The sequence below is a fragment of the Pseudomonas extremorientalis genome (genome assembly GCF_001870465.1).
GTDB classification, from domain to species: Bacteria; Pseudomonadota; Gammaproteobacteria; order Pseudomonadales; family Pseudomonadaceae; genus Aquipseudomonas; species Aquipseudomonas extremorientalis.
Window position 1 is genome coordinate 55663 of the sequence record NZ_MDGK01000004.1, and the last position, 57671, is coordinate 113333.

50 protein-coding genes and 1 pseudogene (2 of these 51 only partly in view) are annotated in these 57671 nt (G+C 63.0%); 33 read left to right on the forward strand and 18 right to left on the reverse strand.

Going from position 1 to position 57671, the window contains the following annotated elements; translation table 11 throughout:
• On the forward strand, positions 1-718 hold the 3' portion of the coding sequence (coaBC, locus tag BFN10_RS01155) for a bifunctional phosphopantothenoylcysteine decarboxylase/phosphopantothenate--cysteine ligase CoaBC (RefSeq protein ID WP_016970585.1). It extends 491 nt beyond the left edge of the window; the window shows 718 of its 1209 coding nt (coding positions 492-1209); its start codon lies off the left edge, out of view; its stop codon occupies positions 716-718.
• A gap of 5 nt (positions 719-723) precedes the next feature.
• A complete protein-coding gene (gene dut / locus BFN10_RS01160; protein ID WP_071488073.1) occupies positions 724-1179 on the forward strand; it encodes a dUTP diphosphatase in 456 nt (151 codons plus the stop codon).
• Positions 1180-1260: 81 nt separating this feature from the next.
• On the opposite strand, the gene BFN10_RS29375 is transcribed toward dut, so the two are convergent.
• Positions 1261-1401 (reverse strand): hypothetical protein, encoded by a 141-nt coding sequence (locus BFN10_RS29375; RefSeq protein WP_156682180.1) that lies wholly within the window; start codon positions 1399-1401, stop codon positions 1261-1263.
• 18 nt (positions 1402-1419) lie between these two features.
• On the opposite strand from BFN10_RS29375, the pseudogene BFN10_RS01165 reads away from it, so the two are divergent.
• Together BFN10_RS01165 and argB are read left to right on the forward strand one after the other, a co-directional pair.
• Positions 1420-2841 (forward strand): annotated as a pseudogene (locus tag BFN10_RS01165) (phosphomannomutase/phosphoglucomutase); the annotation flags it as partial.
• A gap of 19 nt (positions 2842-2860) precedes the next feature.
• Entirely contained in the window at positions 2861-3766 is a 906-nt protein-coding gene (gene argB, locus BFN10_RS01170; RefSeq protein WP_058424243.1) for an acetylglutamate kinase, read from the forward strand.
• A gap of 98 nt (positions 3767-3864) precedes the next feature.
• Here argB and pyrE read toward each other — a convergent pair whose 3' ends face one another.
• Positions 3865-4509 (reverse strand): orotate phosphoribosyltransferase, encoded by a 645-nt coding sequence (gene pyrE / locus BFN10_RS01175; RefSeq protein WP_028618476.1) that lies wholly within the window; start codon positions 4507-4509, stop codon positions 3865-3867.
• Positions 4510-4591: 82 nt separating this feature from the next.
• Here pyrE and BFN10_RS01180 point away from each other — a divergent pair, with 82 nt between their 5' ends.
• Positions 4592-5371: an exodeoxyribonuclease III gene (locus tag BFN10_RS01180; protein WP_003195493.1), complete on the forward strand. Its 780-nt coding sequence runs from the start codon at positions 4592-4594 to the stop codon at positions 5369-5371.
• A 58-nt stretch (positions 5372-5429) separates the two neighbouring features.
• On the opposite strand, the gene BFN10_RS01185 is transcribed toward BFN10_RS01180, so the two are convergent.
• Together BFN10_RS01185 and rph are read right to left on the reverse strand one after the other, a co-directional pair.
• On the reverse strand, positions 5430-5801 hold the full coding sequence (locus BFN10_RS01185; protein WP_071488075.1) for a DUF4870 domain-containing protein: 372 nt from the start codon (positions 5799-5801) through the stop codon (positions 5430-5432).
• 22 nt (positions 5802-5823) lie between these two features.
• Positions 5824-6546 (reverse strand): ribonuclease PH, encoded by a 723-nt coding sequence (gene rph / locus BFN10_RS01190; RefSeq protein ID WP_016975928.1) that lies wholly within the window; start codon positions 6544-6546, stop codon positions 5824-5826.
• Positions 6547-6731: 185 nt separating this feature from the next.
• On the opposite strand from rph, the gene BFN10_RS01195 reads away from it, so the two are divergent.
• The 6 genes from BFN10_RS01195 (at position 6732) to BFN10_RS01220 (ending at position 12026) form a co-directional block, all read left to right on the forward strand.
• Complete coding sequence (locus BFN10_RS01195; protein WP_071488076.1) at positions 6732-7595, forward strand: YicC/YloC family endoribonuclease; 864 nt, start codon at positions 6732-6734, stop codon at positions 7593-7595.
• A gap of 10 nt (positions 7596-7605) precedes the next feature.
• Positions 7606-8226, forward strand: coding sequence for a guanylate kinase (gene gmk, locus BFN10_RS01200; protein WP_003213284.1), 621 nt, complete (start codon positions 7606-7608; stop codon positions 8224-8226).
• 167 nt (positions 8227-8393) lie between these two features.
• Positions 8394-8657 (forward strand): DNA-directed RNA polymerase subunit omega, encoded by a 264-nt coding sequence (gene rpoZ / locus BFN10_RS01205; protein WP_003176920.1) that lies wholly within the window; start codon positions 8394-8396, stop codon positions 8655-8657.
• Between the two features lie 60 nt (positions 8658-8717).
• Positions 8718-10823, forward strand: coding sequence for a bifunctional GTP diphosphokinase/guanosine-3',5'-bis pyrophosphate 3'-pyrophosphohydrolase (spoT, locus tag BFN10_RS01210; protein WP_058424246.1), 2106 nt, complete (start codon positions 8718-8720; stop codon positions 10821-10823).
• 22 nt (positions 10824-10845) lie between these two features.
• The gene (locus BFN10_RS01215; RefSeq protein WP_003176922.1) at positions 10846-11226 is read left to right on the forward strand and encodes a RidA family protein; all 381 of its coding nucleotides are present in this window, start codon (positions 10846-10848) and stop codon (positions 11224-11226) included.
• A 56-nt stretch (positions 11227-11282) separates the two neighbouring features.
• On the forward strand, positions 11283-12026 hold the full coding sequence (locus BFN10_RS01220) for a hypothetical protein (protein WP_058424247.1): 744 nt from the start codon (positions 11283-11285) through the stop codon (positions 12024-12026).
• A 58-nt stretch (positions 12027-12084) separates the two neighbouring features.
• On the opposite strand, the gene BFN10_RS01225 is transcribed toward BFN10_RS01220, so the two are convergent.
• On the reverse strand, positions 12085-12936 hold the full coding sequence (locus BFN10_RS01225) for an SDR family oxidoreductase (protein WP_071488077.1): 852 nt from the start codon (positions 12934-12936) through the stop codon (positions 12085-12087).
• Between the two features lie 186 nt (positions 12937-13122).
• On the opposite strand from BFN10_RS01225, the gene exbB reads away from it, so the two are divergent.
• The 9 genes from exbB to BFN10_RS01270 all read left to right on the forward strand — a co-directional run bounded on the left by exbB (position 13123) and on the right by BFN10_RS01270 (position 21781).
• Entirely contained in the window at positions 13123-14103 is a 981-nt protein-coding gene (gene exbB / locus BFN10_RS01230; protein ID WP_071488078.1) for a tonB-system energizer ExbB, read from the forward strand.
• A 6-nt stretch (positions 14104-14109) separates the two neighbouring features.
• Entirely contained in the window at positions 14110-14535 is a 426-nt protein-coding gene (gene exbD / locus BFN10_RS01235) for a TonB system transport protein ExbD (RefSeq protein ID WP_003195519.1), read from the forward strand.
• Positions 14532-15281 carry a TonB family protein gene (locus BFN10_RS01240; protein WP_071488079.1) on the forward strand — a complete coding sequence of 250 codons (750 nt, stop codon included), beginning with the start codon at positions 14532-14534 and terminating at the stop codon, positions 15279-15281. The genes exbD and BFN10_RS01240 overlap by 4 nt, the downstream gene beginning before the upstream one ends.
• A 182-nt stretch (positions 15282-15463) precedes the next feature.
• Entirely contained in the window at positions 15464-15808 is a 345-nt protein-coding gene (locus BFN10_RS01245; protein ID WP_071488080.1) for a cupredoxin domain-containing protein, read from the forward strand.
• A 3-nt stretch (positions 15809-15811) separates the two neighbouring features.
• Positions 15812-16654, forward strand: a complete 843-nt coding sequence (locus tag BFN10_RS01250; protein ID WP_071488081.1) for an FTR1 family iron permease — start codon at positions 15812-15814, stop codon at positions 16652-16654.
• Entirely contained in the window at positions 16651-17181 is a 531-nt protein-coding gene (locus BFN10_RS01255; protein ID WP_071488082.1) for an iron transporter, read from the forward strand. The genes BFN10_RS01250 and BFN10_RS01255 overlap by 4 nt, the downstream gene beginning before the upstream one ends.
• 117 nt (positions 17182-17298) lie before the next feature.
• Positions 17299-18219 carry a hydrogen peroxide-inducible genes activator gene (locus BFN10_RS01260; RefSeq protein ID WP_016975936.1) on the forward strand — a complete coding sequence of 307 codons (921 nt, stop codon included), beginning with the start codon at positions 17299-17301 and terminating at the stop codon, positions 18217-18219.
• An 8-nt stretch (positions 18220-18227) separates the two neighbouring features.
• The gene (recG, locus tag BFN10_RS01265) at positions 18228-20303 is read left to right on the forward strand and encodes an ATP-dependent DNA helicase RecG (RefSeq protein WP_058424461.1); all 2076 of its coding nucleotides are present in this window, start codon (positions 18228-18230) and stop codon (positions 20301-20303) included.
• A gap of 77 nt (positions 20304-20380) precedes the next feature.
• On the forward strand, positions 20381-21781 hold the full coding sequence (locus BFN10_RS01270; RefSeq protein ID WP_071488083.1) for an aminoacyl-tRNA deacylase and HDOD domain-containing protein: 1401 nt from the start codon (positions 20381-20383) through the stop codon (positions 21779-21781).
• Positions 21782-21882: 101 nt separating this feature from the next.
• Here the strand turns inward: BFN10_RS01270 and BFN10_RS01275 are convergent, their stop codons facing one another.
• The 13 genes from BFN10_RS01275 to tagH form a co-directional block, all read right to left on the reverse strand.
• Positions 21883-22257, reverse strand: coding sequence for a helicase (locus tag BFN10_RS01275; RefSeq protein ID WP_071488106.1), 375 nt, complete (start codon positions 22255-22257; stop codon positions 21883-21885).
• 124 nt (positions 22258-22381) lie between these two features.
• Positions 22382-23308: a type VI secretion system-associated lipoprotein TagQ gene (gene tagQ, locus BFN10_RS01280; RefSeq protein ID WP_071488084.1), complete on the reverse strand. Its 927-nt coding sequence runs from the start codon at positions 23306-23308 to the stop codon at positions 22382-22384.
• Positions 23309-23392: 84 nt separating this feature from the next.
• Positions 23393-25102: a formylglycine-generating enzyme family protein gene (locus tag BFN10_RS01285; protein WP_071488085.1), complete on the reverse strand. Its 1710-nt coding sequence runs from the start codon at positions 25100-25102 to the stop codon at positions 23393-23395.
• Positions 25095-26279 (reverse strand): ABC transporter permease family protein, encoded by a 1185-nt coding sequence (locus tag BFN10_RS01290; RefSeq protein ID WP_071488086.1) that lies wholly within the window; start codon positions 26277-26279, stop codon positions 25095-25097. Before BFN10_RS01290 ends, BFN10_RS01285 begins: the two co-directional genes overlap by 8 nt.
• The gene (locus tag BFN10_RS01295; protein WP_071488087.1) at positions 26279-26983 is read right to left on the reverse strand and encodes an ABC transporter ATP-binding protein; all 705 of its coding nucleotides are present in this window, start codon (positions 26981-26983) and stop codon (positions 26279-26281) included. The genes BFN10_RS01290 and BFN10_RS01295 overlap by 1 nt, the downstream gene beginning before the upstream one ends.
• Positions 26983-29949: a serine/threonine-protein kinase gene (locus BFN10_RS01300; RefSeq protein ID WP_071488088.1), complete on the reverse strand. Its 2967-nt coding sequence runs from the start codon at positions 29947-29949 to the stop codon at positions 26983-26985. Before BFN10_RS01300 ends, BFN10_RS01295 begins: the two co-directional genes overlap by 1 nt.
• On the reverse strand, positions 29946-30665 hold the full coding sequence (locus tag BFN10_RS01305) for a PP2C family protein-serine/threonine phosphatase (RefSeq protein WP_071488089.1): 720 nt from the start codon (positions 30663-30665) through the stop codon (positions 29946-29948). Before BFN10_RS01305 ends, BFN10_RS01300 begins: the two co-directional genes overlap by 4 nt.
• Positions 30666-31319: a type VI secretion system-associated protein TagF gene (gene tagF, locus BFN10_RS01310; RefSeq protein WP_071488090.1), complete on the reverse strand. Its 654-nt coding sequence runs from the start codon at positions 31317-31319 to the stop codon at positions 30666-30668.
• The gene (gene tssM, locus BFN10_RS01315; protein WP_071488091.1) at positions 31316-34816 is read right to left on the reverse strand and encodes a type VI secretion system membrane subunit TssM; all 3501 of its coding nucleotides are present in this window, start codon (positions 34814-34816) and stop codon (positions 31316-31318) included. Before tssM ends, tagF begins: the two co-directional genes overlap by 4 nt.
• Positions 34813-36102, reverse strand: coding sequence for a DotU family type VI secretion system protein (locus tag BFN10_RS01320; protein WP_071488092.1), 1290 nt, complete (start codon positions 36100-36102; stop codon positions 34813-34815). Before BFN10_RS01320 ends, tssM begins: the two co-directional genes overlap by 4 nt.
• Positions 36103-36108: 6 nt before the next feature.
• The gene (gene tssK, locus BFN10_RS01325) at positions 36109-37443 is read right to left on the reverse strand and encodes a type VI secretion system baseplate subunit TssK (RefSeq protein WP_071488093.1); all 1335 of its coding nucleotides are present in this window, start codon (positions 37441-37443) and stop codon (positions 36109-36111) included.
• A gap of 18 nt (positions 37444-37461) precedes the next feature.
• Positions 37462-37971, reverse strand: a complete 510-nt coding sequence (gene tssJ / locus BFN10_RS01330) for a type VI secretion system lipoprotein TssJ (RefSeq protein WP_071488094.1) — start codon at positions 37969-37971, stop codon at positions 37462-37464.
• A gap of 52 nt (positions 37972-38023) precedes the next feature.
• The gene (tagH, locus tag BFN10_RS01335) at positions 38024-39352 is read right to left on the reverse strand and encodes a type VI secretion system-associated FHA domain protein TagH (RefSeq protein WP_071488095.1); all 1329 of its coding nucleotides are present in this window, start codon (positions 39350-39352) and stop codon (positions 38024-38026) included.
• A gap of 394 nt (positions 39353-39746) precedes the next feature.
• Between tagH and tssA the strand changes: the two genes are divergently transcribed.
• The 13 genes from tssA to BFN10_RS01400 form a co-directional block, all read left to right on the forward strand.
• Entirely contained in the window at positions 39747-40766 is a 1020-nt protein-coding gene (tssA, locus tag BFN10_RS01340; protein WP_071488096.1) for a type VI secretion system protein TssA, read from the forward strand.
• A 54-nt stretch (positions 40767-40820) separates the two neighbouring features.
• Complete coding sequence (gene tssB, locus BFN10_RS01345; protein WP_010207547.1) at positions 40821-41327, forward strand: type VI secretion system contractile sheath small subunit; 507 nt, start codon at positions 40821-40823, stop codon at positions 41325-41327.
• Positions 41328-41329: 2 nt separating this feature from the next.
• A complete protein-coding gene (gene tssC, locus BFN10_RS01350) occupies positions 41330-42829 on the forward strand; it encodes a type VI secretion system contractile sheath large subunit (RefSeq protein WP_058424268.1) in 1500 nt (499 codons plus the stop codon).
• Positions 42830-43000: 171 nt separating this feature from the next.
• Entirely contained in the window at positions 43001-43489 is a 489-nt protein-coding gene (locus BFN10_RS01355) for an Hcp family type VI secretion system effector (protein WP_005792512.1), read from the forward strand.
• 78 nt (positions 43490-43567) lie between these two features.
• Entirely contained in the window at positions 43568-44083 is a 516-nt protein-coding gene (gene tssE / locus BFN10_RS01360) for a type VI secretion system baseplate subunit TssE (protein ID WP_005792513.1), read from the forward strand.
• Positions 44080-45939 carry a type VI secretion system baseplate subunit TssF gene (gene tssF, locus BFN10_RS01365; protein ID WP_071488097.1) on the forward strand — a complete coding sequence of 620 codons (1860 nt, stop codon included), beginning with the start codon at positions 44080-44082 and terminating at the stop codon, positions 45937-45939. Before tssE ends, tssF begins: the two co-directional genes overlap by 4 nt.
• Positions 45903-46946 (forward strand): type VI secretion system baseplate subunit TssG, encoded by a 1044-nt coding sequence (gene tssG / locus BFN10_RS01370; protein WP_071488098.1) that lies wholly within the window; start codon positions 45903-45905, stop codon positions 46944-46946. The genes tssF and tssG overlap by 37 nt, the downstream gene beginning before the upstream one ends.
• Positions 46939-49593, forward strand: coding sequence for a type VI secretion system ATPase TssH (tssH, locus tag BFN10_RS01375; protein WP_071488099.1), 2655 nt, complete (start codon positions 46939-46941; stop codon positions 49591-49593). Before tssG ends, tssH begins: the two co-directional genes overlap by 8 nt.
• A 156-nt stretch (positions 49594-49749) precedes the next feature.
• Positions 49750-51690, forward strand: coding sequence for a type VI secretion system Vgr family protein (locus tag BFN10_RS01380; RefSeq protein ID WP_071488100.1), 1941 nt, complete (start codon positions 49750-49752; stop codon positions 51688-51690).
• A 14-nt stretch (positions 51691-51704) separates the two neighbouring features.
• Complete coding sequence (locus BFN10_RS01385; RefSeq protein WP_071488101.1) at positions 51705-52139, forward strand: DcrB-related protein; 435 nt, start codon at positions 51705-51707, stop codon at positions 52137-52139.
• A gap of 12 nt (positions 52140-52151) precedes the next feature.
• Positions 52152-56579 (forward strand): RHS repeat-associated core domain-containing protein, encoded by a 4428-nt coding sequence (locus BFN10_RS01390; protein WP_071488102.1) that lies wholly within the window; start codon positions 52152-52154, stop codon positions 56577-56579.
• A 2-nt stretch (positions 56580-56581) separates the two neighbouring features.
• Positions 56582-56863 carry a hypothetical protein gene (locus BFN10_RS01395; protein WP_071488103.1) on the forward strand — a complete coding sequence of 94 codons (282 nt, stop codon included), beginning with the start codon at positions 56582-56584 and terminating at the stop codon, positions 56861-56863.
• A gap of 66 nt (positions 56864-56929) precedes the next feature.
• Positions 56930-57671, forward strand: part of the annotated coding region (locus BFN10_RS01400) for a DUF6531 domain-containing protein (protein ID WP_208610094.1) (this coding region is incomplete at its 3' end). The annotated region continues 2926 nt past the right edge of the window; 742 of its 3668 annotated nt are in view.

Consider the following 57671-nt stretch of genomic DNA (forward strand, 5'->3'; position numbering starts at 1 on the left):
GGGCCGCATGCTTGAAGCCACCGATCTGGCGCTGTGCGCCGCCGAGTGCTTTCAGCACCTGGCCCTCACTGGCAAGCACGTGCTGATCACTGCCGGCCCGACCCAGGAAAACATCGACCCGGTGCGCTACATCACCAACCATAGCTCAGGAAAAATGGGCTTTGCCCTGGCTGAAGCGGCGGTCGAGGCAGGCGCACGCGTCACCCTGATCACCGGTCCGGTGCATTTGCCGACCCCGGATCGGGTCACGCGAATCGACGTGGTCAGCGCCCGCGACATGCTGGCGGCCTGTGAGGCGGCCATTCCGTGCGACCTGTTCATCGCCTCGGCGGCGGTTGCGGACTACCGCCCGGAAGTCGTCGCCCCGCAAAAGCTCAAGAAAGACCCTACGAGCGGTGACGGCCTGCTCCTGCAAATGGTGCGCAACCCGGACATCCTGGCCACCATCGCCACGCGTCCGGACCGTCCGTTCAGTGTCGGCTTCGCCGCCGAGACCGAGCACTTGCTGGACTACGCCGCACGCAAATTGAAAGACAAAAACCTCGACCTGATCGTTGCCAATGATGTCGCCAACCCGAGCATCGGCTTCAACAGCGAGGAAAACGCCTGCAGCGTGATCGACCGCGACCTGCACGCCACCCTTTTCGCCCAGACCAGCAAGGGCAAGATTGCCCGTCAACTGATCTCTTTTATCGCCCAACGGCTGAACCAGGTTTAATTTCAATGCACGCTTTGCAAGCCAAGATCCTCGATTCACGCATCGGCAACGAATTCCCACTGCCGGCCTACGCCACCCCAGGCTCCGCAGGCCTCGACCTGCGCGCCATGCTCAAGCAAGACACCGTCCTTGAACCGGGCCAGACCATCCTGATCCCCACCGGCCTGTCGATCTACGTGGGCGACCCTGGCCTGGCGGCGCTGATCCTGCCGCGCTCGGGCCTGGGCCACAAACACGGCATCGTGCTGGGCAACCTGGTCGGCCTGATCGACTCGGACTACCAGGGCGAATTGATGGTGTCGTGCTGGAACCGTGGCCAGACCGCGTTCAACATCGCCGTCGGCGAGCGCATTGCGCAGTTGGTATTGGTGCCGGTGGTGCAGGCGCACTTCGAACTGGTCGAGGAATTCGATGAGACCCAACGCGGCGCATGCGGTTTTGGGCATTCCGGCAGTCACTGACTAAGCTGAATCCTGCCGGGCGCCTTTGCCCGGCTCGATGCCACCGCAAGGCTTTTCAGGACGAAGAATGCGCGGACCCTATCAGCGAGATTTCCCTATTGAAATCAAAGCATTAAGCAGAAAGAAAAGCAGCGCCAGCACGCCGATGGCACTTTTGCACCACGAACTCTCTGCCGAAAACACCGTCATACCCTTCAGTTTGAGCCTGCCGGTCAGCCACATTAAGGCCAGCCTTGCCCCCTTCAGATGGAGTTTCCCCCCGCGATGAGTACCGCAGCCCGAGTAGCCCCGACATTCCCCGACAGCATTTTCCGCGCCTATGACATCCGTGGCGTGGTACCAAAGACCCTGACTGCCGAAACCGCCTACTGGATTGGCCGCGCCATCGGCGCACAGAGCCTGGCCCAGGACGAGCCGAACGTGTCGGTTGGCCGTGACGGTCGCCTGTCCGGCCCGGAGCTGGTTGAGCAACTGATCCAGGGCCTGGCCGACAGCGGTTGCCATGTGAGTGACGTGGGCCTGGTGCCGACGCCGGCACTGTACTACGCGGCCAACGTACTGGCCGGCAAGTCCGGGGTGATGCTCACCGGCAGCCACAACCCGTCCGACTACAACGGTTTCAAGATCGTCATCGCCGGCGACACGCTGGCCAACGAACAGATCCAGGCCCTGCACGACCGTCTGAAAAACAACGACCTGACCAGCGGCAAGGGTACCGTCACCAAAGTCGACATCCTGCAGCGCTACTCTGACCAAATCACCGGCGACGTGAAACTCGCGCGCCGCCTGAAAGTGGTGGTGGACTGCGGCAACGGCGCAGCCGGCGTGATCGCCCCGCAGTTGCTCGAAGCCCTGAACTGCGAAGTGATCCCGCTGTTCTGCGAGGTCGACGGCAACTTTCCCAACCACCACCCAGACCCAGGCAAGCCGGAGAACCTGGTGGACCTGATCGCCAAGGTCAAAGAAACCGGGGCTGACGTGGGCCTGGCCTTCGACGGCGACGGCGACCGCGTGGGTGTGGTGACCAACACCGGCGAGAACGTATTCGCCGATCGCCTGCTGATGCTGTTCGCCCGCGACGTGGTGGCGCGCAATGCCAACGCCGAGATCATCTTCGACGTGAAGTGCACTCGTCGCCTCACGCCGCTGATCAAGGAATACGGCGGCCGCCCGCTAATGTGGAAGACCGGTCACTCGTTGATCAAAAAGAAAATGAAGGAAACCGGCGCCCTGTTGGCCGGCGAAATGAGCGGCCACGTGTTCTTCAAGGAACGCTGGTTCGGCTTTGACGACGGTATTTACAGCGCCGCTCGCCTACTGGAGATCCTCAGCAAGGAAAAATCCACGGCCCAGGAGCTGTTTCAGACCTTCCCGAACGATATTTCTACGCCAGAGATCAATATCCATGTGACCGAGGAGAGCAAATTCAGCATCATTGACGCACTGCACGATGCGCAATGGGGCGAAGGCGCCAACCTGACCACCATTGATGGTGTGCGAGTCGATTACGCCAAAGGCTGGGGCCTGGTCCGCGCGTCCAACACCACACCGGTGCTGGTCCTGCGTTTCGAGGCGGATACCGAGGCTGAGTTGCAGCGCATCAAGGACGTGTTCCACGCCCAGTTGAAACGTGTTGCCCCTGATCTCCAATTACCGTTCTGATTTTTTACCGGAGCCCTGAATGACCCTCGAACGCGAAGCCGCTGCCAACACTGCCAAGGTCCTGTCCGAAGCGTTGCCTTACATCCGACGCTACGTCGGCAAGACGCTGGTGATCAAGTACGGCGGCAATGCCATGGAAAGCGACGAGCTGAAAACCGGCTTTGCCCGCGACATCGTGTTGATGAAAGCCGTGGGGATCAACCCGGTGGTGGTGCACGGCGGCGGCCCGCAAATCGGCGACCTGCTCAAGCGCCTGTCGATCGAGAGTCACTTCATCGATGGCATGCGCGTCACTGATGCGCAGACCATGGACGTGGTGGAGATGGTCCTCGGCGGCCAGGTCAACAAGGACATCGTCAACCTGATCAACCGCCATGGCGGCAGCGCGATCGGCCTGACCGGCAAGGACGCAGAGCTGATCCGCGCGAAAAAGCTGACTGTGACCCGGCAGACACCGGAGATGACCCAGCCGGAAATCATCGACATCGGCCAGGTGGGCGAAGTGGTAGGCGTCAACACTGACCTGCTGAACCTGTTGGTCAAGGGCGACTTCATCCCGGTGATCGCGCCGATCGGCGTGGGCGCCAATGGCGAGTCCTACAACATCAACGCCGACCTGGTGGCCGGCAAGGTGGCCGAAGCGCTGAAGGCTGAAAAGCTGATGCTGCTGACCAACATCGCCGGCCTGATGGACAAGCAAGGCAAGGTGCTGACCGGCCTGACCACCCAACAGGTGGACGACCTGATCGCCGACGGCACCATCTACGGCGGCATGTTGCCGAAGATCCGCTGCGCGCTGGAAGCGGTGCAAGGCGGGGTGGGTAGCTCGTTGATCATCGATGGTCGAGTGCCGAATGCGGTACTGCTGGAGATCTTCACGGATACCGGCATGGGTACGCTGATCAGTAACCGCAAGCGTCCCTAAACACTGAAAACAAAAGGCCCCGCTCAATATGATTGAGCGGGGCCTTTTTATGCACGCTGCTCCCCTGTGGGAGCGGGCTTGCCCGCGAAGGCGGTGGGTCAGACGCCAAACTGCTCGCGATATGCACGCACCGCCGGCAGGTGCTGCTTGAGCTGCGGATCATCTTCCAGGAACTGCAACACCTGGTTCAACGACACGATGCTCACGACTGGAATGCCGAAATCGCGCTCCACTTCCTGGATGGCCGACAACTCACCGTTGCCACGCTCCTGGCGGTTCAGCGCGATCAGCACGCCGGCGGCCTTGGCGCCGTCCTGGGAAGCGATGATCTGCATGACTTCGCGGATAGCGGTGCCGGCGGTGATCACGTCGTCGATGATCAGCACGTCGCCCTTGAGTGGAGCCCCGACCAGGCTGCCGCCTTCACCGTGGGCCTTGGCCTCTTTACGGTTAAAGCACCAAGGCAGGTCCTGCCCGTGATGCTCAGCCAGCGCCACGGCGGTCGCGGCCGCCAGGGGAATACCCTTGTAGGCCGGGCCAAACAGCACATCGAAGGAAATACCGCTTTCAACGATGGCAGCCGCATAGAAACGACCCAGCTGTGCCAGGGCCGAACCCGAGTTGAACAGGCCCGCATTGAAGAAGTACGGGCTGGTGCGCCCTGACTTGAGGGTGAACTCACCGAAGCGCAAAACCCCGCGATCGATGGCAAAACGAATGAAATCGCGTTGATACGCCTGCATGAAAAAAGCCTCAGATACCACGGATTTAGCTAATTAGGTAGACGGCGTGTATCATACACGCACGCGATTTTTGGGGCCATTTATGCGGATCATCAGTGTGAACGTTAATGGTATTCAGGCTGCAGTCGAGCGTGGTTTGCTCAGTTGGCTGCAAGCCCAGAATGCCGACGTCATCTGCCTGCAGGATACCCGCGCCTCCGCCTTTGAACTGGACGACCCAGCCTTCCAACTGGATGGCTACTTCCTTTATGCCTGCGATGCCGAAGTGCCCACCCAAGGTGGCGTGGCTTTGTATTCGCGGTTGCAACCCAAGGCGGTCATCAGCGGCCTCGGCTTCGAGACAGCCGACCGCTACGGGCGCTACCTGCAAGCCGATTTCGACAAGGTCAGCATCGCGACCTTGCTGCTTCCTTCGGGGCAGAACGGCGATGAAGACTTGAACCAGAAGTTCAAGCTAATGGACGATTTCGCCCGTTACCTGGATAAACAGCGACGCAAACGTCGCGAGTACATTTATTGTGGCTCGCTGTACGTGGCGCAACAGAAGCTGGATATCAAGAACTGGCGCGACAGCCAGCAATCCCCGGGTTTCCTGGCGCCGGAACGGGCCTGGATGGACGAGATTGTCGGCAACATGGGCTATGTGGATGCCCTGCGCGAAGTCAGCCGCGAAGGCGACCAGTACAGCTGGTGGCCGGATAACGAACAGGCTGAGATGCTCAACCTGGGCTGGCGCTTCGACTACCAACTGCTGACCCCGGGCCTGCGCCGGTTCGTTCGCAGCGCACGCCTGCCGCGCCAGCCGCGATTCTCGCAGCACGCGCCGCTGATCGTGGACTACGACTGGACATTGACCATCTGAGGTCTTTTCCCAGGCACAAAAAAACCGACAGCGATGTCGGTTTTTTTGTGCCTGTTCACTATTTGATCACTCGCCAGGTCAAGGGGTAGCGGTAAGCGATCCCCTTGTTGGCCTTGATGCTACCAATGATGGTCAGCACCACCGTGGCGATTGCCAGGGCAACCATCAGGAAAAAACCGATCACTGCGAAGGCCAGCACAATGCAAGCGATCCAGGCGATGGCGACGGTGATCTGGAAGTTCAGGGCTTCCTTGCCCTGATCATCAATGAACGGGTCCACTTCTTTCTTCATCTGCCACAGGATCAGTGGCCCCACGACGCTGCCGAAGGGGAACACGAAACCCAGAAACGCCGCGAGATGGCACAACATTGCGCCCTGGCGCACTTCGTAGGAAGGCGTCGGCACAGGCATTTGGCTGCTGTCATTCATGGCGCTTCTCCTTGAGGCGGGTTCAGTCAGCCAGGGCGGCGTTCTGCAGTTCGAAGATCTCGGTCATGCCTTTCTGGGCCAGGGCCAGCATCGCATTCAGTTCGGCCGGCTGGAATGGCGCGCCTTCGGCGGTGCCTTGCACTTCGATGAACCCACCGGTGCTGGTCATCACCACGTTCAGGTCGGTCTCGGCGGCCGAGTCTTCCAGGTAGTCCAGGTCCAGCACTGGCTCGCCCTGGTACATGCCCACCGAAACAGCGGCGATCATTTGCTTGAGCGGGTCACCGCCCTTGAGGCCGCCACGCTTCTTGATCACTTTCAGCGCGTCAACCAGGGCCACCATGGCACCGGTGATGGACGCAGTGCGGGTACCGCCGTCAGCCTGGATAACGTCGCAGTCGACGTACAGGGTCACGTCGCCCAGCTTGGACATGTCCAGGGCGGCGCGCAGTGAACGGCCGATCAGGCGCTGGATTTCCAGGGTGCGCCCGCCTTGCTTGCCACGGCTGGCTTCACGCTGGTTACGCTCGCCGGTGGCGCGCGGCAGCATGCCGTACTCGGCGGTCAGCCAGCCCTGGCCCTGGCCTTTAAGGAAGCGCGGCACGCCGTTTTCGACGCTGACGGTGCAGATCACCTTGGTATCGCCAAACTCGACCAGTACGGATCCCTCGGCGTGTTTGGTGTAGTTGCGGGTGATGCGGATCGAGCGGAGCTGATCGGCAGCGCGACCACTTGGACGTTTCATAGGGAACACCTGTACTGAGGACGAAAAACTGCCGAGCATTATAGAGCCGCGGGCCGATTCGGGGCACTGCTAAAAAATCCAGTTACGAATGCTCGGGTTTGGGCGCACTCGCCCCACTGCGCTACAATCCTGCGCCTTCCCAATCATCAGCCCGCATTTACGGGGCTGCAACGCGAGGTACCTCCATGGTGCACAGCATGACCGCCTTTGCCCGCGTCGAAAAAGCCGGCGTACAAGGCACCCTGAGCTGGGAACTGCGCTCGGTCAACAGCCGCTACCTGGAGCCGCATCTGCGTCTGCCGGAATCGTTCCGCGACCTCGAAGGCGCTGTGCGTGAAGCGCTGCGCCAGGGCATTTCCCGTGGCAAGCTGGAATGCACCCTGCGCTTTACCGAAGAAACCACCGGCAAGCCGCTGCAGGTTGACCGCGACCGCGCCGCGCAATTGGTCGCCGCTGCCGAAAGCATCGCTGGCCTGATCAAGCAGCCGGCCGCGCTCAACCCCCTGGAAGTGCTGGCCTGGCCCGGCGTGCTGGTGGCCGACGCCACCGACCCGCAGGCGCTCAACGCCGAAGCCCTCGCCCTGTTCAATCAGGGTTTGAAGGAGCTCAAGGCTGGCCGCGAGCGTGAAGGCGCCGAGTTGGCGCGCCTGATCAGCGAGCGCCTGACCTCGATCGAAGAAGACGTGGTCACCCTGCGCGAGCTGGTCCCGCAGATGCTTGCCACCCAGCGCCAGAAGGTCCTCGACCGCTTCACCGACATGAAGGCCGACCTCGACCCGGTGCGCCTGGAGCAGGAAATGGTGCTGCTGGCGCAGAAGAGCGATGTGGCCGAAGAACTGGACCGCCTGAGCACCCACATCCTCGAAGTACGCCGCGTGCTCAAGTCCGGCGGCGCCGCCGGTCGGCGCCTGGACTTCCTGATGCAGGAACTCAACCGCGAAGCCAATACACTGGGCTCCAAGGCTTTCGATCCGCGCAGCACCACGGCTGCGGTCAACCTCAAGGTGTTGATCGAGCAGATGCGCGAACAAGTACAGAATATTGAGTAAGGCAACCTCCATGACCCACAGCACCGGCACCCTTTACATCATTTCCGCGCCTTCTGGCGCAGGCAAGAGCAGCCTGGTCAAGGCCCTGACCGACGCTGACGAGCAGATCCGCATCTCGGTCTCCCACACCACCCGCGCCATGCGCCCGGGCGAGGTGAACGGCGTGCACTATCACTTCGTCGAGCGCACCGAGTTCGTCAAGATGATCGAACACGGCGACTTCCTGGAGCGCGCCGAAGTGTTCGGCAACCTCTATGGCACTTCGCAAAGCCACTTGCAGCAGACCCTGGACGAAGGCCACGACTTGATCCTGGAAATCGACTGGCAGGGCGCCGAACAAGTACGCCAGCTGATGCCCAAGGCGCGTTCGATCTTTATCCTGCCGCCGTCGCTTGAAGCGCTGCACCAGCGCCTGACCAACCGCGGCCAGGACAGCGACGAGATCATTGAAGGCCGCATGCGTGAAGCGGTCAGTGAAATGAGCCACTACGTCGACTACGACTACCTGATCATCAACGACGATTTTGCCCACGCGCTGGACGATTTGAAGGCGATTTTCCGCGCCAATCAGCTCCAGCAAAAGCGTCAGCAACAGCGTTTCGGCAAATTACTCGCCGAACTGCTCGGTTGATTGGCTCTTCCCAAAACCGCTGCAAGGGCTTTACATTGGCGCTTGTAGCGGTTTTGCGAGGGCCTGCGAAAAATCAGCGCTTCCCTAAACGCTGGTGATTTTTTAAACTGTTTAGTCCGCTCGCCCAACCGGGCAGCGCGCATCTTGCATTCGCTCCGAGGAATACCATGGCCCGCGTAACCGTTGAAGACTGCCTAGAACACGTGGATAACCGCTTTGAGCTGGTCATGCTCTCTACCAAGCGTGCCCGTCAACTGGCCACTGGCGGCAAAGAGCCCCTGGTCCAGTGGGAAAACGACAAGCCTACCGTTGTGGCCCTGCGTGAAATCGCCGAAGGCCTGATGAGCTACGAGTTCATCGCCAACGCTGAAATCGTTGAAGACGAACCGCTGTTTGCAGCGTTCGAGGACGAGTCCAACGAGGCCGTCTAAGCCTATGCCTGGTCGACGTAGCACGGCGCGGGGTCACAGCCAACGGCAGGAGTTCACACTTTGCCGAGCATAGACGCCCTCGCCGATCGCTTATCGGCCTACCTCGGCCCAGACCAGGTCAACCTGGTCCGCCGAGCGTATTTCTACGCCGAACAAGCCCACGACGGCCAACGCCGCCGTAGCGGCGAGGCGTATGTCACCCATCCCCTTGCGGTGGCAAACATTCTTGCCGACATGCACATGGACCATCAGAGCCTGATGGCCGCGATGCTGCATGACGTGATCGAAGACACCGGCATCGCCAAGGAAGCGCTCAGCGCGCAATTCGGCGAAACCGTGGCCGAACTGGTCGACGGGGTCAGCAAACTGACCCAGATGAACTTCGAGACCAAGGCCGAGGCCCAGGCGGAAAACTTCCAGAAGATGGCCATGGCCATGGCCCGCGATATTCGCGTGATCCTGGTCAAACTGGCCGACCGGCTGCACAACATGCGCACGCTGGAAGTGCTGTCCGGCGAAAAACGCCGGCGCATTGCCAAGGAAACCCTGGAAATCTACGCGCCCATCGCCAACCGGCTGGGCATGCACGCCATACGCATCGAGTTCGAAGACCTCGGTTTCAAGGCCATGCACCCGATGCGTTCGGCGCGCATCTACCAGGCAGTCAAGCGCGCCCGGGGCAACCGCAAGGAAATCGTCAACAAGATCGAAGAGTCGCTGAGCCATTGCCTGGCGATCGATGAGATCGAAGGCGAGGTCAGCGGCCGGCAAAAGCATATCTACGGTATCTACAAGAAGATGCGCGGCAAGCGCCGTGCCTTCAACGAAATCATGGACGTGTACGCGTTCCGGATCATCGTCGACAAGGTCGACACCTGCTACCGCGTGCTGGGCGCTGTACATAATTTGTACAAACCCCTGCCGGGCCGTTTCAAGGATTACATCGCGATTCCCAAGGCCAACGGCTATCAGTCGCTGCATACCACGCTGTTTGGCATGCACGGGGTGCCGATCGAGATCCAGATCCGCACACGCGAAATGGAAGAGATGGCCAACAACGGCATCGCCGCCCACTGGCTGTACAAGTCCAGCGGCGACGAGCAGCCCAAGGGCACTCACGCCCGCGCCCGCCAGTGGGTCAAAGGCGTGCTGGAAATGCAGCAACGCGCCGGCAACTCCCTCGAATTTATCGAAAGCGTGAAGATCGACCTGTTCCCGGACGAGGTCTACGTGTTCACGCCCAAAGGCCGGATCATGGAGCTGCCCAAGGGCTCCACGGCGGTCGACTTTGCCTATGCGGTGCACACCGATGTGGGCAACAGCTGCATCGCCTGCCGGATCAATCGTCGTCTCGCACCGCTGTCCGAACCGCTGCAAAGTGGCTCCACGGTCGAGATCGTCAGCGCCCCGGGCGCACGCCCGAACCCCGCGTGGCTCAACTTCGTGGTCACCGGCAAGGCGCGCACGCACATCCGTCACGCGCTGAAATTGCAGCGCCGCTCCGAGTCCATCAGCCTGGGCGAACGCCTGCTGAACAAGGTGCTCAACGGTTTCGACAGCGCCCTCGACAAGATCCCGCAGGAACGCGTGCAAGCGATGCTCCACGAGTACCGCCAGGAAACCATCGAAGACCTGCTGGAAGATATCGGCCTGGGCAACCGCATGGCCTATGTAGTCGCCCGCCGCCTGCTCGGCGAAGGCGAACAGTTGCCAAGCCCGGAAGGCCCGCTGGCGATTCGCGGCACCGAGGGCCTGGTGCTCAGCTACGCCAAGTGCTGCACGCCGATCCCGGGCGATCCGATTGTCGGCCACTTGTCCGCAGGCAAAGGCATGGTGGTGCACCTGGACAACTGCCGCAACATCACCGAAATCCGCCACAACCCGGAAAAATGCATCCAGCTCTCGTGGGCCAAGGATGTCACCGGCGAATTCAACGTCGAGTTGCGGGTGGAGCTGGAACACCAGCGCGGCCTGATCGCCCTGCTCGCCAGCAGCGTCAACGCAGCCGACGGCAATATCGAAAAAATCAGCATGGACGAGCGCGATGGCCGCATCAGCGTGGTCCAGTTGGTGGTCAGCGTACACGACCGCGTGCACCTGGCCCGCGTGATCAAGAAACTGCGAGCCTTGACCGGTGTGATCCGCATCACTCGCATGCGCGCCTAACCCACATTACAAGGAGTCATTCATGACCAAGACCGTTATCACCAGCGATAAAGCCCCTGCCGCCATCGGCACTTACTCCCAGGCGATCAAGGCGGGCAACACCGTCTACATGTCCGGCCAGATCCCGCTGGACCCGAAGACCATGGAACTGGTGGAAGGCTTCGAAGCACAGACCGTACAGGTCTTCGAAAACCTCAAGTCGGTGGCTGAAGCAGCCGGTGGTTCGTTCAAGGACATCGTCAAGCTGAACATCTTCCTCACCGACCTGAGCCACTTCGCCAAGGTCAACGAGATCATGGGCAAGTACTTCGAACAGCCGTACCCAGCCCGCGCCGCCATCGGCGTTGCCGCCCTGCCAAAGGGTGCACAGGTCGAGATGGACGCGATCCTGGTCATCGAGTAAAACACCCGGCGCAGCCCCCACAGGCTGCGCCGACTTCGTTTCAGAAGGATTTCATGATGCGCAAAGCGCTTGTAGCCTCATCAATGCTCGCCCTGTTGCTCGGCGGCTGTGCCAGTAACCCTGCCGACAGGGATGTGAGCGGCACCTGGATCAACCAGGTCGCCATCGATGCGGCAGCCAAGGGCGGCCCTTTGCGTGAAGCCCTGCAGAGTTTTGGCCCGAACCTCGAGTGGGAGGTCAATACCAAGGCTTCACAGGCCCGCTACTACAACGGTTTTGAAGTAGCGGAAGGCAAGTTGCTGGGTGAACAGTCCGGCGCTTGGAGCGTGGATTTCTACGGCAGCTCCGCCACCGAACTCAAGCGCAAAGGCAAGCAACTGCTGCAAGTGGCCAACGACAACGAGCCCGAACAGCTGTTTGCCCGCGCCAAAGACCCGGCCCCGGAGGGTGCACCTTTGGGTGCCAACTTCGAGCGAGCGCTGTACGCGGCCTACCTGGGCGGCGACTGGAAGATCAGCGACGGCTTCGGCAGCGGCGCCATCGTGCAGTTCCAGGCTGACGGCAAGGTCGCCGGCCTGCCCAATGTGGACCGGTATTCGCTGTGCCTGGCCGGTGATTGCGCCTCAATGAGCGGCGGCTACGACAGCATCTGGCTGCAGCTCAACGGCCAGGGCAACCCGTGGATCTTTACCCGCAAAGGCAAGCAGCTGGAAATCTTCCAGGCGATCAACACCGCGCAGGCGGATGAAGTGCCCTCGTTCACACCAGGCCCACGCCAATGGCTGCTTGAAAAGCAATAAGCAACCAAACATAGATCCAAATGTGGGAGGGAGCTTGCCCCCTCCCACATTTTGAGTTTCAGCCTTTGAGAATTGCTGCGTAGCCTTCGCGGAAGGTCGGGTAAGTCGGCGTCCAACCCAGCGCCTTCACCCGGGCATTGCTGCACTGCTTGCTGCCCGCTCGCCGCACACTCGCATCCTCAGCCCACTCAGTCACACCCAGGTATTCGCGCAACCAGCCCACCACTTCGGCCAGTGGAGCAGGTGCATCGTCGACACCGATGTAGACCTTGTCCAGCGAGCCGCCCTCTTCCACATGGCGCAACAAAAAGGCGAGTAGCCCCGCCGCGTCGTCCGCATGAATGCGATTGCCATATAAAGGTGGATCGATTGCCACGCGATAGCCTTGGCGCACCTGGGTCAGCAGCCATTCGCGACCAGGGCCATAGATGCCGGTAAGCCGTACGACACTCGCCGGAATGCCGCTATTGAGCGCCACTTGCTCGGCTTCCAGCATCACCTGCCCGGAATACCCCTTCGCTTGAGTCTCCGACGTTTCGTCGACCCACTCGCCATTCTGCTGCCCGTAGACGCTGCTGCTGGATACGAACAGCAGATGCTTGGGTTCCTGGCCGTAGTCACTCAGCCACTCCAGCACATGTTTCAGCCCTTCTACATAAGCGGCACGGTAGCCCGCCTCGTCGTGGTCCGTCGCAGCCGCGCAGTACACCAGGTAATCCACCCCGCCAATCGGCCAGGTGTCGGGGCAATCTTTTTTGAACAGGTCACCGGCAATGCCGATCACGCCGTCGGGAAGCCGCGAAATATCACGGCGCAGGCCATATACCTCCCATTCCGAGGCAAGCAATTGGCTGGCCAGCCGGCTCCCCACATCGCCACATCCGGCAATCACAACAGAAGGCGCTGACATCACAAAACTCCGCACAGAAAGGTCTAGGTTAGCCTTCGCAGATGACAGACGGCCAGAAAAAGCACAAATAAAGTTACTGTATTACTTCTGTTAACAAGAATTACTTGCAATAATAACCACCCATTTGTCCTCGACCCCTGGGTCTGGAAGGACGATCACTCATTTTTTTACTCAGGTCCGGCCAGCATGACACGTAATACAACCCCCGCTTCGCCAACCAAGCTTCACAGCCCATCCCGCGCCTGGCGCGCGATCGCTGCGCTGCTGTTCAGCGTACTGCTGGCACCGACCGCCGCCTTCGCTGATGCCACCGCGCCAGCCACCCCCGCGGCTGCCGAGCACAACACCGCGGCACCTGCAGCACCTGCCGCAGCACCCGCTGCCACCGACCCGGCCCAGGCGGCTGATCCTGCCGCCGCCGACGACACCGGCGCAGTGCTGGAAGAAGACAACACCCTGGGCATGGCCCACGACCTGTCGCCCTGGGGCATGTATCAGAACGCTGACGTGGTGGTAAAAGCCGTGATGATCGGCCTGGCCATCGCCTCAATCATCACCTGGACCATCTGGATCGCCAAAGGCTTCGAGCTGCTGGGCGCCAAACGCCGCCTGCGTGCCGAAATCGTCCACCTGAAAAAAGCCGCCACCCTCAAGGAAGCGAGCGAAAGCGCGACCAAGAAAGGCACCCTGGCCAACACTCTGGTGCACGACGCGCTGGAAGAAATGCGCCTGTCGGCCAACACCCGCGAAAAAGAAGGCATCAAGGAACGTGTGGCCTTCCGCCTGGAGCGCCTGGTGGCAGCCTGCGGTCGTAACATGAGCAGCGGCACCGGCGTGCTGGCGACCATCGGTTCTACCGCGCCCTTCGTCGGTCTGTTCGGTACCGTATGGGGCATCATGAACAGCTTCATCGGCATCGCCAAAACCCAGACCACCAACCTCGCCGTCGTTGCCCCCGGCATCGCCGAAGCCCTGCTGGCCACCGCCCTGGGCCTGGTTGCCGCGATTCCTGCGGTGGTGATCTACAACGTCTTTGCCCGTTCGATTGCCGGCTACAAGGCCCAGGTATCGGACGCGTCGGCGGAAGTCCTGCTGCTGGTCAGCCGCGACCTCGATCACCTGCCTACCGAGCGCAGCTCGCAACCGCACATGGTGAAAGTGGGGTAATCGGCCATGGGCCTGCATTTGAATCAAGGCGACGACGAACTCGTCGAGAACCACGAAATCAACGTCACGCCGTTTATCGACGTGATGCTGGTGCTGCTGATTATCTTCATGGTGGCGGCACCGCTGGCCACCGTGGACATCAAGGTCGACCTGCCCGCGTCCAGCGCCAAGCCAGCGCCACGGCCGGAGAAACCGATCTTCCTCAGCGTCAAGGCGGACCAACGCCTGTTCCTGGGTGAAGAAGAAGTCAAGGCTGAAACCCTGGGGCCGGTGCTCGACGCCAAGACCCAGGGCAAGAAGGACACGACGATCTTCTTCCAGGCTGACAAAGGCGTGGACTACGGCGACCTGATGAGCGTGATGGATGCCCTGCGGGCAGCCGGCTACCTCAAGGTAGGCCTGGTCGGACTCGAGACGGCAGCCAAGAAATGATCACGACGCGCCACAAACTGACGCGTTATGGCACCAGCCTCGCCGTCGTACTGGGCGTGCATGCCATCGCGATCGCTATCGCGCTTCACTGGTCGGCGCCGCGCACGGTGCAGTTGCCACCGGCTGCCATGGTCATCGACCTGGCACCGATGCCAGCCCCACCGCCGCCGGCACCGCCCAAGGTGGTCACGCCGCCGCAACCGCCTGCACCGGTGGAAGAGCTGCCCCTGCCGAAACTGGCCGAGGCACCCAAGCCGACGATCCAGGTGCCCAAGCCGGTCAAGCCCAAGCCCAAACCGCAGCCGCCCAAGCCGGTGGAGAAGAAAATCGAGCCGCCCAAGGAGAAACCTTCCGAGGATCCGCCGAGCGACGCTCCGCCGACCCAGGCACCGGCTGAAAAATCAGCCCAGCCCGTTCCTGGCCCATCGCCGCAACAGATCGCCGCCAAAGCGTCCTGGGAAGGCACCCTGCTGGCTCACCTGCAGAAGTACAAGAAGTACCCGCCAGGTGCCCAGGCACGTGGCAAGGAAGGCCTCAACCGCCTGAAGTTCGTGGTGGATGCCGAGGGTAACGTGCTGTCCTACGAGTTGGTGGGCCGCTCCGGCAACGCCGACCTGGACCGCGCCACGCTGGACATGATCCGGCGTGCCCAGCCGCTGCCAAAGCCGCCGGCAGACATGCTCAAGGGTGGCAGTATCGAGATCGTTGCACCGTTCGTGTACAACATCGAGAAACGTCGTCGCTGAGCCGCTCCCAATGGGCACCCTCGGGTGCCCATTGCATTTCCCCTCCCCCGTATTTCAAGCCTTGCAGACCCGCAAGCTGAACCGTGACTGAATGTGAAACCAATGTCATGGTTCTTCACTTGTAACACTTCAATACACCACCAATCATGCGCGAACAATTCTCATTTGAGAGGCCTTTCGCCATGTCCTGCCCTCCCCGCCTGACGCTTGCCCTGCTCGCAATCGCTGGCGCCCCCTGCGCAGCCCATGCGGATCAACTGGTCAGCCTGACCGTGCAGAACCATACCTTCACGCCGGCCAGCTTCACCGTGCCGGCCGGCGAGCGCTTTCGCATCCAGCTCACCAATAACGACGACACCGTCGACGAATTTGAAAGCTACGACATGAAGTTCGAAAAGATCGTCGTGCCGGGCAACACCATTACCGTCTTCGCCGGCCCAATGCATCCAGGCACCTACAGCTTTTTCGACGACTACCATCCCGACCAGGCCAAAGGCACCGTCACCGTCGTCGCGGCCAAGGAGTAAGTCATGCTGGCCTGTCTGCTGATCGTGTTTCGTGAGGTGCTGGAAGCCGGCATCGTCATCGGTATCGTCATGGCCGCCACCCAGGGGCTGGCGCGGCGCAGTACCTACATCATCGGCGGCATCGCTGCCGGTGTTGGCGGCGCGGCGATCCTCGCGCTGTTCACCGGCGCCATCACCCAGGCCCTGGACGGTTTCGGCCAGGAAATCTTCAACGCCGCCATCCTTATCGTCGCGGTGTGCATGCTCGGCTGGCACAACCTGTGGATGAGCAGCCATGGCCGCGAACTCGCCACTCAACTGCGCGAAAGCGGCGCCGCGGTGCAACGCGGCGAGAAGACCCTGTGGGCACTGGCCATCGTGATCACCGTTGCCGTGCTGCGCGAAGGCTCGGAAATCGTGCTGTTCCTATATGGCATCGCTGCATCCACCCACACCGAACCCCTGACGATGCTCATCGGCGGCGTGCTCGGGATTGCCGGCGGCGGCGTGCTGTCGTGGCTGCTGTATCGCGGGCTGGTGGTGATCAGCCTCAAGCGTCTGTTCTCGGTCACCACCTGGATGATCGCCGTACTCGCGGCGGGAATGGCTGGCCGCGCCGCCGCGATCCTGGCCGGTATCAACCTGATCCCGGCCTGGGGCTACGAGTTGTGGGACACCTCCTGGCTGGTGTCCGACGCAAGCCTCACCGGTCGGGCGCTGCAAGCGCTGACCGGCTACACCGACCGCCCCCTGGGCGTTCAACTGTTTGCCTGGGTGACCACCCTTACCCTGTTGGTACTGGGTAGCCGCCTTGTGCAGTCGCGCACCACTCAACTGTCGTCACCCACCCTGGAGCGTCACCCATGAAACACCTGCACAAACCTGTGGCCGCTGCATTGGTCCTGACCAGCACCCTGGCTTTTTCTGCCTTCAGCCAAGCCCGTGAATACCCCATCGGCGGCCCGGTCCAGACCCACGACATGGAAATCGCCTCCTCGTACCTCACCGGAATCGAGATGGCGCCAATGCCACCGGGCATGGTCATGGACAAGGACTCGGTGCACCTTGAAACCGATGTGCATGCCACCGCCGACAACAAGTACGGACTGTCCAACGGTGAGTGGGTGCCTTACCTGAGCATCTCCTATTCCCTGGTCAAGGAAGGCGCTCCGGACTACAAGCAAATCGGCACGCTCCTGCCGATGGTCGCCAAAGACGGCGCCCACTATGCGAACAACGTGAAGATGGACGGCCCTGGCACCTATACCGTGGTGCTGCGCTACGAGAGCCCGCAGATCAATGGCTTCTTCCACCACGTCGACAAAGAAACCGGCGTACCCGAATGGTGGGGCCCGTTCACCGAGACCTTCACCTTCAAATACCCGCAGAAATAACCGGCAAAACACCTGCGGCACCCGATTAGCCGGTGTCGCAAACCCCATCGTGTCTGATAACGTGCGTCTATCGATTGCAGCCGGTATGCTTGGCCCGCAACCTCATGGACGCCCGCTATGACTCTTACAGAATTGCGCTACATCGTTACCCTCGCCCAAGAGCAGCACTTCGGCCACGCGGCCGAGCGTTGCCATGTCAGCCAACCGACGCTGTCGGTGGGCGTGAAAAAGCTTGAAGACGAACTCGGTGTGCTGATTTTCGAGCGCAGCAAGAGCGCCGTGCGCCTCACACCGGTGGGCGAAGGCATTGTGGCCCAGGCCCAGAAGGTACTGGAGCAGGCGCAGAGCATTCGCGAACTGGCCCAGGCCGGCAAGAACCAGCTGACCGCGCCGCTCAAGGTCGGCGCCATCTACACCGTCGGCCCGTACCTGTTCCCGCACCTGATCCCGCAACTGCACCGCGTCGCGCCGCAGATGCCGCTGTATATCGAAGAAAACTTCACCCACGTGCTGCGCGACAAACTGCGCAACGGCGAGCTGGACGCGATCATCATTGCCCTGCCGTTCAATGAAGCCGACGTGCTGACCCTGCCGCTCTACGACGAGCCGTTCTACGTGCTCATGCCGGCCTCGCACCCGTGGACACAGAAAGACACCATCGACGCCGGCCTGCTCAACGACAAGAGCTTGCTGCTGCTCGGCGAAGGCCACTGCTTCCGCGACCAGGTCCTGGAAGCCTGTCCGACCCTGACCAAGGGCAATGACGGCGCCAAGCACACCACGGTGGAATCCAGCTCCCTGGAAACCATCCGTCACATGGTCGCGTCCGGCCTGGGCATTTCGATCCTGCCGCTGTCGGCGGTGGACAGCCATCATTACGCCCCCGGCGTGATCGAAGTGCGCCCACTCACGCCGCCGGTGCCGTTCCGCACTGTGGCGATCGCCTGGCGCGCCAGCTTCCCACGGCCCAAAGCGATTGAGATCCTCGCCGACTCGATCCGCCTGTGTTCGGTCGCCAAGCCGACTGCCGCGAGCTAAGCCAGGGTATGACTGAGCTGTCGCAGGTGTCGGTGACGGCACTCAAGGGTGTCGGTGAAGCCATGGCCGAGAAGCTGGCCAAGGTGGGCCTGGAGAACCTCCAGGACGTGCTGTTCCACCTGCCCCTGCGCTATCAGGACCGCACCCGCGTAGTGCCCATCGGCCAGTTGCGCCCCGGGCAGGACGCAGTGGTCGAAGGCACCGTCAGCGGTGCCGATGTGGTGATGGGCAAGCGCCGCAGTCTGGTCGTACGCCTGCAGGATGGCACTGGCGGCCTGAGCCTGCGCTTCTACCATTTCAGCAACGCGCAGAAGGAAGGCCTCAAGCGCGGCACCCGCGTGCGCTGCTACGGCGAAGCGCGACCCGGCGCATCCGGCCTTGAGATCTATCACCCGGAATACCGCGCCATTACCGGTGACGAACCGCCGCCGGTCGACACCACGCTCACGCCGATCTACCCGCTCACCGAAGGCCTGACCCAGCAACGCCTGCGCCAACTGTGCATGCAGACACTGACCATGCTCGGCCCGAAAAGCCTGCCTGATTGGCTGCCCCAGGAACTGGCCCGCGACTATCAGCTGGCGCCGCTGGACGATGCGATCCGCTACCTGCATCACCCACCCGCCGACGCCGATGTCGACGAACTGGCGCTCGGTCATCACTGGGCCCAGCATCGCCTGGCCTTCGAAGAACTGCTGACCCATCAACTGTCCCAGCAACGCCTGCGCGAGAGCATGCGCTCCCTGCGTGCACCGGCAATGCCCAAGGCCACGCGCTTGCCTGCGCAGTACCTGGCCAACCTGGGTTTTGCGCCGACCGGTGCCCAGCAACGCGTCGGCAATGAAATCGCCTATGACCTGAGCCAGCAGGAGCCCATGCTGCGGCTGATCCAGGGCGATGTGGGCGCAGGCAAGACCGTGGTCGCCGCCCTCGCCGCCCTGCAAGCGCTGGAGGCCGGCTACCAGGTGGCGCTGATGGCGCCCACCGAGATCCTCGCCGAGCAGCATTTCATCACGTTCAAGCGCTGGCTCGAACCGCTGGGCCTGGAAGTCGCGTGGCTGGCCGGCAAGCTCAAGGGCAAGAACCGCGCGGCGGCACTGGAACAGATTGCCGGCGGCGCACCGATGGTGGTGGGCACCCACGCGCTGTTCCAGGACGAAGTGCAGTTCAAGAACCTGGCCCTGGTGATCATCGACGAGCAGCACCGCTTCGGCGTGCAACAGCGCCTGGCCCTGCGCCAGAAAGGCGTCGGCGGGCGGATGAACCCGCACCAGTTGATCATGACCGCCACACCGATCCCGCGCACCCTGGCCATGAGCGCCTACGCCGACCTCGACACCTCCATCCTCGACGAACTGCCGCCTGGCCGTACGCCGGTCAATACCGTGCTGGTCACCGACACCCGGCGTGTGGAAGTGATCGAACGCGTACGCGGCGCCTGTGCCGAAGGGCGCCAGGCGTACTGGGTGTGCACGCTGATCGAAGAGTCCGAAGAGCTGACCTGCCAGGCCGCCGAAACCACCTATGAAGACCTCACCAGCGCCTTGGGCGAACTCAAGGTCGGCCTGATCCACGGGCGCATGAAGCCGGCTGAAAAAGCCGCAGTCATGGCCGAATTCAAAGCTGGCAACCTGCAACTGTTGGTGGCCACTACCGTGATCGAAGTCGGCGTGGACGTGCCCAACGCCAGCCTGATGATCATCGAAAACCCCGAGCGCCTGGGCCTGGCGCAACTCCACCAGTTGCGTGGCCGGGTGGGCCGGGGCAGCGCCGCCAGCCATTGCGTGCTGCTCTACCACCCGCCGCTGTCACAGATCGGTCGCCAGCGCCTGGGCATCATGCGCGAAACCAACGACGGGTTTGTCATCGCCGAAAAGGACCTGGAACTGCGCGGTCCCGGCGAAATGCTCGGCACGCGCCAGACCGGCCTGCTGCAATTCAAGGTCGCCGACCTGATGCGCGACGCCGATCTGCTGCCTGCCGTGCGCGATGCCGCACAGGCACTGCTGGAGCGCTGGCCGGACCACGTCAGCCCGCTGCTCAATCGCTGGCTCAGGCACGGACAGCAATACGGCCAAGTGTGACGCCTGACGCACTTAAGCGACCAACAGTTGTATCAAGCTGGTTATACTTCGGTGACTGTAAGAAATTGGATCAGGCCATGTCAGAAGTTGCCCTCGCCACAGCCCCACTGACCGCCCCGCCGGTCATTCGGGCTCTGCTCGCAAAACTCGCCATCCCCTACACGGAAGTCGCCGACCTCCCGGGCCTGAATCCTGCGCAGAAGGTCCAGGCAGTGCTGCTGGAAGATGCGGTAGGCGCCCTGATGGTGCTGTTCCCGCAGAACCAGTTGCTCGACCTCAACCGCCTCGCCGAACTCACCGGCCGCCGCCTGACCGCTGTGTCGCCGGATCGCGTCAAGCGCATGCTCGACAAACATGACCTGAGCCTGCTGCCAGGTTTACCACCCCTTACCAGCTCGCCCTGCCTGTACGAAGGCAGCCTGCTCAACGAGCCGAGCCTGCTGGTGCATTCGGGTGAAGCAGGCCTGTTGCTGGAGATTCCCAGCGACGCCTTCAAGACGATGCTCACCAAGGCCAGCGCCGGACACTTCGGCGAGCCGTTGAGCAATATCCGCCCCAACCTCGACCGCCCCAACGATGACCGCGAGGAAATCACCCAGGCAATGCAGGCGTTCACCGCCCGCCGTATCCAGCAGCGCCTGGAAGCGACCATCGAGATTCCGCCCCTGGCCGACACCGCGCAGAAGATCATCAAGCTGCGCGTCGACCCAAACGCCACCATCGACGACATCACCGGCGTGGTCGAGACCGACCCGGCCCTGGCCGCCCAAGTGGTGAGCTGGGCCGCGTCGCCGTACTACGCCTCGCCGGGCAAGATTCGTTCAGTGGAAGACGCCATCGTGCGTGTGCTGGGCTTCGACCTGGTGATCAACCTGGCGCTGGGCCTGGCCCTGGGCAAGACCCTGAGCCTGCCCAAGGACCACCCGCACCAGTCGACGCCGTACTGGCACCAGTCGATCTACACCGCCGCCGTGATCGAAGGCCTGACCCGCGCCATGCCCCGCGCACAGCGCCCGGAAGCCGGCCTCACCTACCTCGCCGGCCTGCTGCACAACTTCGGTTATCTGCTGCTGGCCCACGTGTTCCCGCCGCACTTCTCGCTGATCTGCCGTCACCTGGAGGTCAACCCGCACCTGTGCCACAGCTATGTCGAGCAACACCTGCTGGGCATCAGCCGCGAGCAGATCGGTGCCTGGCTGATGCGCTACTGGGACATGCCGGACGAACTGTCCACCGCCCTGCGCTTCCAGCACGACCCGACCTACGACGGGCAATACGCCGAGTACCCGAACCTGGTGAGCCTGGCGGTGCGCCTGTTGCGAAGCCGAGGCATTGGCTCCGGGCCGGATGAAACGATTCCGGATGCGCTGCTGGAGCGCCTGGGCTTGAGCCGTGACAAGGCTGAAGAAGTGGTGGGTAAAGTGCTGGATGCTGAAGTGCTGTTGCGCGAACTGGCCTCGCAGTTCAGCCAGGGCTGAATCGGTCGCCTGTCAGACCGCTATCGGGGGCAAGCCCCCTCCCACACTTGAAATGCATGCCCATGTGGGAGGGGGCTTGCCCCCGATGAATCCACCACGCTCTATTTCTTTTTCTTCGGCTTCAAGTACTTGGTCAACCCCTGGAACCAGATCACCAGCGCCGGGTTGCCCTTGATCTGGATCGACTTGTCCTGAATCCCCGTCATGAACGCCAGCTGCTTGTTCTTCGCCTGCATCGTGGCGAAGCCATAGGCGGCGTCTTTGAACGCAATGGCAAACGCCGGCGCCGGGTGAACACCCGAGCGGCTGGTGATGCGCTGGTCTTTGACGATGAAGTGACGGGCTACCTTGCCGTCGAGGGTCTGCAACTGGAACGCCAGGTCTTTATCGCCCAACTGTTGCTGGAAGACAGGATTGGTGCGGCTGGCTTTGCCCATCATCAGGCCCAGCACCCACAGGAGAAGACGGAATTTCATGCACACGGCCTCGGTGTAATTATTGAGTGGCCGCAGCAGTTTAACGATTTGCAAAAAGAACGCCACCGATCTTGCGCATTAGCGGAAGATCGGCTGGCGTTTGACGCTTATAGCAGCATGTTACTTAAACGTTTGGGCAAGGAACCGGCGCCCAGTCGGCCAGGTTCGGATCGCGGCAGCTGCCTTCGAGCTGAGCTTTACCGGCGCTGGCGACCTGCTTGCTTTCAGCTTGCTTGACCTGGGCAGTCTGGAAGGTCTTCTCGGTGCTCACCGCTTCTGTGGGTACGGTTGGCAGAACCGGCTTTTTCGGCGGCTTGGTGCCTGTGCCTTTCTTCTTGCCCGATGTCACAACAGGTGTTGTGTCGGCCTTGGCCACGGTGACCACGTCAGTACGCTGTACGCCAACCTGTTGCAGGTCTTTCTCGTAGGCCTGGGTGTAGTTGTTCAGGTCTTCGGCGGCTTTACCGTTGACCGCAACGATCAGGTCATTGGATTCCTTCAGGCCCGAGACGATTTCCGCCAGGCGCTTGCGGCCTTCGGTGTCGTTGACGGTCTTGGCTTTGCGATCAGCCACCAACTTGGTGAACGCGCTCTGGTAGCACTGCTGGGACGCCTTGGCGTACGCCGTGCTGCGGTCGATGTCGGAGACGCTTTTGTTCACATCAGCCGCATACGAGGCAATACGCTGGTTGTCATCGGCGATCTGCTTCTGACGCTCGGTGTAGTAACCCGCTGCACCGCCGGCCAGGGCGCCGCCCGCAGCACCGATGGCCGCATTACGGCCACGTTTTTCCTTGTCGCCGGTCAGGGCGCCGAGCAGGGCACCGCCGGCAGCGCCGATGGCCGCACCGGTCACGACCGACTTGGTCATGTTCGAGTCGGTGGCGCGCAAGTGCTGCACGGGCTCATAGCAGTTGGGGTAGTACTCGACCTTGGTGCTCGACGCGACCTTGGAGGCCGGCGATGTGGCGCAACCGGTCAGCACAGTGCTGAAGCCAGCCGCGATCAGCAGCAAGTGACGCTTGGAAACCGCCTTACGGGAAAAAAGCATAGGTGTGTTCTCTTTTAAGTTTGACTTGCCCAGCACGGCCCACCGCCGCCTGAGTCCCTTCCAAGCTCGCTATACAGCCAGCGCTCATCGCTGACCGCTCGCTGCGAGCAATTCCTTCAAGATCGTTGCCGGGTCGGCCCGCTGTTGCTTGCGGTAGTTGCCGACATGGCGAACGAACAGTGTTGCGCGCGTCACCAGGCTCTTGCCGAGCACCGGCTTGCGATCCAACTCTTCCTTGATCCGTTGAAACTGCGCCTGGATCACCGCATCGGTGTAGCGCGTGCCGGTGGCCAGGTTATCGATATAGATCGCCACTGCGCCGTCGAGGGCGCTGCGGCCATTGGTAATGGCCATCTCGAACAGTTGCGCGCTGGCCGCGTCCTTGTTGTCCAGGGCCTGCTGGCGACTCTTCTGCAGGTTGGCCAGGCGGATGTTGTAGTTGGCGATGGTCTCGGCCACCAACGCGGCCGACTGAATCAGGTTGCCCGCCGCTTCTTCGCGTTGCTGGGCGATCAGCGAGACGTTGCGCTTGAGCTCTTCGTTGACCAGCCCCAGCTCGGCTTGCAGTTTGGGATCGACGCTGGCGGCGATGATGCTGTCCAGACGCTTGGTCGGGTCCTGGGCGTCGTCGATGGCGTCGGTCAGCGAGGCCAGGCGGCCCTCTTTCTGCCATTGGGCGAACAGCTCCTTGTAGCGCGAACGTGGCGCCGACAGCGCGCCGATCGCCACGCGGAAACCGGTGGTCTCGTTGCTCTGCTCGGTGCCATCGGCGGCAAACAAGGGGTATTCGCGACGCATGCCGGTGAACAGCGTGCCCTCGCCTTCCAGGTAGTTGCCGCCCTTGACCACAAAGCCACCGTAGGTGCCCTGGCGGCGCCCGGCGTGGACCAGTTGGAACGATTCCTGGACCATTTCCGCGGCGTTGCCGATCACATCGAACATACCAATCGGATTGGGCAATTTGGTACCGATGGGCATCAGGCGCGCAGCCTGGCCGGTACCACCGGCGACCTGGTTGAACACCGCGTAATCACTGAGCGGGCCGTCGCTGTCGCTGCCGTCGACACGGCGCGGGAACAGGCGCCCTTCCAGGTCCTGGCGGCTCACCGCATGACCGCCGCGCGCAGCGAACTCCCACTCCACTTCGGTGGGCAAGCGCACAAAACCCAATCCGCCGTCATCCGCCGAGGAACCACGGCCACTCACCGGCAGCAAGTCGCGGTGGTATTTCATCAGCCAGGCGCTGTACACCGCCGAGAAGCGCTCGGCTTCAAAGCGCGACAGTTTCACCTTGGGCAGGCGCCCGGCCATGCCGGTCGGCGCATCGCACGCCGGCGCCGGTTCGCCACTGGCCAGGGACTGCGCCTGGGACATCACCTGGGCGTACTGGCGTGCGGTCACTTCGTACTTGCCGATGAAGTACAGCATGGGCTTGAGCGGGGTCTTGGCGTCGGTCTTCGGCATCAACGGCGCGATGACTTTGTTCCAGTCCTTGGGCAGGTCCTTGAGGGTGAACTGGCCATTGATGAAGTCGCGACGGTAGCCGGAAATAAACGATTGCTGATAACCCGCCTCGCCTTCGGCAAAGGGGTAGCCGAGGCTGATCTCGCGGTCATCCAGGGTGCCCTGGGCCAACACGTAGGCGTAGCGGAACACCATGTTGCCTTCACAGGGCAACGGCAGGCTGACGTCGCCTTCCAACGGCTTGGGGTTGTCGAGCTTGTCACTCGCCTCATCGGCCCAGGCCATCGAGGCCAGGGTCAGCGCCACACAGGCGCCCAGCAACTTATACATCTCTGATTCCTTCAGAAGCCTGGATCCGCGCCACTCGCCAACCACCACACGCCGCCGCCACGGCGCTGACGCCGAGGACTGCAACCAGGGCCAGGCCGTAATGGCGCGCCAGCAGGTGGCTGGCGTGTTCGCCCGGCACCTGCACAAATAATTCATTCAAGCCCGACTCGGCCAGGCCATACAGCCCGGCACTGAGTACGGCGGCGAAACCCGCGCTGTACAGCGCCTGCACCACCACGAATAACAACAACCCACCGGTGGAAAACCCCAACAGGCGCAACACTGATAACTCCCGCCGCTTACGCGCGACGCAGGCCAGGGCGCCGGCAAAAATGGCCGCAAACGCCCCCGCCAACGCCAGCCCGCAGATCACCCAGAACACGATCGACAGGTTGCGGCTCAACGACTGCACCTGCGCGATGGTCTGCGCCTGGGTCGACACCAACAGGTTCTGCCCCGCGAAGTACACCCGCAGCGGCTCCACATCGGTAAGGTTGCGGGCATACAGGCGGAACGCCGGGTACACGCGCTGCTCACTGACGCCTACAGCCTCCCCGTCCCAACCCAGGGCTGGCACTGCGCGGCCATCGCGGTAATCTTCCGCCGCTTCCAGCAAACCCAGGTCGGCAAACAAACCGTCACGAGCAAAGGCTTCCAGCGGCAACACCGCCAGCACCTGCACGCGCGTGCGCTGGGCTTCGACGCGCCCGGCCACTTGTCGTGCAAAGCTGGTTTCCAGCCAATCGCCAGGCCGCGCCGCCAGCTTTTCGGCGGCGGTGTGGCTCAGCACAATCTGGTCCAGGCCCTTGGGCACCGGCAGGCCGGCCAGCAGTGGGTCACCGGACGCGGTCGGCAGCATCTCCAGGGCCAACGTGCCCACTTGCGCCGTCGCCGCAATCTGCCGCGTACGCGGTATGGCGAACGCCACCTCACTGCGCTCGCCCAGTTGCTCGATAAACGCACTGCTGAATCGACCACCGCCCAGCGGAATAATTTCACGGGTGGCGGGGTCGGTCTGCAAACGTTCGGTCAAACTGCTAACCAGTCCAAATTTCAGGCCGAATAACACCAGCAGCGGCGCGATCACCGCCACCAGCGCCAGCACCGAACAGGCCGACAGCCAGGCATCGTTGCGGTAATCCTGCCAGGCCAGCGACGCCACCAGACCGATGCGCATCAGCACACCTCCCCGAGGGTGGCGGTGACGCCGCCATCGGTGTCGCGACGGCAACTGATGCGCCGCACCTGCAAGCCACTGGCGCGGGCCAGGGGCTCGTCGTGGGTGGCGATCACACAGGCCGAACGGTGTTCACGGGCCTGGGCCAGCAATGCGTGCATCACGCGCTCGGCATTCAGGGGGTCGAGGGACGCCGTCGGCTCGTCCGCCAGCACCAGTTGCGGCGCATGGGCCAGGGCGCGGGCACAGCTGACGCGCTGGCGCTGCCCCACCGACAGCGCCGCCGGTTTCTTGGCCAACTGGTCGCTGATCTCCAATTGCTCGGCCAGGCGCACCACGCTGCCATCGTCCTTCAAGCCCAGCAGTTGCCGGGACAAGGCGATATTGCCGCGCACATCGAGAAAGCCCAGCAGGCCGCCGGTTTGCAGCACATAGCCCAAGTGCTGGCTGCGCAGCGCGGCCAATGCGGATTGCCGATCAGTGCGCCACAGCCCGGCAATGTCCTGCTGATAAAACTCGAACTGCCCGACCTGATCCGGCGCCAAGACCAGCGCCAGCAGGTCGAGCAAGGTGCTTTTGCCGCAACCGCTGGGCCCGACAATCGCCACTTGCTCGCCCGCACGCAGCGCCAGCGCCGGGATCACCAGGCTATAGCGCTGGCTACCGACGCCCCGGCTCTTGTGCACCGCGTTCAGGGTGAGCATCACGGCAACGTCGACAACGGAACGCGGTACAACGCATCGCCCGGCTCGGCATCGCCGAAACGGACCCAGTTGGCCAGGTCATTGTGGAAGGTTTCGTAGAGGCGGATTTTCGAGTCCAGCTCGTCAATAAAGTCTTCCTGCTCGGCCACGCTCAACGACAACCACAGGTCCTGGGTCATGTTCAGCGATTTGCTGCGGTACGGCAGGCCTTCGAGGTATTCGCCGAGAATGCCGCCGTCGGCCAGATTGCCGCCCTTGCGCAGGGCCTGCGGGTCCCGGCTCATGTAGGCCGAGGCACTGGCGATTTCCTGGAAGAAGTCCTTGGGCGAGGTCTGGGTCTTGCGCGCCGCGTCGACGATCAGTTTCAGTGACTGCTGCAGATCGTTGAGCTGCAACTTGGTCAGCATCACGCACACCTGGAACGCCGGCAGTGCCGGGTTGGTCAGGTCGCGGTCGGCGGTCCAGGCGCTGACCAGTTGCGGCGCCTGGCTCGCGGTTTTGCGGCCGAGGAAATCCATGTGCATGGCATAGCCGACCGCTGCGGACTTATCCGCCAGGCTCGGTGCGCTGCTCAGCAACGGGACCGGCTGCGGCGTGTTGCTGCGCACCTGATGCACAAGGTTGGCGAACACCGTGCCGATCTCATCCACCCGCTCGCCGAGCTTGCGCACATCGCCACCGGGCACCGCGGTGTACAGGTCGCCAATCTGCGGGTTGGCGTCGGCAGTGAGAATGCGGTACTGGCTCTCGGCACCGGCGTGGGTTTTCTTGCCGGCGTCGGTGCGCAGGTGCAAGGCGTAGATCTTGATCTGCTTGCCCAGCGCGGCCTGGCGCACTTCGGCTTCGTTCATCTGGGTGGCGGCGAACGGGTCATTCTTGCGCAGCGCACCGGCGTCGGTAACCAGCAGGATGATGCGCCCGCCATAACCGGACCAATCCATGCCGTCTACCGCCTGCATCACCCCGGCGAACGCATCTTCGTTGAAGGAGTGGCTGGACACGGTGGACGCCTTGACCTGGCGCGCCATGTCGAGGAAGCGTTGCGGATCGCGGCCCTGATCGAGGCTGATCAGAGTCTTGGCCACGTATTCCAGGCCCGGGGTTTTCTTGATGCTGCTGCGAAAACCGACCATGCCGAAGCTGACACTGTCCAACTCGCCGCGCTCGGCGATGCGGGTTTGCAACTCGTGCACCACATCGCGGATCTGGTCGATATACGGCTGCATCGACACGGTGGTGTCCACCACCAGCACCACGGCCGTGCGGAAGGCATCGGCGTTGGCATTCATCACCGGCGTCGCGGGTTTGGCGGCCGCGCTGCTGCCGGGGTCGATGGAGGCGACATTGAGTAACTGCACCGGTTGGCCGTTTTCGTCGAAGCTCTCTTTGGAGTCGAAGATCGGCAACAGGTAGAACTGGTTCTGCGGGACGGCGCTGGCGGCAGGCTCCAACGCGAGGATCTGGCTGTTGTCTTCGCTGTTTTTCTGCGCCTTGGCCAGCACGCCTTTGGCGGCGGAAGGGTCAGCCAGCAGTTTTTCCACTTCGCCGGATTGGCGCAGGAACATCACCGGCGCCCGGCCCGAGCGCTCGGTGAATTTCAGCACCAGGCTCTGCTTCCAGTCGCTGACTTGAGACGCAGGCAACCAACCGTCGCTGCGCCCATCGGTGGCGGCGCCGACACGCACCCACGGGCTGCCGTCGACGTCCTTGCGCTGGTACACATAGAGCACGGAAAACGCCGGCAGGGCCTTGCCTGGCGCGCTGCCCGCATCGGTCGAAAGCTTTGCGCCCGGCTTGCTGAGCACGCGCTGGAACAGGGTCTTCTTGCCGGCCATGAGCAACGGGCGTTGGCCGCCATCCGCTTCGGCGACCGCTGGCGGCGGTGGCGTGACTTTCGGCACCTCGGCAGCGGGCGGTTTGACCACCGGCTCGTCGCTACCGCTCAACCACCAGTAGCTCGCACCGCCAATCGCCAGTGCAACCGCCACTGCAACCGCCGCCAGCGCCAACACCGGCCCACGGCGCTGCTCGCTGTGCTGGGTCGGCGGCACCACCGGTTGGCGCACCGGCTGGGGTTTATCACTGGGAATCTCGATGGACTCCGGGGTAATGCCCGCCAGGTCGAAACTCATCGGAATCGGCAACGGCCGCACCAGGGTGGCTTCCGGAGAGTCCGCCGGCAGGTTGTCCAAGGCGCGCAACAGCGCCGCCGCATCCGGGAAACGCTCAGCCGGGTCCTTGGCCAACAGCTTGCGCAGCACGTCCTGATAACGGCCATGGTGCACCGGCAGTTCCGGCAGCGGTTCGGTCAGGTGCGCCAGCGCCGTGGAGAGTGCATCGGTGCCGGTGTAAGGCAGCTTGCCGACCAGAATCTCGTACAGCACCACGCCCAGCGCATACAGGTCGGCGCGGCCATCGATCTCCTGGCCCCGCGCCTGTTCCGGGCTCATGTAGCTGGGGGTGCCCACGGCAAACCCGGCCTGGGTGAATTGCGTGCGGTCATCCAGCGACTTGGCGATACCGAAGTCGGACAGCACCGCCGTGCCATCGGCACGAAACAGGATGTTCGCCGGTTTCACATCGCGGTGCACCAGGCCCTGGGCGTGGGCATAGCCCAGCGCCGAGGCGATCTGGCGGATCAGCGTCACGCCCTGCTCCGGTGTCATGCCGGCGGCGATGCGCTCCTTGAGGGTGCCGTTGGGCAGGTATTCCATGGCCATGTAGTACAGCTCACCGACATTGCCGATGTCATGGATGGTCACCGTGTGCGGGTGCGACAAGCGCGCCAGGGTCTTGCCCTCGCGCAGGAAGCGCTCGCAGAAGGTTGGATCGGCCGCCAGCGCCGCCGCCATCACCTTCAACGCCACCTTGCGCTCCAGCGAGCGCTGCGTCGCCAGGTACACGCTGGCCATGGCGCCTTCGCCGATCTCGCCTTCGATGTCATAACCGGGGATGACGATGTTCATGGCGATACCTTCACGACAAGGGCGGTGATGTTGTCCGGCGCGCCCCGGTTGAGCCCCAGGTGCACCAGGCTGCGCACGATTTCATCCGGCGCGTCGTGGCTGAGCACATCGCGGATTTCATGGTCTTCGACGGTCTTGTTCAGGCCGTCGCTGCACAGCAGGTAGCTGTCACCGGGGGCGATCAGCAGGTCGACCACCGCCAGGTCCAAGTGGGCTTCCACACCAATCGCACGGGTGACGATGTTGGCGCGCGGGTGCGTACGCGCGTCGGCTTCGCTGAGCAGGCCGCTGTCCTGCAGGTCCTGAACGTAGCTGTGGTCGCGGGAGATGCCTTCGAGCACGCCGTCGCGCAGGCGGTACAAGCGACTGTCGCCGGCCCACAGGCACACACCGCGCAGGCCACGGGCGGCCAGCACCACCACGGTGCTGCCCATCATGGTCACGCCACGGTTGGCGGTTTCTTCGCGCACGGCTGCGTTGATGCGCAGCAGGTCATTGCGCAGCGCTGCTGTGTATTCATCCAGGGAGCGCCCCACCGGCACGCTGCGCAGGCTGTCGACGATCAGGCTGCTGACATAGTCGCCCGCCGCATGCCCACCCATACCGTCGGCCACCACCCACAGGCGGTTTTCCGGCAGGTCCAGGCAGGCGTCTTCGTTGACCTGGCGGACCATGCCCACATGGCTTTTGCTCGCGGATTTGTACGTCGACCCCATCTACACCACACCTTCTTGTCCGAGCAAAAACTGCGCAAAATCGCTGGCGGCAGGCAGGCCCTGACACCGCAGCAAACCAGGGGAAATACGTTGCGAACCACGCCCCCACCACAGGCTCGCGCCGTCGCAGGCCTGTTCGGCCAGGGCCGTCATGCGCTGCTGCGGCACGGTCGCGGCCACCCGTTGCAGGCCGGCGAAACGGCTGTCCACGGCACGCGGCTCACTCGCCGGCAAGCCCAGGCCATCGAGGCCTTCGTTGAAACCTTCAAAGGTCGCACCGGTATCCAGGGTGCTGAGCAACAGCGCCTCGGCCTGCTCGAACCAAGTGTCCGGCCCGCCCACCAGGGAGGCCGGATTGGTGTCGTGATCGAGCAACGCCACCACCGCCAGCGGGAAGTAGCGCCCCACCCGGTCAATGCTCGGCATCACCACGCCCGCCGCCGCATCCGGCCCGCACACGCCCGGCGCCAGCACAAAGCGCCACAGCGGGCTGACCAGGTAAGTATTGAGCCATTCACCGCCGAGGCTGTTCTGACTGGCCAGCAAACCCGCCGCCAGCCAGCTGTCCCACGGGCCGATAAAGCTCTGGGGCAAGGCGCGGCTGACAAAGTCGCCACGGCTGGCCAACTTGCCGTAGAAACCCAGCGTCGTCATAGCCGCTCCGGCAGGCTGAAGCCACTGAGCACGCGGCTCTTGAACGGGTTGAAGGCGCTGTTGGCGCGCAACTCGTAGGCAATGCTCGCACCGTCGACGCGCAGGCGCAGGTTGAAGCGGTCCGGTGAGTTGCCGGCGGTAAGATCCGACTGCTCCAGCAAGCGGAACCAGGCCCACGGCCCGTCCAGGGTCACGCCGGAACGGCCACTGGCCGAGGGCGGCATGATGGAAATCCGCACCACGCCAATGCTGCCGGGGTTCGGCCATTGCATCGCCACCGGGCGGCTGGGGCCGTGGTCGTAGCTCAACTGCTGGCCGTCCAGGTCCAGCAGGAACTGGGTGATGGTCGGGTCCATCGACACCGGCTTGAGTTCAAACCGCACGATTGGCTGGGTGCCACCGGAGCGGAAGAACGCATCGCGGATCGTCGCGGCTCGCTGGAAGGTTTGCAGCACGCCCGGAGCAATGCCGAGCTTCTGTGCCGCGCCCGGCTGCCAGCGCCAGGTCTGCGCCGAGGTGTCCACGTAAGGCTGCAAGTATTTGCGGAAGTAGTTGTCCATCACTCCGCCCACGCCGAAGAACTGGCCGAAGTCATCCAGGGTGGCATCCCGTGCGCTGCCCGGCGACATCGGGTAACGCCCGGCCAGGGACTGGCGATACACGTTGACCACTTCGCTGACCCAGGCTGCGTTCAACTGGTTACGCACACCACCCATCATGCTGTTGGTGGTGGAGTTGACCACCGACTTGACCATGCCTTGCACCAGCGGCGGCTGGCGCTCGGCATTCAGACTGACCCGAGTCGCCGCAGCCGCCGCCTGGTTCTTCGCCTCGCCGAGCAACGCATCGCCGCTGGCGCCAACCATGGCGCTGACCTGCACATACAGCGCGTTCATGTCGGTGAGCAGGCCGTCGATAGCCGCCGGTTCGCCTTCGTTCTTGCTGACGATGCTGTTGAGCTGGGCGAAGTGCGCGGTCACCGGATCCTCCGCCGCCGCAGGCGCATTGGCCGTCGGTTGCTCCTGGCCGAGCAGGCTGCCCAGGCGCTCCTTGAGCTTGTCGACGCCCCCTTCTACCGGCACGCCTTTGGCGGCCAGTTGTCGCTCTTCGGCTTGCAGGTCGGTTTCCTTGGCCACCGCCACCAGCAGTTTTTTCAGCGGCGAGGTCGGGCCGGAAATTACCCGCAGTACATCGGCCGCCTGGGCCACGCTGGTGATCGGCACAAAGTCGATGTCCGCCAGCAACGCATCCCACTGGCGCTGGTAATCCTGGAAATACAGGCGCCGCACATCGGCGGCCAGGCTCACGACGTTCTGCTGGTCAGCCTGTTCGTTGCCCAACACCCACTGTTCTTCAGCGAGGGTGCCGGTCTGGTTCAGGCTGCTCAGCAGGAACGCCTGGCGATAGCCCTTGGCGGTGAAGAAGCCACTCAACGGCTCGCCCAGCGGCTTGCCGCTCTTGCGGCTGAACACCAGCGCGGCGTCACGGCCGGCGGCTTCGTTGAGGCGAAAGTCCGGGATGCCCTCGGGCAGTTTCTGGCGCTTGACCCGGTCATATACGCGCTGGGCCACTGGCAGTTGTTGCAACTGGCGGCGCAGGTCGTCGATCAGCCGTTGATCCAGGCGTGCGTTCGGCGGGTGGCGTTCGAACAGCGACTGCAAGTGCCCGGCCAATGCCTGGCGCTGATCCGCCGGCAGGTCGCGGGGCAGGTTGCGGTCCCAGTCCAGGGCGATCCAGGCCTTGATGAAGTCCGGGTCGTAATGCTCGGCGTCAGCCAGCATCAGGTAAGCCTTGAGGCCTTCGTAGAGGAAGTCGGAATTGCCGCCGCCGTGCAGTTGTTCTTCGATGCGCGTCACCAGGCGTGGCGCGAACACCGCGATCAGCAGCTTGCGGTAGACGCTGGCGGACTCGGCTTCAAGCATATCGCCCTGATACAGCCCCAGGCCTTCGGACCAGCTCGGCGAATCGCCCGCCAGGTTTTTCACGGCGTTGAGCAACGGCAGCACGGCGAGCACTTCGCGCTGCGCCGGGCTCAGGTTCTGTACGGTCTGGCCCAGCGGCGCGACTTTCTGGTCGACTTGGGCGATGTAGGCCTGGTTGGCGCGGTAACTCACCCACCACAGGCCGCTGACCACCACGACCAATGCCACAGTGGCGGCCAGCACACCCCGCGCAATCCACTTGCGCCGCCGCTCGACCTTCGGGTTCACCCCCACCAGGCCACGCTCGGCAAACGCCACGGCGGTGAAGAGTTTTTCGATGAAGTAGCTGCGCCCGGTGCCGCTCTGGCGCGCCAGGTGCTGGCGGTCCAGGTTCATGCTCTGGGCCATGGCGCCGATCAGGCGGTCAATCGGGCTGCCTTCCTGGGTGCCGCTGGTGAAGTACACGCCGCGCAGCAACACGCGCTCTTCAAAGGCATTGGGTTTGAACACGCCTTCGAGGAAGCTTTGCAAGCAATCCTTCAAGGCGCCGAACTGCTGCGGGAAGCCATAGATCAGGTCGCGCCGCGCCGGGTCGCGCTCCTGTTGCAGGCGTTCGACCAGGCGTTCGTTGAGGCGCTGTTCCAGCCCGGCGAACTCGCTTTGCAGGTGTGCCAATGGGCTGTCGCTGTTTTTGCCATCGTCCAGGGCAAAGGTCATGCCCCACACCTGGGCGCGTTCCTCCTTGCTCAGGTTGTCGAAGAACTCCATGAAGCCCGGCACCAGGTCGAGCTTGGTCAGCATCAGGTAGATCGGGAAGCGCACGCCCAGTTGGGTGTACAGCTCCTGGATACGCAGGCGGATGGCAGCGGCATGGGCGGCGCGCTCGGCGTCAGTGCCCAGCAGCAGGTCCGACAGGCTGATGGCGATAAACGCACCATCGATGGGGCGACGTGAGCGCTGTTTTTTCAGCAGGTCGAGGAAGCCCAGCCATGCGGCCTTATCCACCGTGGAGTTGCTGTCCTGGGTGGTGTAGCGGCCCGCGGTGTCGAGCAGCACGGCTTGATCGGTAAACCACCAGTCGCAGTTGCGCGTACCGCCGACGCCACGCACGGCGCCGGCGCCCAGTTGCGCGGCCAACGGGAAATGCAGGCCGGAATTGACCAGCGCGGTGGTCTTGCCCGAACCCGGCGGGCCGATGATCACGTACCACGGCAGCTCGTAGAGGTTGCGGCGCTCATCACCACCGAGCTTGGCCTTTTTCAGCAGGGCCAGGGCCTCGTCCATGCGCTGGCGCAGGGTGGTGAGTTCTTCGGCGGTGGCGACGCTGTTGGGGTCGGCCGGGGTTTCGGCGGCCAGGCTACGCATCACTTCGGCGGCCTGACGGCGCGCCTGGATGATGCGGAACACGCGGTAGGCCAGCCATACCGCGAATACCAGGATGATCAGCGCCCAGCGCCGGCCTTCCGGTACCAGCACGTCGAGCAACGGCCCGACAAACCAGATGATCAGGCTCAGGGCAATCAAACCCAGCACGGGGATCACCCAGCGAATCATGAAACTGAAAAACGCCTTCACTCGACGCCCTCCGCCAATACGGTGATTTCAACCCGACGATTGCGGGCACGGCCTTCGGCAGTGGCGTTGGTCGCCACCGGCTCGGTGTCGCTGCGGCCCTCGGCACTGAAGCGCTCGGCCTGGCCGGTCTTGGCCGCCAGGATCTCCAGCACCGACTTGGCCCGCGCTTCGGACAGCGCCCAGTTGGACGGGAAGCGCAGCGTGGCAATCGGGCGGTTGTCACTGTGCCCGGTCACCCGCACCTGGCCCTTGACCTTGCGAATGGCGTCGGCGATACGCAGCATCAGCGGCTGGTAGTCGTCGACGATGCTGGAACTGGCGGAGGCGAACAGCTCATCGCCACGAATGGTCACCACGGAACGGTCGACCGCATCCTCCACCGCCACGCGGCCGGCCTTGATGTCTTCCACCAGGAAGCCCGCCAGACGCGGGCGCTCGATGACTTTGGGCTGCGCCACCGGACGGTCGATGGCTTGCACCGGAATCTCGCCCAGGGCATGGATATTCTTGAACACCGGCTCGGCATCCGCCGCCAGTTTCAGGCGCAGGCCGAACAGCAACGCCAGCAGCAACGCGACACCGATGGCCACGGCGATCCAGGGTGGCATGAATTGCGCCAGGCGATCGCGCGCCACGGTCACGCCGCGCCAGTGCGGCGACAGCTCACGCTCATGCTCGCCACGCGCACTGCGAATGGCCGCGGCGGTGCGTTCGCGCAGGGTCTCCAGCTGGCTGCGACCGTCGTTCATTACGCGGTAGCGGCCTTCGAAACCCAGGCACATGCACAGGTACAACAGCTCCAACAGGTACAGGCGTTCCCGTGGGCTTTGCAGGCAGTGGTCCAACAGTTGGAAGACTTTTTCGCCGCCCCAGGCCTCGTTGTGCACGGTGATCAGCAGGCTCTGCTTGCCCCAGTCACTGGTGCTGCCCCAGGGCGTGCTCAACACCGCCTCATCCAGAGCAGTGCACAGCGCGTAACGCGCCAGAAGCACTTCGTTACGGGCGATGCCAGCGGCTTCGGCACGCTCTTCGAACTGGCGCAGGTAGGCCAGCAATTGTGCGCGCAAGCTGGCCGGCGCCGGGTGGGCGATGGTGTTGCGCAGGCGCGTCAGCAGCGCCAACAGCGGGCCGGCGGCACTTTCCAGCGGGTTGAGGCCGTGGCTCTTGCCGGTGAGCATCGGTGCGGCCGGCATGGCCAGGGGCGAAGGTTCGGCACGCACAGGCTCCGGCGCCCGGCCACCCGGACGCGGCATGAACTGGGTGCGGTCATCATCATTGGGATGCATCGCGGATTATCCTCGGATCGCCCAGAAGGCCAGGTTCAAGCCCGGGAACTGCCCGGCGATATGGAAGGCAAAACCGCCGGAATTGCCCAGTTGTTGCCAATGCTCGCTGCCGCGATCGAGCTCGTAATACGTCGAGCCTGCGTGGTACGGCAGTTGGCGTGGCGCCACCGGCAGAGGCAACAGGCCAATACCCGGCAGTTGCAGGTTAACCAGGTCGCGGATGTGCTCCACCGAGCCGACTTTGCTCTGCTGGCCGAAGCGTGCGCGCAGGGTTTCGCCGGGCACATCGGCGCGCACCACCAGGATGAAACTGGCGTTGTCGAGCAGAGTCTTGTCGGCCAGCATCGCCACGTGCACGCCATAGGCTTTCTCGACAATCGGGATCGGTGTGGCCTTGCTGTCGATCAGCATCGACAACGCTTCACGCAATGCCGCCATCACCGGCGCGAAGCTCAGGGCCAGGTCATCGTGCTGATACTGCGGGTATTCCTGGGGGCGACGACCGGAGGTGGAGAAGGTCGAGAACTCGCCGGCCAGGCTGACCAGCTCGCTGAAGAAGCGCTCTGGGTGCAACGGGCTCAACTGGCTCAAATGCTGGACCAGCGGTTGGGCGCGGTTGACCAGTTGCAGCAGCATGAAGTCGGCAATCTCCGACGCGCCACCGGCGCCCGATGCCACCACCCGCCCCGCCAGGGCTTCGCCGCGCTGGTGCAGCAGGCCGAGCAGTTCGCTGCGAAAGGCGGTGAGCGGTTTGCTCGCGGCCACATCCAATACTGGCGGGATGTAGGTGTCATCGAGCACCAATGCGCGGTCGGCCCGTTTTTCCTTGATGCGCACCAGGCCCACGGCGGCGTAATCGCTGATGCCATCCTGGGCGGTGAGCAGGCGCAGGGCGCGGGAACCCACGGCCACCGGGGCGCGGTTTTCGAAAGGTGCGTTGTCATCGCGTACTTCGCGCACCTGGCTCACATAACGCGCAGCCTCCAGGGCTTCGCCTTCATCCACGGTATCGCGGGCGCCGGCGCGCTTGAGCGGCAGGGCCAGGTACACCAGGCCGTCGCGCAGGTTGTCATCGATATTCAGCGGGCTTGGCGCCAGGTCATCCTGGGGGATATTGAACGGCGTGCCGTCGGGCAGCAGGCCACGCGCCGACACGATCGCCAGCTTGCCCTGGGCCAGCAGGCCCTGGTCGATCAGCAGCTCGGAAAAACCCCAGGCGCCGGCGGACAACGGGCGGCTGCGGGCATCGATCAGGTTTTCCAGGTAACGGTCATGCTGCTGGAAGTGCTGCGTTCCGATGAACATGCCTTCCGACCAGACCACGCGATTGTTCCAGGACATGGGGGCTCCGATTGCTTCTTATTGGGCAGGGCTGGATGGGGTGACCACGACGTCGGCGCGCACGGCACGCACATCGAGGCTGATCTGGTATTCGGTGTACTGGCGCGCGGGCACGTTGATCACCGTGCGCCATTGCGCGCGGTCCAACTCGCGATAGCCCACCAGCAAACCGATCTGGCGCGTGGACGGGTCGAGGTCACGCTGGATGCTCAGTTGCTCGCCGGGTTGCACCATCACTTCGTCCTGGTCCAGCAGGTCCAGGCCCAGTGTGGATTGCGCACGGTCCGCCAGGGCGAAGTAATCGGAGCGGGCGAAGGTGGCGGCGTTTTTCAGTTCGAAAATGCGCACCCGCACCGGGGCGGCCTGGCCGTTGGCGCCGGGGTTGAGCCCGCTGATCGCATGAAAGTGCAGCTCGACGGCGGCCGTATCCACTTCGGCCTCGGCGGCTGTTTCGGGTTTGGCGGCGTCTTTGGCACACGCCGTCAGCAAAAGCAGTGTGGCGACTGCGAGTAAAAACCTGGGAATCATCCTGCGTCCTCAATGACGTACTTAGCTATCCGTTAAATCCATGTGCTGCGGTTCAGCGTCGCTGTCGTGCGCTGTGTTCTTCGTAGGCCCGGCTGAATTCGCGGCCGAACAGGTCCTGGAAATCTTCCTGGGCCTCGCGGGAAATATTGCTGTAGAGCTCGGTGAACTGCTGCCAGTACTGGGCCTGGCGCGAACCGTTGAAAAGGCTCGACAGCCCGCCGGGCTTGCCCATGCGCTCTTCCAGTTGTGCCGGTTCAAAGCGGCTGAGCAGATGCTTGATCGCCGCTTCCACACCGGCCATCACCGCCAACTGGTGGGCGCGCAGGTCGTTGAAACTGTCGCGTACGGCGAGGTCGGGTGCCATAAACGCCTGGTTGCCGTGGCGCAGGAGCAGCAGTAACGCTTCGTCGGCATTCGGGGCGAACTTCAACGGATTGTTTTCTGCCGGCTGGATCATGGTCTGCTGCATGCGGAACTCGCCCTTGAGGCTGGCGCGGGCCCGCAGCACGTCGATCAGGCCTTCGACCATCAGGCGGTAGCTGCGGCCGATGTTTTCCATCTGGGCCTCGGCCTGGGCTTTGTCCAGGCGCAGTTGGTCCAGGCCCGCACCACGCAGGAAGGCTTGCAGAAGGTCCGGTTGCTGGCTTTCCGCCACGGGCGGCGGGGGCTCGACCACCGGGGGCGGCTGGATGACCGGTGGCGGCGCAGGCGGCGGCGCAGCGCTGACGACGGGTGCTGGCGTGTCGCCAAACAGGTCCCAGTCTTCGGGAATCACCGCGCCCGACACCACCGGCGGGGCCACTACCGGCACAGCCACCGGTGTCGGCGGGCGGAAGTCATGTTGCTCGGAAGGCACGTGGTCCGGCACGGTTGGCGGCGGTACGGCGGTAGGACTGAGGAAGTCGAACAGGTCCGGCAGCGTGTCCATCGATGAAGCGCCCTGGAATTGCGGCGCAATCACCGGAACAGGCGCGGGCTTATTCGACACGGCGCCCATCAGCGCTTCGAAACTGTTCGGCGACTCGCCGGCAAACGGCTGGCTGTGGACGGCCTGTACGTTGAAATCGATACGCGCCTGGATCTCGTAATCGCCGATGCGGATCAGCTCGCCATCTTGCAACAGCTCGCTGTTACCCCTACGCAAACGAATGCCGGCGTTAACCAACTCCACTCCGTTGGTACTGTTATCAGTTAAATAATAACGGCCATCTTTGTACTGAATAACGCAGTGCTGCGAGGAGACCAGACGCTCAGGATCAGGCAATACCCAGTCATTATCCGAGCTGCGGCCGATAGCCATCGAGCCCTGATTCATGGACTTTTCGGAGCACTGCCCAGGGGTAATTTTGTGATAACTAGTGATAGTCAAACACAGCGACATCTTGCCTCCTTGCTGATACTTCGCGCGCGGTCGATTCCCGGGACAGCGCTTCCCGGGATATCCCCATCAGGTCGAGCAATCGACCGTCCAAAACCTGCCAATACCAGCATGATCGCTGATCTTAACTGGGCTCTATGACAAAAATCCTGTCCCGGTACGTCGTTCGACCCACTAGTCGCGCAGGTTGTTAAGCACCGCACATCTGTCACAGAGGGCGAATAGCTTACCTTGACAAGGCATAAGTACTACACCAAAAATGCACAACTTCTTGAATACCAGTGATGGCACATTAGTGGCGTCTTGCTTATATGACCAAGAAAACATGCAAAGTTCCTTGCGCAACTAATGCATGAATTGCCCGCGATCTAACGGGCTGATAGGGAGATCAAATTCAGTGGATGTGCCGTTGCTGCTCACCGCCGTTTCCGCGACTTCGCCCTGTGGCGAAGATATGGAATATGACGCGCAATTTCTGCAATTGGAGCGTGATGCCAAGGGCCAACCCGAGCGCAGCATGGGCGACTCGATCCTGCCCGCTGAACCGCCGGAATGGCGCAGCATCCAGCAGCAAAGCCTCGACTTGCTCGCGCGCAGCAAAGACCTGCGCATCACCCACTTCCTGTTGCAAAGCGCCCTCGCCCTCCAAGGCGTGGCCGGCCTGGCCGAAGCGCTGACGCTGATCGATGCGCTGCTGCGCGATTACTGGGCCGACCTGCACCCGCGCCTGGACGCCGACGACGATAACGACCCTACCGTACGCATCAACGCTCTCACCGGCCTGACCTGCGACACCAACATCCGTCTTCTGCGCGAAAGCATCCTCACGCGCTCGCGCACCTTCGGCCCCGTGAGCCTGCGCGCCGCGCTCAACGCCAGCGGCCTGCTGAGCTTCCCCGATGAGCAACTCGGCGCGCAGCAGCTCAACGCGGCGTTCCTCGACAGCGACCCCGAGCAGCTACAGGCCACCCGCGACGCTCTGATTACGGCGCGTGCGGCGTGCGAAGCGATCGAACAACAGGTCAACGATCAGGTCGGTTCCGCCCAGGGCGTGGACCTCAGTGCCTTGAAGCAACCGCTCAAGCAGGCGTTGCAGATACTCAATCAAGCAGTGCCCGGCGCCGCCGGCAGCAGCGAACCCGAGGCCGTCAGTGACGACAATGCCCCCTCGGCCGACTTCGCCGCCGCCCCCGCAGCACCGCGTCCCGTTGGCGATATCGCCAGCCGCGACGATGTGTTGCGCAGCCTCGACAAGATCCTTGCGTACTACACCCGGCACGAGCCTTCGAGCCCGCTGCCGGTACTGTTGAACCGGGCGAAGAATCTGGTGCACGCCGACTTTGCGGCCATCGTGCGCAATCTGATTCCCGACGGCATGTCCCAATTTGAAAACCTGCGCGGGCCGGACGGCGAGTAAGCCATCCGACTGTGCAGTAACAACACCGTCGCTCAAGCGACCAGGAGCAGCAACGTGGCGAAGCAAAGTTCTCAGAAATTCATCGCGCGCAACCGTGCGCCTCGAGTGCAGATCGAGTACGACGTCGAGCTCTACGGCGCCGAGAAAAAGGTCCAGTTGCCCTTCGTAATGGGCGTGATGGCCGACCTCGCCGGCAAGCCTGCCGAGCCGTTGGCGCCGGTGGCCGACCGCAAGTTCCTTGAAGTGGACGTCGACAACTTCGACTCGCGCCTCAAGGCCATGCAGCCGCGCGTGGCGTTTCACGTACCGAACGAACTGACCGGCGAAGGCAACCTGAGCCTGGACATCACCTTCGAAAGCATGGACGACTTCAGCCCGGCCGCCGTGGCACGCAAGGTCGACTCGCTGAATCAACTGCTCGAAGCCCGCACCCAGCTGGCCAACCTGCTGACCTACATGGACGGCAAGACCGGCGCTGAAGAAATCATCATGAAGGCGATCAAGGATCCGGCACTGCTGCAAGCACTTGCCAGCGCGCCTAAGCCTGCAGGGGACCAGTAATCATGACTGACAATACCGCCCGCGAAGGCTCCCAGATCCTGGGCACCCAGACCGAAGAAGCCAGCGAGTTCGCCAACCTGCTGCTGCAGGAATTCAAGCCCAAGACCGAGCGCGCCCGCGAAGCCGTGGAAACCGCCGTGCGCACCTTGGCCGAACAGGCCCTGGCGCAAACCGACCTGGTCTCCAATGACGCGATCAAGTCGATCGAATCGATCATCGCGGCCATCGACGCCAAGCTGACCGCCCAGGTCAACCAGATCATCCATCACCCGGACTTCCAACAGCTGGAAAGCGCCTGGCGTGGCCTGCACTACCTGGTCAACAACACCGAGAGCGATGAGCAGCTCAAGATCCGTGTGCTCAACATCTCCAAGCCGGACCTGCACAAGACCCTGAAGAAATTCAAGGGCACCGCGTGGGACCAGAGCCCGATCTTCAAGAAGATGTACGAAGAAGAATACGGCCAGTTCGGCGGCGAACCCTACGGCTGCCTGGTGGGCGACTACTACTTCGACCAGTCGCCACCCGACGTGGAACTGCTGGGCGAACTGTCGAAAGTCTGCGCCGCCATGCACTCCCCGTTCATCGCTGCCGCTTCGCCGACCGTGATGGGCATGGGCTCGTGGCAAGAGCTGTCGAACCCGCGCGACCTGACCAAGATCTTCACCACTCCGGAATACGCCGGCTGGCGTTCGCTGCGTGAATCGGAAGACTCGCGCTACATCGGCCTGACCATGCCGCGCTTCCTGGCGCGCCTGCCGTACGGCGCCAAGACCGACCCGGTGGAGGCCTTCGCCTTCGAAGAAAACACCGACGGTGCCGACAGTTCCAAGTACACCTGGGCCAACGCCGCGTATGCGATGGCGGTGAACATCAACCGTTCGTTCAAGCACTACGGCTGGTGCTCGCGCATCCGTGGCATCGAGTCTGGCGGTGAAGTGGAAAACCTGCCGGCCCACACGTTCCCGACCGATGACGGTGGCGTGGACATGAAGTGCCCGACCGAAATCGCCATCAGCGACCGCCGTGAAGCGGAACTGGCGAAAAACGGTTTCATGCCGCTGCTGCACAAGAAAAACACCGACTTCGCCGCGTTCATTGGCGCGCAGTCGTTGCAGAAACCGGCCGAATACGATGACCCGGACGCCACCGCCAACGCCAACCTGGCCGCGCGCCTGCCGTACCTGTTCGCCACCTGCCGTTTCGCTCACTACTTGAAGTGCATCGTGCGCGACAAGATCGGTTCCTTCAAAGAGAAGGACGAGATGCAGCGCTGGTTGCAGGACTGGATCCTCAACTACGTGGACGGTGACCCGGCGCACTCCACCGAAACCACCAAGGCCCAGCACCCATTGGCTGCCGCCGAAGTGATCGTGGAAGAAGTCGAAGGCAACCCGGGGTACTACAACTCCAAGTTCTACCTGCGCCCGCACTACCAGCTCGAAGGGCTGACGGTGTCGCTGCGCCTGGTATCGAAGCTGCCTTCGGCGAAAAGCGCGTAAACCACCGATGAGCTAGCTCTTCTGTGGGAGGGGGCTTGCCCCCGATGGCATCACCGGGGTGTAACTGACACACCGAGGTGCCTGCATCGGGGGCAAGCCCCCTCCCACACAAAAGCACTGCCCATTTGGAGTTAATCAAATTCAGTGGCCCACGCCACACAGGGAGAAAACATGGCTGTTGATATTTTCATCAAGATCGGCGACATCAAGGGCGAGTCCATGGACAAGGCCCACAAGGACGAAATCGACGTGCTGAACTGGAGCTGGGGCATGGCCCAGTCCGGCAACATGCACGTGGGCGGCGGTGGCGGCGCGGGCAAGGTGAACATCCAGGACCTGTCGCTGACCAAGTACGTCGACAAGGCTTCGCCGAACCTGATGATGCACTGCGCCAGCGGCAAGCACATCGACAAGGTCAAGCTGACCGTGCGCAAGGCCGGTGGCGAAAGCCAGGTCGAGTACATGGTGATCAACCTGGAAGAAGTGCTGGTGACCTCGCTGAGCACCGGCGGTTCGGGCACCGATGACCGCCTGACCGAGAACGTCACCCTGAACTTCGCCCAAGTGATGGTCGACTACCAGCCGCAGAAAGCCGACGGCACCAAAGACGGCGGCGCGATCAAGTTTGGCTGGAACATCCGTTCCAACACCAAGCGCTGATAGCCCTGGTGGCCGTGGCGCCATGCCACGGCCCCTGGTTTTTTGTCCCTCTCGCAACCCGTCCGTGGAGCTGCTTTGGTGGTAACTGAAATCGCTTCCCGCGACCGTCTGCAACCGTCCCTGTTGGACCGGCTGACGGACGACGATCCAACCAATCCCAAGGAAAGCGCCGACAAACGCGTGCTGTCCCTGACCCAATTGAAAGCCTCGGTGCTGCGTGACCTGGCGTGGCTGCTCAACACCACGTCGTTGCTCGATGCCGATGCCACACTGCACACTCCAGCCGGCACCTCGGTGGTCAATTACGGCCTGCCGGCGCTGGCGGGCAACAGTGTTTCCAGCGTGGATATCAAGGCGCTGGAAGCCCTGATCTACCAGGCCATCGCCACCTTTGAGCCGCGCATCCTGCGCCACACCCTGCGTGTCAAAGCCCGTGTCGGCCATGGCGAAATGAACCACAACGCCCTGAGTTTCGAGATCGAAGGCGACCTGTGGGCCCAGCCGGTGCCGTTGCGCCTGTTGCTGCAAACCGACCTCGACCTGGAATCCGGCCACGTACGCGTGGTCAATGCCGACCAGCGGAGGCGCCCATGAACCCGCGCCTGCTGGAGCTATACAACCAGGAACTGCACCACGTGCGCGAAAGCGCCGCGGAGTTCGCCAAGGAATACCCGAAGATCGCCAGTCGGCTGACCCTGTCCGGTATGGACTGCGCCGACCCGTACGTCGAACGCTTGCTCGAAGGCTTTGCCTACCTCACGGCCCGCGTGCAGCTCAAGCTCGACGCCGAGTACCCGACCTTCACCCACAACCTGTTGGAAATCGCCTACCCGCACTACCTGGCACCGACACCGTCGATGACGGTGGTGCAGTTGCAGACCGATCCGGACGAAGGCTCGCTGGCCAGCGGTTTCCCGCTGCCCCGCGACACCGTCCTGCGCGCCGCCCTGGGCCGCGAAACCCAGACCTGCTGCGAGTACCGCACCGCTCACCCGGTGACGCTGTGGCCGCTGCAGGTGAGCAACGCCGAGTACTTCGGCAACCCTGCCGCCGTATTGGGACGCTTAGCCGCCAGTGAGCCGAAAGCCAAGGCCGGTCTGCGCCTGACCCTGCGCACCGGCGCCGAGCTGCCGTTCAACAGCCTCGACCTGGATAATCTGCCGCTGTACCTCAGTGGCGCCGACGAGCAACCGTTCCGCCTCTACGAGCAACTGCTGGGCAACGCCTGCGCGGTGTTTGCGCGCAAGCCGGGTGGCGATTGGGTCGAGCGCCTGCCGCAGGACGCGTTGCGCTCCCGTGGTTTTGATGACGCCGACGCCGCGATGCCGGTCGTCGCACGCGCCTTCCAGGGCTATCGCCTGCTGCAGGAATACTTCGCCCTGCCCCACCGCTTCCTGTTCGTCGAATTTGCCGAGCTGAGCCGTGCGGTCAAGCGTTGCGACGGCCAGGAGCTGGAACTGATCGTGCTGTTCGACCGCCACGAACCGAGCCTGGAAGGCAGCGTCGGCGCAGCGCAGTTCCTGCCGTTCTGCACCCCGGCGATCAACCTGTTCCCCAAGCGCGTGGACCGTATCCACTTGTCCGACCGGGTCAATGAACACCACGTGATCGCCGATCGCACACGGCCGATGGATTTCGAGATTCACTCCCTGAGCGGCATCACCGGCCACGGCACCGGGCCGGAGCAGCCGTTTTTGCCGTTCTACGCGGTGCGCGACCCGTCGCGCTATGGCCGCGACCAGGCGTACTACACCGTGCGTCGCGAGCCGCGCGTACTGTCCAGCGACCAGCGCCGCAACGGGCCGCGCTCCACCTATGTGGGCAGCGAAACCTTTGTCAGCCTGGTGGACAGCCGGCAGTCGCCGTACCGCCACGATCTGCGCCAGCTCGGCGTGACCGCGCTGTGCACCAACCGCGATCTGCCGTTGTTCATGAGCGTGGGCAACGGCAAGACCGACTTCACCCTGGCCGACAGCGCGCCGGTATTGTCGGTGCGCTGCGTGGCAGGCCCCAGCCGCCCGCGCCCCAGCCATGCCCATGACGCCAAGGCCTGGCGCCTGATCAGCCAGCTCTCGCTCAACTATTTGTCCCTGAGCGAACAGGGCCAGGGCGCCGGCGCCTTGCGCGAACTGCTGCGCCTGTACGGCGACAGCAACGACGCCGCGCTGCAATTGCAGATCGAAGGCCTGCGCGAGGTCAGCAGCAAAGCCGTGACCCGACGCCTGCCGATGCCCGGCCCGATCGTGTTTGGCCGGGGCCTGGAGATCACCCTGGAATTCGATGAAAACGCGTTTCGCGGTACCGGCGTGTTCCTGCTCGGTGCGGTATTGGAACGCTTCCTGGCACGCTACGTGTCGATCAACAGTTTTACCGAGACGGTGATCCGTACCACCGAACGCGGCGAGATCATGCGATGGAAAGCCAAGCCCGGACGTCGTCCGACCCTGTGAGTACCCTGGATGCGATGCACCAGGAGCCCTGGGAATACGATTTCTTCCAGGCGCTGCGCCGTATCGAGTGCGAATCGCCGGAGCTGCCGCGCCTGGGCCATTCCCTGCGCCTGGCGGATGACCCGCTGCGCCTGGGGCAACAGGCCGATTGCACCTTCGCCCCGGCCACGCTGGCCTCGGTCGACCCCGGCGGCGACGGCAAGCCGGCGCGCCTGGAGCAGTTCTTCTTCGGCCTTGGCGGCCCCAACGGCCCGCTGCCGCTGCACATCACCGAGTACGTGCGCGAGCGTCAGCGCAACAACGCCGACAGCACCAGCAAGCAGTTCCTGGATGTGTTCCACCATCGCCTGCTCAGCCTGTTTTACCGGGCCTGGGCCGAGGCGCGGCCGACCGTCAGCCACGACCGCCCGGACGATGACTACTGGTCGGCACGCCTCGCCGCGCTGAGCGGCCGGGGCATGCCGAGCCTGCTGAATCAGGGGCTGATCCCGGATGCCGCCAAGCTGCACTACAGCGGCCACCTGTCGGCGCAAACCCGCTACCCGGACGGCCTGAAAGCGATTCTCAGCGAGTATTTCGGCCTGCCGGTAGAGATCGAAGAGTACGTCGGCCAATGGCTGGAACTGCCCGAACGCAGCCGCGTGAGTGTGAGCGCCAACCGCCTGGGCGTGGACTTTTGCCTGGGCAGCTTCGTGTGGGACCGCCAGCACAAATTCCGTATCCGCCTGGGCCCGCTCACGCTGGATGACTACATGGGCATGCTGCCCGGCCACCAGCCATTCAACGAACTGGTGGCGTGGGTGGCCGAGTACCTGGGCCATGAACTGGACTGGGACCTGAACCTGGTTTTGCAACAACCCGAAGTCCCGGCGCTGCAACTCAACGGCCAGTTCCGCCTGGGCTTCAACACCTGGCTCGGTAAACCCGAGCATGACGCCAACGACCTAATCCTGGCCCGGCACTACGCCGACCACGCCACCACCTCAAGGAATCCAGAGCATGGGTGAAATCAGTCGCGCCGCACTGTTCGGCAAACTCAACAGCGTGGCCTACAAGGCCATCGAAGCCGCCACCGTGTTCTGCAAACTGCGGGGCAACCCGTATGTGGAACTGGCCCACTGGTTTCACCAGTTGCTGCAACTGCAGGACTCGGACCTGCACCGCATCATTCGCCAGTTCAACGTCGAGCCGGCACGCCTGGCCCGTGACCTTACCGAAGCGCTGGACCGCCTGCCGCGTGGCTCGACGTCGATCACCGACCTGTCGTCCCATGTGGAAGAAGCCGTCGAGCGCGGCTGGGTCTATGGCAGCCTGATGTTCGGCGAGAGCCAGGTGCGCACCGGTTACCTGGTGCTGGGCATCCTGAAAACGCCGAGTTTGCGTCACGCGCTGCTGGGTTTGTCTGCCGAATTCGACAAGATCAAGGCTGAAGCCTTGAGCGAACGCTTTGACGAATACGTTGGTGATTCGCCGGAGAATGCCTTGAGCGCCAGCGATGGTTTCAATGCCGGTGTTCCAGGCGAGGCCAGCGGTGCCATGGCGCCGAGTGCGATGGGCAAGCAGGAAGCGCTCAAGCGCTTCACTGTCGACCTGACCGAACAGGCGCGCAGCGGCAAGCTCGATCCGATTGTTGGCCGCGATGAAGAGATCCGCCAACTGGTCGACATCCTTATGCGCCGCCGCCAGAACAACCCGATCCTCACCGGTGAAGCCGGGGTGGGCAAGACCGCCGTGGTCGAAGGCTTCGCCCTGCGCATCGTAGCCGGGGACGTGCCGCCCGCGCTGAAAGACGTAGAGCTGCGTAGCCTCGATGTGGGCCTGCTGCAAGCCGGCGCCAGTATGAAAGGCGAGTTCGAACAGCGCCTGCGTCAGGTTATCGAAGACGTCCAGGCCTCGCCGAAGCCGATCATCCTGTTTATCGACGAAGCGCACACGCTGGTGGGCGCCGGTGGCGCCGCCGGAACAGGTGATGCCGCCAACCTGCTCAAGCCGGCCCTGGCCCGTGGCACCTTGCGCACCGTCGCCGCCACCACCTGGGCCGAGTACAAGAAACACATCGAGAAAGACCCGGCCCTGACTCGCCGCTTCCAGGTCGTGCAAGTCGCCGAACCGTCGGAAGACAAAGCGCTGCTGATGATGCGCGGCGTGGCCTCGACCATGGAAAAACACCACCAGGTGCAGATCCTCGACGAAGCGCTGGAAGCTTCGGTGAAGCTGTCCCACCGCTACATCCCGGCGCGCCAGTTGCCGGACAAATCCGTGAGCCTGCTGGACACCGCCTGCGCCCGCGTCGCCATCAGCCTGCACGCGGTGCCGGCGGAAGTGGACGACAGCCGTCGTCGTATCGAGGCGCTGGAAACCGAGTTGCAGATCATCGCGCGCGAACATGCCATTGGCATTGCGATTGGCACGCGTCAAACCAGCACCGAGGCGCTGTTGAGCGCTGAGCGTGAGCGTCTGGCGACCTTGGAAAGCCGCTGGGCTGAAGAGAAAACCTTGGTGGACGAGTTGCTAGCCACCCGTGCAACGCTGCGTGAAAAGGCGGGCGTCGTGGACAGTGGCAACGATGAACTGCGCGCCCAACTGGTCGACCTGCAACAGCGCCTCACCGCCCTGCAAGGCGAAACCCCGCTGATCCTGCCCACCGTGGATTACCAGGCCGTGGCCTCGGTGGTCGCTGACTGGACCGGCATTCCGGTCGGCCGCATGGCGCGCAATGAGTTGGAGACGGTGCTCAACCTCGACCAGCACCTGAAAAAACGCATCATCGGCCAGGACCACGCCCTGCAGATGATCGCCAAGCGCATCCAGACCTCCCGCGCCGGCCTCGACAACCCGAGCAAGCCGATTGGCGTGTTCATGCTGGCGGGCACCTCGGGCGTGGGCAAGACCGAAACCGCCCTGGCCCTGGCCGAAGCCATGTACGGCGGCGAACAGAATGTCATCACCATCAACATGAGCGAATTCCAGGAAGCCCACACGGTGTCGACCCTCAAGGGTGCGCCTCCAGGCTATATCGGCTACGGCGAAGGCGGCGTGCTGACCGAAGCGGTGCGGCGCAAGCCCTACAGCGTGGTGCTGCTGGACGAGGTGGAAAAAGCCCACCCGGACGTGCATGAGATCTTCTTCCAGGTGTTCGACAAGGGCGTGATGGAGGACGGCGAAGGCCGGGTGATCGACTTCAAGAACACCCTGATCCTGCTGACCACCAACGCCGGCACCGAGCTGATTTCCCAGGTGTGCAAAGACCCGGCGAACATCCCGGAGCCGGAAGACATCGCCAAGGCCCTGCGCCAGCCGCTGCTGGAGATTTTCCCGCCGGCTCTGCTCGGCCGTCTGGTGACCATTCCGTACTACCCGCTCAGCGACGAGATGCTCAAGGCCATCACCCGCCTGCAACTGAACCGCATCAAGAAGCGCGTAGAGACCACCCACAAAGTGGCTTTCGATTACGACGACGCGGTGGTCGATTTGATCGTCTCGCGCTGCACCGAAACCGAAAGCGGCGGGCGCATGATCGACACCATCCTGACCAACAGCCTGCTGCCGGACATGAGCCGTGAATTCCTCACGCGCATGCTGGAGGGCAAGGCGTTGGCGGGTGTGCGCATCAGCAGCCGGGATAACGAGCTGCATTACGACTTCAGCGATTGACCTGTCGAAATGTGATTAAAATTGTGGGAGGGGGCTTGCCCCCGATGGCGTCGGGTCAGCCAGAAATTTCTAACCTGATACACCGCTATCGGGGGCAAGCCCCCTCCCACACTTGATTCGGTTTCTTCAGTTATCAAGTCATTTACGGGTTAACCGATGCTATTCAACCAAGCCTCACGCCTGGCCAAAATCACCAGCCCCCTCGGGCCGGATGTACTGCTGCTCAATGAAATGGGCGGCGGCGAAGAGCTGGGGCGGCTGTTCAACTACGAGCTGCAACTGACGTCCCTGGATGCCAACATCGACCTCAACCAATTGCTCGGCAAACCCATGAGCGTGGGCCTGCAGTTGGCGGACGGCGGTGAACGGCACTTCCACGGCATCGTCGCACGGTGCAGCCAGAACATCGACCAGGGCCAGTTCGCCAGTTACCAGGTGACGCTGCGCCCGTGGCTGTGGTTGCTCAGCCGTACCTCCGATTGCCGGATTTTCCAGAACCTGAGCATCCCGCAGATCATCAAGCAGGTGTTCCGTGACCTGGGTTTTTCCGATTTCGAAGACGCCCTGAGTCGGCCGTACCGCGAGTGGGAATATTGCGTGCAGTACCGCGAGACCAGCTTCGATTTCGTCAGCCGCTTGATGGAGCAGGAAGGTATTTACTACTTCTTCCGCCATGAGCAGGACCGCCATGTGCTGGTGCTGGCCGACGCCTACGGCGCCCACACCACGGTGTCGGGCTACGCGTCGGTCCCGTATTACCCCAAGGACGAGCAGCAGCGCGAACGCGACCACATGCACAACTGGCACCTGGCTCAGGAGGTGCAGCCCGGTTCGCTGGAGCTCAACGACTACGACTTCCAGCGCCCCAGCGCCAGCATCGATGTGCGCTCGGCCATGCCACGCCCGCACACCGCAGGCGACTACCCGCTGTACGACTACCCCGGCACCTACGTGCAAAGCGAGGACGGCGAACACTACGCACGCACCCGTATCGAAGCCCTGCAGACCCTGCATGAGCAGATCGAATTCAGCGGCAATGCGCGGGGGTTGGGTTCGGGGCATTTGTTCAGCCTCACCGGCTTCAGCCGCCAGGACCAGAACCGCGAATACCTGATCATCGGCTGCCGCTACTACATCGTCCAGGAAAGCCTGGAAAGCGGCGGCGGTTCGGGCTCGGCACAGTTCGAAAGCAGCCTGACCTGCATTGACGCCCAACAGAGCTTCCGCCCGCTCGCCATCACCCACCGCCCTATCGTCAAAGGCCCGCAGACCGCGCTGGTGGTCGGCCCCAAGGGCGAGGAAATCTGGACCGACCAGTACGGCCGCGTCAAGGTGCACTTCTACTGGGACCGTCACGACCAATCCAACGAGAACAGCTCGTGCTGGATTCGCGTGTCGCAATCCTGGGCCGGCAAGAACTGGGGCTCGATGCAGATCCCACGGATCGGCCAGGAAGTGATTGTGAGCTTTCTGGAAGGTGATCCCGACCGACCGATCATCACCGGGCGGGTGTACAACGCCGAGCAGACCGTGCCTTACGACCTGCCGGAAAACGCCACCCAGAGCGGCATGAAAAGCCGTTCGAGCAAGGGCGGCACGCCGGCCAACTTCAATGAAATCCGCATGGAGGACAAGAAGGGGTTGGAGCAGCTGTATATCCATGCCGAGCGCAACCAGGACATCGTGGTCGAGGTGGATGAGAGCCATTCGGTGGGGCATGACCGCAACAAGAGCATCGGGCACAACGAGACGGTGACCATCGGCAACAACCGCCTGCGCATCGTCAAGCAGGAAGACATCCTCTCGGTGGGCCAGCGCAAGACCGACAGCATCAGCCAGAGCTACGTCATCGAAGTAGGCGAAAACCTGCGCCTGGTCTGCGGTGAAAGCATCCTGGAGTTGAACGCCAGCGGGCAGATCAACCTCACCGGCGTGCAGATCAGCTTCTATGCCAGCGGCGACGCCGAGTTCAACACCGGTGGCGTGCTGCACCTGAACAACGGTGGCGGCCCCGGCGCCACACCCGATGGCCAAGGCCAGAAAGCCGCCATCGACGCCAATATCAAAGCCGCGTTCCCCGCGCCTAAAAGCTCCTGACGAGACCTGTTCTCATGACGTATCGAATCAACGAATTCCAGTTTCAACTGCCCGCCAGCGAGTTGCAGGACGCGACGATCAATATCCTCAAGTTCCCTGAATTGGGCACCTCCCTGATCGTCAGCCGCAGCCTGCTCGCCGAGGGTGAAACCCTGCACAGCAACTTCAATGACCAGCTCCAGCGCCTGGAAAAACAGGTGCAGGATTTACGCTATCAACCCGGTGTCGACGTGCGTTTGGGCGCGGCCCAAGAGGTCGAAGGCATCGAGCTGCGCAGCCAGTTCAACAAGGGCAACGACAAGGTGTTCCAGTACCAGTTGGCGCTGGTGTTGCCGGGTACGCGCAAGATGCTCGCCTTGAGTTATGTGAAGGCGGACAAGCTCGGGGATGCCGAGGCCGCGCATTGGTCGACGATCAAGGGCTCGCTCGTGTTCGACGTCCCCCAGTGAAGCGGCCTTTGCATGTCTGACGCACTGCTCTGGGCTGCGCGCCTGGGCGATGGGCTGTCCCACACCTCTGTCATGGCCGACATCCTCGGCGGCGTACTGGAGGTGGCGGCCAATGTGGCGATTACTGCATTGGCGACCGCTGCGGTGGTGGCGGCTACCGGCATTACCGTCGCGACCGGTGGACTGGGGGCCTGCGTGCTGGGCGCGGTCGTCGGCGTCATCGTCGGCATCGCCATGAGCAAGACCGGGGCCGACAAGGGGTTGAGCGCCATGTGCGAAGGAATCGGCAACGCGCTGTTCCCTCCCTCGGTCATGGCCACGATCCTCAGCGGGTCCACCGACACACTGATCAACGCCTTGCCCGCTGCGCGCGCGGCCGGCGTCGTGCCCTCCCACGTCGCACCTGCGGGCACCGAATCCGAGCCGCCGCCAGCACCGGAACACAGCGAAGAGCCCGGCTACCTGGACATGGCCAAAGCGTTCTTTGCGCAAATGTGGCGCCCCACCGTCGCCACGCCAGCGCCAGGTGCAGTGCCTAAACCGCTGGACGTGGTGACCTGCACAAAGCACCCGCCGATGCCGCCGCAGTTTCTGGCCGAAGGCTCGGAAAAGGTCACGGTCAACGGCCAACCGGCGGTACGCAGCGGTGACCGCAGCACCTGCGATGCCACCGTGGTGTCGTCGGGGCTGATTTCGCCCAATGTGACTATCGGCGGCGGCTCAGTCGTGGTGCGCGAGATCCGTAGCGGCAAGACGCCGGGGGTTGGCCTGGCCGTCACTGCGCTGATGATGCTCAAGGGGGGTAAAGGCAAGTTCCTCAGCAACCTTCCCTGCATGCTGCTGGCAGGTGTCAATTCGTTTGTGGTCAGTCAGGCCATGGGCGCACTGGCCAACGCCGCCATGGGCTCTTCCAACCCGGTGCACGCGAGCACGGGGGCCAAGGTGCTGGGCGGCCCCGAGGAGCTGGATTTCGCCTTGCCCGGGATCATGCCCATCGACTGGCAGCGTTTCTACAACAGCCGAGATGAACGCCGCGATGGCTTGTTTGGTGCCGGCTGGAGTGTGCCCTATGAAGTCAGCGTGCAGCTGCTGCCTCACCTTGAAGGGGGCGACTACGCGCTGTACATCGACGAGCAGGGTCGACGTATCGACATGGGTTCGATCCCTTTGGGCGGTGCCGTGTTCAGCGCTGGCGAAGGCCTCAGCGTCAAGCGTCACTTGAACGGCCAGTGGCTGATCGAAAGCGCAGACGGCTTGTACCGGCTATTCGAGCCGGCGCCACAGGACGCATCTTTGCTACGCCTGAGCCAACTGGGAGATCGCAACGACAACCGAATCCACCTCGACTATGACGACGATGGTCGCCTGCTGGGCCTGCGTGACACCTTTGACCTGGTCAGGGTCGAGCTGACCTACGACAGCACTTGGCCCCAGCGCGTCAGCCGGATCGAACGGCTGTATCCCGACCACCACCGTGAAGTACTGATGCATTACGCCTACGACGTCCGTGGCGACCTGGCCGCTGTACGCCAATCCGACGGGCACGTGAAGCGCCGCTTTGCCTATGATGCCGGGCAGCGCATGGTCGAGCATCAATTGCCCAGCGGCCTGCGTTGCTTCTATCAGTGGGCCAGGGTTGATGACCGTGAATGGCGTGTTGTCCGGCATTGGACGGAGGCCGGGGACACCTACACATTCGACTATGCGCTGGACACCGGCATCACCCGTGTCACGGACGGGCTGGCGCGTGTCAGCATTCGACACTGGGATGAGCGACACCAGATCATCGCGTCCACCGATGCACTGGGGCGAACCTGGGCCTTCCGGTGGAATGATGAAAGCCAACTGCTGGGCGCAACCGACCCTCTCGGTGGGCATTATCAGTTCAGCTACGACGATGCCGGCAACCTGACTGAGACCCTCGACCCCCTGGGGCGCAGTGAATCGACCTTGTGGCTGGAGCACTGGGCGCTGCCACTGGCGGAGACCGATGCCGCTGGCAATACCTGGCAGTACCATTACGACTCGCGGGGCAACTGCATTCGCGAAACCGACCCGCTGGGCAACCGCACGGTCTATCACTATGACGGACACGGCCAAGTCAGGGAGATCATCGACGCCAGCGGCAAGCGCAAGACCTTGCGCTGGTCCCCACTGGGTCAATTGACCGAGCACACCGACTGTACGGGCCTGACCACCCGTTTGAGCTACTGCAAGCGAGGCTTGCTGCTAGCCAGTACCGACGCGCTCGGGGAACGCACCACCTTCAAGTATGACGACCAGGGCCGCCTGATCAGCAAGCAGTTGCCCGATGGGCGCAACGAGCATTATCAGCGTGACGCCAGCGGCCAGTTGATCGGCTACAGCGACCCTGCCGGCCACACCACGCGCTTTGAGCATGCGTCGAACGGCCAGTTGCGCCAACGCATCGACGCCCATGGCCGCCGTGTGGAGTTGAGCCACGACGCCTATGGCCGCCTGCACAGCCTGACCAACGAAAATGGCGAGCGCTACCGATTCGACTGGGACGACGGTGATCGCCTGACCCTCGAACAGCGCCTGGACGGCTGCCGGAAACGGTACACGTACGACCCGCTGGACAATGTCACACAGGTAGAAAACCTCGCATCGTCCGACACCGAGCCCGCCATCATTCATGATCTGGAGCGGGACGCAGCTGGCCGGCTGATCGCCAAGCGCACCGTGGATGGCTGCACGACGTACCGCTACGATCAGCTCGACCAAGTCACAGCCATCACCTTTACAGGCCACGACGGCGAGCAGCAAACCCTGGGCTTCGGTTATGACGCCCTCGGCCAGCTGACCCTTGAACAAAGCGCCGCCGGTTGCCTGGAGCATCTCTACGACGAATTGGGCAACCTGGCCCAGACCCGACTTCCCGACGGCCGCTGGCTCAACCGCCTGCGCTACGGTAGCGGGCACTTGCATCAGGTCAACCTGGATGGGCAGGTCATCAGTGACTTCGAGCGCGACCGTCTGCATCGCGAAGTGCTGCGCACCCAGGGCCGCATCAGCACGCGTTGCGAATATGACCGCAGTGGACGTCTGCGCGCCCGCCAGCGCCGCCAACCGGACCATTCACTGTTACATCCACCGGCGCAGACACGCCTGGGCTATGACGACAGCGACCAACTGGTCGAACGCTACGACAGCCAGCCCGGCGCGGCACACCGCCAATTACTGCATTACGACGCCACCGGCCGCATTCTGGCTAGCCAGGACAACCTCCTGGGCCAGCGGGAAGCCTTCCGCTACGACCCGGCGGCCAACCTGCTGGATAGCTCAGGACAGGTCGCCCACAACCGATTGCTGACCTACCAGGACAAACATTACCGCTATGACTGTTTTGGCCGGATGGTTGAAAAGCGCAGCCTTCGGCGCGGCACCCAGCGCTTCAGCTACGACGCGGAGCAACGGCTGGCACAGGTGCATAACGATGACGGCTCCCGGGTCGTCATGACCTATGACCCGCTGGGCCGGCGCACCGCCAAGACCACCTACGACCGCAACGGTGTGCAGCGCAGCCAGACACGTTTCACTTGGGACGCGTTGCAACTCGTGCAGGAGCATTGCAATCAGCAGACCAGCCTCTATATCTATGCCGACGAGGGCTACGAACCACTGGCCCGTGTCGATGGCACGGGTCACCTGCAAAAAATCCGCTACTACCACAACGACCTCAACGGATTGCCCGAACGCCTCACCGAGAGCGACGGCCATACGGTGTGGCAAGCGCGCTATGAAGTCTGGGGCAATACCGTCGAGGAAAACCGAGAACCCTACTTCATCGAAGAACAGAACCTGCGTTTCCAGGGCCAGTATCTGGACCGGGAAACGGGGCTGCACTACAACACTCTGCGCTTTTATGACCCGGATATCGGGCGCTTCACCACACCCGACCCCATCGGTCTGGCCGGCGGCCTGAATCTCTACCAATATGCGCCCAACCCGCTGAGCTGGATTGACCCGTTGGGCCTGATGAAATGCTCCAGCCCACCCAAGGGGCGCAAGGTCAGTCGCACCGTGTATCGGTTCGAGGAACCGGGGCGCATCGGGACCACTTGGCAGGCACACAAGTGGAATGTGGAGTCCACCCACCGCTACACCACCAAAGGCGTCGGCGGGGTGTATGGCGCGAACTCACGGAAAACCGCGCTGGGCGAGGTCACGCACTGGAAGGTCGACCTGTCCAAACGGGTGTTGGTCAGCAAGAAAGTGCAGCTCAATAATGTCCTGGATCTGACCCGCGCCGATGTGCGCAAACAGCTAGGGGTCAGCCTTAAAAGCATCACCGGCTCGAAGTACACCGAGACCCATCAGATCGGCAATTGGGCCAAGGCCAACGGCTATGATGGAATCCTGGCACCATCGGCACGCAACCCGACCGGCAGCAACTTGATCTCCTTTGCAGGTTTTTGAACATGGAACGACTGGAAAACGAATACCCGGGTGACGCGGACTGGCAGAGCACAGTGGCCTTGTATGAAGAAGACTACCTTGACGACGATGCGCGTGAAATGGCCAAGGCCTTGGGCGGCCATCTCGACCTGGCAGTGATACTGCGTGGAAAACGAGGCCTTGAAGAGGGGTTGTGGTGGATCGGGCAAAAGGTTCCGGCACTCGACAACCTCACCCCGCTGGAGTGCCTGGAAAGTCCCACGCTGATAAAACGCTTGAAGACAGCACTGATGCGCATGCCATAACACTCAAGGACACGGCGACTATGGACAGTTGTGCGTTCAATTCAATCAGACACAGGAGTGCAGTCCTTGTCTGATGCACTCTGGGCCGCCCGCATGGGCGATGCGCTCTCCCACACGTCGATGATGGCGGACATCCTTGGTGGGGTGCTGGAAGTGGCGGCCAATATCGCGATCACGGCGGTGGCGACGGCGGCTGTCGTCGCCGCCACCGGGATTACCGTCGCCACCGGTGGGCTTGGCTGTTTCCTGCTGGGAGCGGTGGTGGGCACGATTGTCGGCCTGGCCATGAGCAAGACCGGGGCCGACAAAGGCCTGACGAATTTATGCGATACGTTCGCCAACGCGCTGTTTCCACCCACGGTGCAGGCCAATATTCTTACCGGTTCCACCGATACCCTGACCAACAACATCCCCGCTGCACGCGCCGCAGGGGCGATCAGCTCCCATGTCGCACCGGCCGGTACCGAGCTGGAAGCGCCCGAGCCGGAGCCCGAAGCCAGCTACCTGGACATGGCCGAAAGTTTCTTCTCTCAGATGTGGCGCCCTACCGTCGCCACCCCCGCGCCTGGGGCCGAGCCCAAGCCGCTGGACCTGGTCACCTGCATGAAGCACCCGCCGATGCCGCCGCAGTTTCTGGCCGAGGGATCGGACAAAGTCACCATCAACGGCCAACCGGCGGTGCGCAGTGGTGATCGCAGTACCTGTGATGCGACAGTGGTGTCGTCGGGGTTGATTTCTTCCAACGTGACCATCGGCGGCGGCTCGGTAGTGGTGCGTGAGATCCGCAGCGGCAAGACCCCGGGCGTGG

Excerpts from the sequence above, each read along its gene's own strand:
- exbB (WP_071488078.1), top strand. The coding sequence starts at position 13,123 with ATGACACGTAATACAACCCCCGCTTCGCCAACCAAGCTTCACAGCCCA.
- tssH (WP_071488099.1), top strand. The coding sequence starts at position 46,939 with ATGGGTGAAATCAGTCGCGCCGCACTGTTCGGCAAACTCAACAGCGTG.
- BFN10_RS01225 (WP_071488077.1), bottom strand. The coding sequence starts at position 12,936 with ATGTCAGCGCCTTCTGTTGTGATTGCCGGATGTGGCGATGTGGGGAGC.
- BFN10_RS29375 (WP_156682180.1), bottom strand. The coding sequence starts at position 1,401 with ATGTGGCTGACCGGCAGGCTCAAACTGAAGGGTATGACGGTGTTTTCG.
- BFN10_RS01380 (WP_071488100.1), top strand. The coding sequence starts at position 49,750 with ATGCTATTCAACCAAGCCTCACGCCTGGCCAAAATCACCAGCCCCCTC.
- BFN10_RS01270 (WP_071488083.1), top strand. The coding sequence starts at position 20,381 with ATGTCAGAAGTTGCCCTCGCCACAGCCCCACTGACCGCCCCGCCGGTC.
- BFN10_RS01195 (WP_071488076.1), top strand. The coding sequence starts at position 6,732 with ATGGTGCACAGCATGACCGCCTTTGCCCGCGTCGAAAAAGCCGGCGTA.
- BFN10_RS01320 (WP_071488092.1), bottom strand. The coding sequence starts at position 36,102 with ATGCATCCCAATGATGATGACCGCACCCAGTTCATGCCGCGTCCGGGT.
- tssG (WP_071488098.1), top strand. The coding sequence starts at position 45,903 with ATGGAAAGCCAAGCCCGGACGTCGTCCGACCCTGTGAGTACCCTGGAT.
- BFN10_RS01295 (WP_071488087.1), bottom strand. The coding sequence starts at position 26,983 with ATGCTCACCCTGAACGCGGTGCACAAGAGCCGGGGCGTCGGTAGCCAG.
- gmk (WP_003213284.1), top strand. The coding sequence starts at position 7,606 with ATGACCCACAGCACCGGCACCCTTTACATCATTTCCGCGCCTTCTGGC.
- tssF (WP_071488097.1), top strand. The coding sequence starts at position 44,080 with ATGAACCCGCGCCTGCTGGAGCTATACAACCAGGAACTGCACCACGTG.
- BFN10_RS01250 (WP_071488081.1), top strand. The coding sequence starts at position 15,812 with ATGCTGGCCTGTCTGCTGATCGTGTTTCGTGAGGTGCTGGAAGCCGGC.
- tagQ (WP_071488084.1), bottom strand. The coding sequence starts at position 23,308 with ATGCTTTTTTCCCGTAAGGCGGTTTCCAAGCGTCACTTGCTGCTGATC.
- BFN10_RS01245 (WP_071488080.1), top strand. The coding sequence starts at position 15,464 with ATGTCCTGCCCTCCCCGCCTGACGCTTGCCCTGCTCGCAATCGCTGGC.
- BFN10_RS01220 (WP_058424247.1), top strand. The coding sequence starts at position 11,283 with ATGCGCAAAGCGCTTGTAGCCTCATCAATGCTCGCCCTGTTGCTCGGC.
- tagH (WP_071488095.1), bottom strand. The coding sequence starts at position 39,352 with ATGTCGCTGTGTTTGACTATCACTAGTTATCACAAAATTACCCCTGGG.
- BFN10_RS01390 (WP_071488102.1), top strand. The coding sequence starts at position 52,152 with ATGTCTGACGCACTGCTCTGGGCTGCGCGCCTGGGCGATGGGCTGTCC.
- BFN10_RS01300 (WP_071488088.1), bottom strand. The coding sequence starts at position 29,949 with ATGAACATCGTCATCCCCGGTTATGACATCGAAGGCGAGATCGGCGAA.
- BFN10_RS01395 (WP_071488103.1), top strand. The coding sequence starts at position 56,582 with ATGGAACGACTGGAAAACGAATACCCGGGTGACGCGGACTGGCAGAGC.
- BFN10_RS01180 (WP_003195493.1), top strand. The coding sequence starts at position 4,592 with ATGCGGATCATCAGTGTGAACGTTAATGGTATTCAGGCTGCAGTCGAG.
- rpoZ (WP_003176920.1), top strand. The coding sequence starts at position 8,394 with ATGGCCCGCGTAACCGTTGAAGACTGCCTAGAACACGTGGATAACCGC.
- BFN10_RS01290 (WP_071488086.1), bottom strand. The coding sequence starts at position 26,279 with ATGCGCATCGGTCTGGTGGCGTCGCTGGCCTGGCAGGATTACCGCAAC.
- dut (WP_071488073.1), top strand. The coding sequence starts at position 724 with ATGCACGCTTTGCAAGCCAAGATCCTCGATTCACGCATCGGCAACGAA.
- BFN10_RS01185 (WP_071488075.1), bottom strand. The coding sequence starts at position 5,801 with ATGAATGACAGCAGCCAAATGCCTGTGCCGACGCCTTCCTACGAAGTG.
- argB (WP_058424243.1), top strand. The coding sequence starts at position 2,861 with ATGACCCTCGAACGCGAAGCCGCTGCCAACACTGCCAAGGTCCTGTCC.
- BFN10_RS01385 (WP_071488101.1), top strand. The coding sequence starts at position 51,705 with ATGACGTATCGAATCAACGAATTCCAGTTTCAACTGCCCGCCAGCGAG.
- BFN10_RS01275 (WP_071488106.1), bottom strand. The coding sequence starts at position 22,257 with ATGAAATTCCGTCTTCTCCTGTGGGTGCTGGGCCTGATGATGGGCAAA.
- BFN10_RS01215 (WP_003176922.1), top strand. The coding sequence starts at position 10,846 with ATGACCAAGACCGTTATCACCAGCGATAAAGCCCCTGCCGCCATCGGC.
- pyrE (WP_028618476.1), bottom strand. The coding sequence starts at position 4,509 with ATGCAGGCGTATCAACGCGATTTCATTCGTTTTGCCATCGATCGCGGG.
- BFN10_RS01260 (WP_016975936.1), top strand. The coding sequence starts at position 17,299 with ATGACTCTTACAGAATTGCGCTACATCGTTACCCTCGCCCAAGAGCAG.
- BFN10_RS01255 (WP_071488082.1), top strand. The coding sequence starts at position 16,651 with ATGAAACACCTGCACAAACCTGTGGCCGCTGCATTGGTCCTGACCAGC.
- rph (WP_016975928.1), bottom strand. The coding sequence starts at position 6,546 with ATGAAACGTCCAAGTGGTCGCGCTGCCGATCAGCTCCGCTCGATCCGC.
- recG (WP_058424461.1), top strand. The coding sequence starts at position 18,228 with ATGACTGAGCTGTCGCAGGTGTCGGTGACGGCACTCAAGGGTGTCGGT.
- tssC (WP_058424268.1), top strand. The coding sequence starts at position 41,330 with ATGACTGACAATACCGCCCGCGAAGGCTCCCAGATCCTGGGCACCCAG.
- BFN10_RS01355 (WP_005792512.1), top strand. The coding sequence starts at position 43,001 with ATGGCTGTTGATATTTTCATCAAGATCGGCGACATCAAGGGCGAGTCC.
- BFN10_RS01305 (WP_071488089.1), bottom strand. The coding sequence starts at position 30,665 with ATGGGGTCGACGTACAAATCCGCGAGCAAAAGCCATGTGGGCATGGTC.
- tssK (WP_071488093.1), bottom strand. The coding sequence starts at position 37,443 with ATGTCCTGGAACAATCGCGTGGTCTGGTCGGAAGGCATGTTCATCGGA.
- BFN10_RS01285 (WP_071488085.1), bottom strand. The coding sequence starts at position 25,102 with ATGTATAAGTTGCTGGGCGCCTGTGTGGCGCTGACCCTGGCCTCGATG.
- exbD (WP_003195519.1), top strand. The coding sequence starts at position 14,110 with ATGGGCCTGCATTTGAATCAAGGCGACGACGAACTCGTCGAGAACCAC.
- tagF (WP_071488090.1), bottom strand. The coding sequence starts at position 31,319 with ATGACGACGCTGGGTTTCTACGGCAAGTTGGCCAGCCGTGGCGACTTT.
- BFN10_RS01240 (WP_071488079.1), top strand. The coding sequence starts at position 14,532 with ATGATCACGACGCGCCACAAACTGACGCGTTATGGCACCAGCCTCGCC.
- tssJ (WP_071488094.1), bottom strand. The coding sequence starts at position 37,971 with ATGATTCCCAGGTTTTTACTCGCAGTCGCCACACTGCTTTTGCTGACG.